The 57,671-nt window shown below is 61.0% G+C and carries 55 protein-coding genes (2 of these 55 cut by a window edge); 25 read left to right on the forward strand and 30 right to left on the reverse strand.

Features of this window, described 5'->3' with window-relative positions:
* From ACXJ16_RS17420 to ACXJ16_RS17480, 13 genes are all read right to left on the reverse strand, one after another.
* On the reverse strand, positions 1-557 hold the 5' end (the start) of the coding sequence (locus ACXJ16_RS17420) for an MFS transporter (RefSeq protein ID WP_463923291.1). It extends 649 nt beyond the left edge of the window; only the first 557 of its 1,206 coding nucleotides appear in the window; the start codon lies at positions 555-557; its stop codon lies beyond the left edge, outside the window.
* Between the two features lie 99 nt (positions 558-656).
* Positions 657-968, reverse strand: coding sequence for a hypothetical protein (locus ACXJ16_RS17425; RefSeq protein WP_463922812.1), 312 nt, complete (start codon positions 966-968; stop codon positions 657-659).
* A gap of 116 nt (positions 969-1,084) precedes the next feature.
* A complete protein-coding gene (locus tag ACXJ16_RS17430) occupies positions 1,085-3,223 on the reverse strand; it encodes a TonB-dependent receptor (RefSeq protein ID WP_463922813.1) in 2,139 nt (712 codons plus the stop codon).
* 202 nt (positions 3,224-3,425) lie between these two features.
* Positions 3,426-3,878 (reverse strand): hypothetical protein, encoded by a 453-nt coding sequence (locus ACXJ16_RS17435; protein WP_463922814.1) that lies wholly within the window; start codon positions 3,876-3,878, stop codon positions 3,426-3,428.
* Positions 3,875-4,747 carry a TonB family protein gene (locus tag ACXJ16_RS17440; RefSeq protein WP_463922815.1) on the reverse strand — a complete coding sequence of 291 codons (873 nt, stop codon included), beginning with the start codon at positions 4,745-4,747 and terminating at the stop codon, positions 3,875-3,877. Before ACXJ16_RS17440 ends, ACXJ16_RS17435 begins: the two co-directional genes overlap by 4 nt.
* On the reverse strand, positions 4,744-5,172 hold the full coding sequence (locus tag ACXJ16_RS17445; protein ID WP_463922816.1) for a YbaN family protein: 429 nt from the start codon (positions 5,170-5,172) through the stop codon (positions 4,744-4,746). The genes ACXJ16_RS17440 and ACXJ16_RS17445 overlap by 4 nt, the downstream gene beginning before the upstream one ends.
* A complete protein-coding gene (locus ACXJ16_RS17450; protein WP_463922817.1) occupies positions 5,150-5,755 on the reverse strand; it encodes a biliverdin-producing heme oxygenase in 606 nt (201 codons plus the stop codon). Before ACXJ16_RS17450 ends, ACXJ16_RS17445 begins: the two co-directional genes overlap by 23 nt.
* Before the next feature lie 217 nt (positions 5,756-5,972).
* Positions 5,973-7,478: a surface lipoprotein assembly modifier gene (locus ACXJ16_RS17455; RefSeq protein WP_463922818.1), complete on the reverse strand. Its 1,506-nt coding sequence runs from the start codon at positions 7,476-7,478 to the stop codon at positions 5,973-5,975.
* 93 nt (positions 7,479-7,571) lie between these two features.
* Complete coding sequence (locus ACXJ16_RS17460; RefSeq protein ID WP_463922819.1) at positions 7,572-8,357, reverse strand: Slam-dependent surface lipoprotein; 786 nt, start codon at positions 8,355-8,357, stop codon at positions 7,572-7,574.
* A 199-nt stretch (positions 8,358-8,556) separates the two neighbouring features.
* Complete coding sequence (locus ACXJ16_RS17465) at positions 8,557-9,339, reverse strand: Slam-dependent surface lipoprotein (protein WP_463922820.1); 783 nt, start codon at positions 9,337-9,339, stop codon at positions 8,557-8,559.
* 114 nt (positions 9,340-9,453) lie between these two features.
* Positions 9,454-12,477, reverse strand: coding sequence for a TonB-dependent receptor (locus ACXJ16_RS17470; protein ID WP_463922822.1), 3,024 nt, complete (start codon positions 12,475-12,477; stop codon positions 9,454-9,456).
* A gap of 212 nt (positions 12,478-12,689) precedes the next feature.
* The gene (locus ACXJ16_RS17475; protein ID WP_463922823.1) at positions 12,690-13,637 is read right to left on the reverse strand and encodes a FecR family protein; all 948 of its coding nucleotides are present in this window, start codon (positions 13,635-13,637) and stop codon (positions 12,690-12,692) included.
* A gap of 133 nt (positions 13,638-13,770) precedes the next feature.
* A complete protein-coding gene (locus ACXJ16_RS17480) occupies positions 13,771-14,280 on the reverse strand; it encodes a sigma-70 family RNA polymerase sigma factor (protein WP_463922824.1) in 510 nt (169 codons plus the stop codon).
* Positions 14,281-14,654: 374 nt separating this feature from the next.
* Here ACXJ16_RS17480 and ACXJ16_RS17485 point away from each other — a divergent pair, with 374 nt between their 5' ends.
* From ACXJ16_RS17485 to ACXJ16_RS17535, 11 genes are all read left to right on the forward strand, one after another.
* Complete coding sequence (locus ACXJ16_RS17485) at positions 14,655-15,857, forward strand: JmjC domain-containing protein (protein WP_463922825.1); 1,203 nt, start codon at positions 14,655-14,657, stop codon at positions 15,855-15,857.
* A 13-nt stretch (positions 15,858-15,870) separates the two neighbouring features.
* Positions 15,871-17,130: an HlyD family secretion protein gene (locus ACXJ16_RS17490; protein ID WP_463922826.1), complete on the forward strand. Its 1,260-nt coding sequence runs from the start codon at positions 15,871-15,873 to the stop codon at positions 17,128-17,130.
* On the forward strand, positions 17,127-19,337 hold the full coding sequence (locus ACXJ16_RS17495) for a peptidase domain-containing ABC transporter (protein WP_463922828.1): 2,211 nt from the start codon (positions 17,127-17,129) through the stop codon (positions 19,335-19,337). The genes ACXJ16_RS17490 and ACXJ16_RS17495 overlap by 4 nt, the downstream gene beginning before the upstream one ends.
* 44 nt (positions 19,338-19,381) lie before the next feature.
* Positions 19,382-19,864: a hypothetical protein gene (locus ACXJ16_RS17500; protein ID WP_463922829.1), complete on the forward strand. Its 483-nt coding sequence runs from the start codon at positions 19,382-19,384 to the stop codon at positions 19,862-19,864.
* A gap of 3 nt (positions 19,865-19,867) precedes the next feature.
* A complete protein-coding gene (locus ACXJ16_RS17505; RefSeq protein WP_463922830.1) occupies positions 19,868-20,143 on the forward strand; it encodes a hypothetical protein in 276 nt (91 codons plus the stop codon).
* 238 nt (positions 20,144-20,381) lie between these two features.
* Positions 20,382-21,101, forward strand: a complete 720-nt coding sequence (locus ACXJ16_RS17510; RefSeq protein WP_463922831.1) for a hypothetical protein — start codon at positions 20,382-20,384, stop codon at positions 21,099-21,101.
* Positions 21,102-21,111: 10 nt separating this feature from the next.
* Positions 21,112-21,522 (forward strand): hypothetical protein, encoded by a 411-nt coding sequence (locus tag ACXJ16_RS17515; RefSeq protein ID WP_463922832.1) that lies wholly within the window; start codon positions 21,112-21,114, stop codon positions 21,520-21,522.
* A 12-nt stretch (positions 21,523-21,534) separates the two neighbouring features.
* Entirely contained in the window at positions 21,535-23,016 is a 1,482-nt protein-coding gene (locus ACXJ16_RS17520) for a hypothetical protein (RefSeq protein ID WP_463922833.1), read from the forward strand.
* Between the two features lie 88 nt (positions 23,017-23,104).
* A complete protein-coding gene (locus ACXJ16_RS17525) occupies positions 23,105-23,497 on the forward strand; it encodes a hypothetical protein (RefSeq protein ID WP_463922834.1) in 393 nt (130 codons plus the stop codon).
* A 55-nt stretch (positions 23,498-23,552) separates the two neighbouring features.
* The gene (locus tag ACXJ16_RS17530) at positions 23,553-23,963 is read left to right on the forward strand and encodes a hypothetical protein (protein WP_463922835.1); all 411 of its coding nucleotides are present in this window, start codon (positions 23,553-23,555) and stop codon (positions 23,961-23,963) included.
* Positions 23,964-24,301: 338 nt separating this feature from the next.
* Positions 24,302-25,270 carry an aspartyl protease family protein gene (locus tag ACXJ16_RS17535; RefSeq protein WP_463922837.1) on the forward strand — a complete coding sequence of 323 codons (969 nt, stop codon included), beginning with the start codon at positions 24,302-24,304 and terminating at the stop codon, positions 25,268-25,270.
* 308 nt (positions 25,271-25,578) lie between these two features.
* Here the strand turns inward: ACXJ16_RS17535 and tnpC are convergent, their stop codons facing one another.
* The 6 genes from tnpC to ACXJ16_RS17565 all read right to left on the reverse strand — a co-directional run bounded on the left by tnpC (position 25,579) and on the right by ACXJ16_RS17565 (position 29,917).
* A complete protein-coding gene (gene tnpC / locus ACXJ16_RS17540) occupies positions 25,579-27,198 on the reverse strand; it encodes an IS66 family transposase (RefSeq protein WP_463922838.1) in 1,620 nt (539 codons plus the stop codon).
* 71 nt (positions 27,199-27,269) lie between these two features.
* Entirely contained in the window at positions 27,270-27,611 is a 342-nt protein-coding gene (gene tnpB / locus ACXJ16_RS17545; protein ID WP_463922839.1) for an IS66 family insertion sequence element accessory protein TnpB, read from the reverse strand.
* Positions 27,608-27,967, reverse strand: a complete 360-nt coding sequence (gene tnpA / locus ACXJ16_RS17550) for an IS66-like element accessory protein TnpA (RefSeq protein WP_463922840.1) — start codon at positions 27,965-27,967, stop codon at positions 27,608-27,610. The genes tnpB and tnpA overlap by 4 nt, the downstream gene beginning before the upstream one ends.
* Before the next feature lie 78 nt (positions 27,968-28,045).
* Positions 28,046-28,189 carry a hypothetical protein gene (locus ACXJ16_RS17555; RefSeq protein WP_463922841.1) on the reverse strand — a complete coding sequence of 48 codons (144 nt, stop codon included), beginning with the start codon at positions 28,187-28,189 and terminating at the stop codon, positions 28,046-28,048.
* A 360-nt stretch (positions 28,190-28,549) separates the two neighbouring features.
* Entirely contained in the window at positions 28,550-29,149 is a 600-nt protein-coding gene (locus ACXJ16_RS17560) for a hypothetical protein (protein WP_463922842.1), read from the reverse strand.
* Positions 29,150-29,170: 21 nt separating this feature from the next.
* Positions 29,171-29,917, reverse strand: coding sequence for a helix-turn-helix transcriptional regulator (locus tag ACXJ16_RS17565; protein ID WP_463922843.1), 747 nt, complete (start codon positions 29,915-29,917; stop codon positions 29,171-29,173).
* 205 nt (positions 29,918-30,122) lie between these two features.
* Here ACXJ16_RS17565 and ACXJ16_RS17570 point away from each other — a divergent pair, with 205 nt between their 5' ends.
* The 7 genes from ACXJ16_RS17570 (at position 30,123) to ACXJ16_RS17600 (ending at position 40,138) form a co-directional block, all read left to right on the forward strand.
* Positions 30,123-30,665 (forward strand): sigma factor-like helix-turn-helix DNA-binding protein, encoded by a 543-nt coding sequence (locus tag ACXJ16_RS17570; RefSeq protein WP_463922844.1) that lies wholly within the window; start codon positions 30,123-30,125, stop codon positions 30,663-30,665.
* A 475-nt stretch (positions 30,666-31,140) separates the two neighbouring features.
* On the forward strand, positions 31,141-32,079 hold the full coding sequence (locus ACXJ16_RS17575; RefSeq protein WP_463922845.1) for a DUF7146 domain-containing protein: 939 nt from the start codon (positions 31,141-31,143) through the stop codon (positions 32,077-32,079).
* Positions 32,080-32,112: 33 nt separating this feature from the next.
* Positions 32,113-34,104, forward strand: a complete 1,992-nt coding sequence (locus ACXJ16_RS17580) for a ParB/RepB/Spo0J family partition protein (RefSeq protein ID WP_463922846.1) — start codon at positions 32,113-32,115, stop codon at positions 34,102-34,104.
* Positions 34,105-34,224: 120 nt separating this feature from the next.
* Positions 34,225-34,599 (forward strand): hypothetical protein, encoded by a 375-nt coding sequence (locus ACXJ16_RS17585; RefSeq protein WP_463922847.1) that lies wholly within the window; start codon positions 34,225-34,227, stop codon positions 34,597-34,599.
* Between the two features lie 34 nt (positions 34,600-34,633).
* On the forward strand, positions 34,634-34,954 hold the full coding sequence (locus ACXJ16_RS17590) for a hypothetical protein (RefSeq protein WP_463922848.1): 321 nt from the start codon (positions 34,634-34,636) through the stop codon (positions 34,952-34,954).
* A 55-nt stretch (positions 34,955-35,009) separates the two neighbouring features.
* Complete coding sequence (locus ACXJ16_RS17595) at positions 35,010-35,420, forward strand: hypothetical protein (protein ID WP_463922849.1); 411 nt, start codon at positions 35,010-35,012, stop codon at positions 35,418-35,420.
* Positions 35,421-35,845: 425 nt separating this feature from the next.
* Positions 35,846-40,138 carry a strawberry notch-like NTP hydrolase domain-containing protein gene (locus ACXJ16_RS17600; RefSeq protein ID WP_463922850.1) on the forward strand — a complete coding sequence of 1,431 codons (4,293 nt, stop codon included), beginning with the start codon at positions 35,846-35,848 and terminating at the stop codon, positions 40,136-40,138.
* Between the two features lie 67 nt (positions 40,139-40,205).
* On the opposite strand, the gene ACXJ16_RS17605 is transcribed toward ACXJ16_RS17600, so the two are convergent.
* Complete coding sequence (locus ACXJ16_RS17605) at positions 40,206-41,168, reverse strand: Ros/MucR family transcriptional regulator (RefSeq protein ID WP_463922851.1); 963 nt, start codon at positions 41,166-41,168, stop codon at positions 40,206-40,208.
* A gap of 164 nt (positions 41,169-41,332) precedes the next feature.
* On the opposite strand from ACXJ16_RS17605, the gene ACXJ16_RS17610 reads away from it, so the two are divergent.
* The 7 genes from ACXJ16_RS17610 (at position 41,333) to ACXJ16_RS17640 (ending at position 45,994) form a co-directional block, all read left to right on the forward strand.
* A complete protein-coding gene (locus ACXJ16_RS17610) occupies positions 41,333-41,836 on the forward strand; it encodes a hypothetical protein (protein ID WP_463922852.1) in 504 nt (167 codons plus the stop codon).
* Positions 41,833-42,357, forward strand: a complete 525-nt coding sequence (locus ACXJ16_RS17615; RefSeq protein ID WP_463922853.1) for a hypothetical protein — start codon at positions 41,833-41,835, stop codon at positions 42,355-42,357. Before ACXJ16_RS17610 ends, ACXJ16_RS17615 begins: the two co-directional genes overlap by 4 nt.
* Positions 42,358-42,483: 126 nt before the next feature.
* Positions 42,484-43,188: an LPD29 domain-containing protein gene (locus tag ACXJ16_RS17620; protein WP_463922855.1), complete on the forward strand. Its 705-nt coding sequence runs from the start codon at positions 42,484-42,486 to the stop codon at positions 43,186-43,188.
* A gap of 3 nt (positions 43,189-43,191) precedes the next feature.
* On the forward strand, positions 43,192-43,467 hold the full coding sequence (locus ACXJ16_RS17625; protein WP_463922856.1) for a hypothetical protein: 276 nt from the start codon (positions 43,192-43,194) through the stop codon (positions 43,465-43,467).
* A 360-nt stretch (positions 43,468-43,827) separates the two neighbouring features.
* On the forward strand, positions 43,828-44,514 hold the full coding sequence (locus ACXJ16_RS17630; RefSeq protein WP_463922857.1) for a hypothetical protein: 687 nt from the start codon (positions 43,828-43,830) through the stop codon (positions 44,512-44,514).
* Positions 44,515-44,517: 3 nt separating this feature from the next.
* Positions 44,518-45,480: a DNA-processing protein DprA gene (locus ACXJ16_RS17635; protein WP_463922858.1), complete on the forward strand. Its 963-nt coding sequence runs from the start codon at positions 44,518-44,520 to the stop codon at positions 45,478-45,480.
* Between the two features lies 1 nt (position 45,481).
* The gene (locus ACXJ16_RS17640) at positions 45,482-45,994 is read left to right on the forward strand and encodes an HAD family hydrolase (RefSeq protein ID WP_463922859.1); all 513 of its coding nucleotides are present in this window, start codon (positions 45,482-45,484) and stop codon (positions 45,992-45,994) included.
* A gap of 70 nt (positions 45,995-46,064) precedes the next feature.
* On the opposite strand, the gene ACXJ16_RS17645 is transcribed toward ACXJ16_RS17640, so the two are convergent.
* From ACXJ16_RS17645 to ACXJ16_RS17690, 10 genes are all read right to left on the reverse strand, one after another.
* The gene (locus ACXJ16_RS17645) at positions 46,065-47,510 is read right to left on the reverse strand and encodes a PstS family phosphate ABC transporter substrate-binding protein (protein ID WP_463922860.1); all 1,446 of its coding nucleotides are present in this window, start codon (positions 47,508-47,510) and stop codon (positions 46,065-46,067) included.
* Positions 47,507-48,238 (reverse strand): hypothetical protein, encoded by a 732-nt coding sequence (locus ACXJ16_RS17650; RefSeq protein ID WP_463922862.1) that lies wholly within the window; start codon positions 48,236-48,238, stop codon positions 47,507-47,509. Before ACXJ16_RS17650 ends, ACXJ16_RS17645 begins: the two co-directional genes overlap by 4 nt.
* A gap of 2 nt (positions 48,239-48,240) precedes the next feature.
* Positions 48,241-50,379 carry a TonB-dependent siderophore receptor gene (locus ACXJ16_RS17655; protein WP_463922863.1) on the reverse strand — a complete coding sequence of 713 codons (2,139 nt, stop codon included), beginning with the start codon at positions 50,377-50,379 and terminating at the stop codon, positions 48,241-48,243.
* A gap of 356 nt (positions 50,380-50,735) precedes the next feature.
* Positions 50,736-51,041, reverse strand: coding sequence for a DUF3325 domain-containing protein (locus ACXJ16_RS17660; RefSeq protein WP_463922864.1), 306 nt, complete (start codon positions 51,039-51,041; stop codon positions 50,736-50,738).
* A 4-nt stretch (positions 51,042-51,045) separates the two neighbouring features.
* Positions 51,046-52,590: a PepSY-associated TM helix domain-containing protein gene (locus ACXJ16_RS17665; RefSeq protein WP_463922865.1), complete on the reverse strand. Its 1,545-nt coding sequence runs from the start codon at positions 52,588-52,590 to the stop codon at positions 51,046-51,048.
* Positions 52,587-52,907 (reverse strand): hypothetical protein, encoded by a 321-nt coding sequence (locus ACXJ16_RS17670; protein ID WP_463922867.1) that lies wholly within the window; start codon positions 52,905-52,907, stop codon positions 52,587-52,589. The genes ACXJ16_RS17665 and ACXJ16_RS17670 overlap by 4 nt, the downstream gene beginning before the upstream one ends.
* Positions 52,898-55,312, reverse strand: a complete 2,415-nt coding sequence (locus ACXJ16_RS17675) for a TonB-dependent receptor (protein ID WP_463922868.1) — start codon at positions 55,310-55,312, stop codon at positions 52,898-52,900. Before ACXJ16_RS17675 ends, ACXJ16_RS17670 begins: the two co-directional genes overlap by 10 nt.
* Positions 55,313-55,423: 111 nt before the next feature.
* The gene (locus ACXJ16_RS17680) at positions 55,424-56,398 is read right to left on the reverse strand and encodes a FecR family protein (RefSeq protein WP_463922869.1); all 975 of its coding nucleotides are present in this window, start codon (positions 56,396-56,398) and stop codon (positions 55,424-55,426) included.
* The gene (locus ACXJ16_RS17685; RefSeq protein WP_463922870.1) at positions 56,399-56,908 is read right to left on the reverse strand and encodes a sigma-70 family RNA polymerase sigma factor; all 510 of its coding nucleotides are present in this window, start codon (positions 56,906-56,908) and stop codon (positions 56,399-56,401) included.
* 252 nt (positions 56,909-57,160) lie between these two features.
* A protein-coding gene (locus ACXJ16_RS17690; RefSeq protein ID WP_463922871.1) for a class I SAM-dependent methyltransferase crosses the window boundary here: on the reverse strand, positions 57,161-57,671 show its 3' portion. 71 nt of this gene lie beyond the right edge of the window; only the last 511 of its 582 coding nucleotides appear in the window; its start codon lies beyond the right edge, outside the window; it ends in the stop codon at positions 57,161-57,163.

The raw sequence follows: 57,671 nt of genomic DNA on the forward strand, positions 1-57,671 counted from the left end.
GGCAGCACAGCCGTGATGTAAAGCGGCAGACTGAGGCTGATCGGACCCGCCAGCCCGGCAAAACCCGGTCCGATCACCATGCCCGCCGCACTCGACGCGCCGATCGCCGCCAGCGCCTTCCCTCGCTCGGCAGGCGAGACATGGTCGGCAATGAGCGCCGCGCTGGTGGCTGGTACCGCCGCATAGAATATCCCGGCAACACCCCGGCCGAGGATCAGCCCGGCAAAGGCGAGGCTCGGCATCATTGCGGTTCGCAGAGCGAGATCGATGAACAGGGAGAGCAGGAAATAGCTGACAGCGAATCCCGCAAGACCGAACAGGATCACTGGCCGCCGGCCCCGGCGGTCGCTTGCCGCGCCCCATATCCGGGCCATCACCATCCAGGCGACGCCCGCAATCGTCATCGCGGCACCGACCTGCCACGGCTCGAGCCCTATGATCCGGGCAATCGGCCCAGCTAGAGCCACGAAAGCCATCATCGCCATCGAGCAGACGAAGGTCTCGAACATCAGCGGCTTCAAAGAGAAGCCCTGCCCCGCTCGGAGAGGCGCGGTGATCGTGCCATCTTTCATGTGCGATCCTTCCGGACGATCACGAACGGCCACCATGGGTATTCGCGAGTTGGGCCCAATATGGCAAAGCGACCATGCATTCCATTACGTCACAGCTGTCTGCCAAGGATCAACCGAAACCAATTGGACCACTTCTTCGATCGCGAGCGAAGTGGGCGGTGACAGCGGAAATTCTCCCGCGCCCGTCAAGGCAAGCAGATCGTCTGTCCGTCTCGCGATTGTTGCGACCGAATAGACCGAAGGAAATGCGGAGACATCTTCTTGAGCAGTGGGCGGAAAGTAGCGCGCTCGAAAGCCTGGCTTGAATACGGAATCCCAGACATTGAGGGATTGCCCTCCAGTTTCCGATCTGCCGCTAAAGATCGCATAGCTCGGCAGGGCTTCGGGTCTGTCCACGAGTCCGCCATGCGCTTCAGGATGTAACGACTGTGATCTCGGACCGATGGCGCAGGTTTGACAGCAGCGGCGACATTCATTGTGGTTCCTCCTGAAGCGGCGTTTGGAAATGGCAGCTAGTCGATCGCGTATCGCAGAGTGACCATGACCGAGCGGGGTGCCCCCGGCATGTTCAGATTACCCACGGTGCCGTGGCCGGCGACGATGTAGTCGCGATCGAAAATGTTGCGCAGATTGAGCTGGGCTCTTAGCTTGCCGAGCTGCGCCCATGCCATGGCGTCAGCGGTCACATATTCGGGCAGAACGACGGTATTGGCCAGATTTGCTTGCCGGTCGCCGACATAATTGATGCCGCCGCCCATGCCGAAACGGCCGGCGAAATTCTTCATCAGCCAGAGGTTGGCGCTGTTCACCGGCGTTAGTGTGGGGCGGTGCCCCTGAATGGGCACGCCGGAATCGAGCGCCGGCGAATTGGTTATGCGGGCATCCAGATAGGCATAGCTGGCAATGGCCTGCCAACCCTTGGAAAGATCGAGCTGGGCGGAAAGCTCGACGCCGCGCGTGCGCTGCACACCTACCGGGATGACGCGGTTCAGCGTGGGATCGGTCGATTTTATGCCGGAGCGCTTGAGATTGAAGGCAGAGATGGTGGTGGAAAGCTTGCCATCGAAGAAGTCGAACTTCGCCCCGATTTCTCGGTTTATCGTCTTTTCCGGTGCGATGTCGGCGTTGCTGGCCGACAGCGCGAAGGTCTCGCCGGACGGCTGATAGGACTTGTTCCACGACACATAATAGGACTGCTCGGGCGAGGGTTGCCAAACCAGGCCGACACGGGGGCTCCAGAAAGTGTCGGTTCGTCCAAGGTCCGGCTGTCCGGCGATAAGCTGGTGAACCTCCTGCCGGAACCGGTCATAGCGCAGACCCGCGAGCAGCTTCCACTGGTCCCCCAATGCGATCATGTCCTGGGCGTAAAAGCCAAGCGTCTTGTAAACCCCGGTGCGGTAACTCGTGGGATTCCCGGCGACTTCCAGTGGCAAGACGGGGAGGGCCGGGTTGAACAGGTCGACCGTCGCGATGTTCGCCCGATCGACGCGCCGTTCGTATTTCGACTGTCGGCCCACTTCGACGCCGACGAGGAGCTTGTGATCGAGCGGCCCGCTCGAGAAGGAGCCGGACAGTTCCAATTGGTTGAACCAGCCATGCTCAGCCCGATCGGTGGCCTGGCGGTTGAGCGTTACTGTCCGTGCCGTCTCATTGACGATGTTCGGAATCGTATTCTGCCGATCCAGCGTATAATCGTAGTAGCGGAACACGTTGTGCAGTCGCAGCGCGTCGGTGAACTCATGGTCGAGTGTGCCGGTCGTGGACCACACTTCCGACTGGCTGAAATCGACATCGCGGGCGTTGGCAGCACCGTAATATCGTGATGCAGGGACGTCGACAGGCCGCCCCTGGAAGGCCGGAATGCCATTGTCGGTGACACGCCGATCGCGCAAATAGTCGGCCTGGAGCAGAATCTTCGTTTTCTCGCCGGGAGCAAAGAGGACCGAAGGGGCGATTGCCTCGCGCTTGAGGAAGCCCTGATCACGATAGCTGTCGGCCCGCTCGATCGCGCCGGTCAGGCGGACGGCGATGCCTTCGTTAGCAAAGGCGTGGCCCAGGTCGATCTCGCCGCGCTTGTCGTCCCAACTGCCATAGCTGAGTACGATTTCCCCGCCCTCGGTGCCTGGCTTTTTGCTCACGCGGTTGATGAGGCCGCCCGACGAACCGCGGCCATACAAGACTGAGGCTGGTCCCTTGAGGACCTCGATGCGCTCGATGTTGGAAAGGTCGCGAAAATAGAGGGCGTCATCGCGCACACCGTCAATGAACAGGTCCCCCTGCGCATTGTTGCCACGGATGATGAACTGGTCTCGTTGCCCGTCGCCTGTTGCGATGCCGATGCCGGCGACATTTTTCACCGCATCCTGCATCGACAGGGCGCGCTGATCGCGCATGACCTGTTCGGGAATGATATCGATGGTTTGGGGAATGTCGCGCAGCGGCGCATCGATTTTGAGCGCCGCGCTGTCGGGTGTCCGATATTCCAGGCTGCGGCCGGTGACGATGATATCGTCGCGATCCACCGCCTCGGCCCCGTCTGACCCTTCAGCAGCGTAGGCCTGCGTTCCCGAAATGCCGAAGGTTCCCGCTACTGCCAAGGCCGAGAGCGATACGCAGACGCCTGCTCGCAACGACCGGATTTCAACGTTCAAACACCTCATATTATAAACCCCGTAAATTTGCTAATGCGAGTTGATTGCAAGTACGGGCTGTTACGGCGGGTCAATAACTTAAGTCAACAACAGGGCGAAAGCATCGCCCGGCGGGCGGACGCGTGGTCGATGCCGCCGCTGTTCGAACCCGCGTCATGCTGGAGCAACATACCCGAGAAATATCCTCTCAGTGCGCTTCCGCTCAGCGGCGGCCCCACGCGAGAAGCGGGCGCGCTACATCGTTGGTCCAGACGAGTGCTGGAAGGCGGCAGCCGATCCGTACCAGTTCCCGACCACACGTTGCCAGTTCGGCGCGTAGCTCGGCCGCCGCGACGGCGTCGATCGTCAGTCCGGAAATGGGATAGTCGTCCGTCGACGTTTCGCTCTGAGCATAGGCAAGCCAGCTCAGCAAACGAAGTTCATCAGCCGAAAGCCACGCGCTGCCCGGCCGACGCATCTCGACGCCGGCGCGCGTCAAGAGCGTGCATAGGGCCGCTATGCTGATCCGACTGCATTCGTCACCGCCCGCCGCGATTATCTCCGCCGCGGCTTCGGCACGGGCGGCGTCATCGTCCAGGCAACCGCGAATGATGCGTATCACCTTCTGCTCTCGCTGCGATCGGCGGCGCAGTACGTAGGAGGAAAAGCCGGTCATCGCAGTCGGAACTCCACAGGGATGGTCAGTTCGACCACATCGGGCCTGTCGACGGGAATGGCCGGAAGGGGCTGGGCGCGCTTGAGCGTATCAAGCGCGGCCTGATCCAGATCGAAGGAGCCCGATTTCTGCACGATGGCCGAGGCGAGTACCATGCCGGCGCGGTTCATCGTGAAACGGACATAGACCGCGCCTTGCTGACGAGCTGCGCGAGCGCGTGCCGGGTAGCGGCGGAAGCGCTCGAGATGGGCCAGGATGAGACCTTCCCAATTGGGCTTGGCCTCGTTGGCGAGCCGGTTGGCCGTTGGTGCCGCCATGCTTTTGGGGGCGGTCGTCTCCGGCACCGGCGGGCCGGGATCGACAATCTCGACCGGCTTTTGCGCGTCGACCTTGACCGTTGATGTCGTGGCGAGTTGGGTGAGGGGAACGGGCTGCACTTCCCGCTTCGGCTCGGGCTGTGCTTCCTGCTTTTCGACCTGCTGCGGTCCGGGAGCGATTTGGCGCACCGGCTCCGGGGGCGCGGCAAGCGGTCCCAGCTCAACGACCGTCAACGGCTGCGAAATGGTCCGAACAAGCGGGTAGACTGCCTTCCATGTGACCAGCGCGCCGGCAACGACGAGCCCGATAATGGAAGCGGTTCCGGCGAAACCGAACAGACGGGTCCGCCAGTCCATCGGCTGATCGCAATAGCGGCTATGGCCCCGCAGCACGTCGCCGGCATATGCGCTCGGCACTGGCGAAGCGGCGGCTTCTTCCGCTCGCGTCTCGCCGTCGGGATAATAAGATCGGAGGACAACATGGCCCTCGAAAAGGCTAGTCTCATGGGACGCGGCCGTGAGCTGTGCCCCCCGATAGCTACCGGGCTTCATCGTGATGCTCCTGGTTCAGGCCGCCGAACGATCCAGATCGCGCACAGCAGGATCAATGCGGCCACGATGCCCGCCATCAGCGGGCCAGGCCTGACGTGAAGCCAGAACAGACCGTATCCCACCGCCATGCCGATGCACGCGGCGATCTTGGCATGGCGGGGCACAACGCCTTCCGCGCGCCATGCGCGCACGCCCGGGCCGAAGCGAGGATGGTTCAGCAGCCATGCTTCGAGCCTGGGGGACGAGCGGGCGAAGCACGGCAGCGCCAGCACCATGAAGGAAGTGGTCGGCAACAGCGGAACGAAGATACCGATGAAGCCGATCGCCACTAGCACGAGGCCGAGGACGAGCCAACCGGCGCGCGCCGCTCGACCGCGCCGGAGCAGATCGGCGCTTGTCACCTCAGTCGAGCCGTGCATCGACATGGGCCTGGACACGCGCGAAGGCTTCCAGCGCGCCTTCCTGGGCGCGCTTTTCCTGATCGTCGGTTAGCGCAACCGCATCGAGGGCGGCAACAAAGGCGCGCCAGTGGGGCGCGGGGCCTTCTGGCGCCGGAGCGAGATGGCGCGCACCGAGATCATCGGTGAGGCCGAGCTTCTGCGCTTCCTTGCGGAGCAGGGCCGCGCCCATGTTGGAACCTTCCGCGACATAGAGCCAGCCAACGGCGGTGCCCAGATCGAGCGGTTCGCCGGCGACGAAGGCGGGCGATGCAGCTTCCGGTGCCGCAACCCCCAGATCCTCCATGTCGGCTATGACGAGCGGCAAGCGGCAGCGCTGCGCGAGATTCGGAAAGGCGGCCTGCAGTTCCGGTTCCGCGTAGAGAGAGGCCACATCACGATGGAAGAGATACTGGATTGCTAGGAAGCGTTTGTAGCGGTCGATGCTGGCGAAGGAAGCAGCCGACATGATCGAGCGATCCACACCTTCATGGACAGTGCTGGTCAGTGACTTGAGGCGCTTCGCGCGGCTCTCTTCGCCTGCTGGGCGTTCCGAAGTGGTCACGGTCATGGATGATTTTCTCCTGTTAAAAGATGGTAGCCGGACCGAACGCAGGCCCCGATTGGTGGATGCTGCGATCGATGGTGAAGCGGAGGGGTTTTGGGGGCGACGTGAAAACGCCACCCCCGCCCCCGTCAGGCGGCATGAAGCGAATCCCACCTGACGGCCCATGCCGAGACGCAGGAGATGATCCCGGCACGAAGCGAAATCATCGTGGAGAGCACCACTAGAAGGCATAGCTCAGCCTCACGTTCGCGGTCGTTCGCGTGTAGGAATACAGCCAATCGATATTGCTTTTGATACGGCTGTGCTGGACGACGACTTCGGGAATGAGATGCGCGAAGCGCAGCGCCGGGACGCGCGCGATCGCGGTGAGGTTGTACTGATCGTCGCGCCGTTTTGCTTCGAATAGATCATTGTAGGCGCGATTGTCGCGGCGACGGTAGGAGCCGATCACGAGCAGGCTTGCACTTTTGCCGAACAGTTTGTTGACGCCGAGCCGCCCTCCCCATTGCCGGTATGCGTCAACCGTCGCAGGCGTGTCCTTGGCGGCGAAATCCGGACCCGCGAACAAGGTCCAGCTAGGCGATGGAACATAGAAAAGCGTCAGGTTGACGTCGGTTTGTGGACCGTTCTGTGTATCATAGAATTGGCGAAGGTAGCGAAAATCGCGATAGTTGACCTCAGCGCGCAACAGAAGATTGCGGCCGGCGCTGTGTGTCCATTCCGCGTTCGCGCCCCAGGCGTTGTAGAGCACCGATGAACCGAAAGTGCCAATGTCGAATGATGGAGAAAGAGCAAGGGTGTCGCGGGCCGATTGATATTGATAGCCGAGCCGCGTGATGAGCGTCGCCTGCGAATACTCGTTTTCGCTCGGATAGATATCGCCATACAGCAGTGCTCGCGCACGAATCCCATGATGTCCCGATAGCGGCACGCTGCGGGTCACAGTGCCTTCGAAGTTGATGCCGGTGGCCTTGATCGGATCGGGAACCTTGCGATCGAAAAGGCAAGTCCCATCGGCGGCCTCGATCAGGCACGTGTAGCTCTCCGATGACTGGTTGAGATTGTCGCTATAGCCCGGACCAATAGCGATACTGCCCTGCCAGGACCGCCGCTGCTTGAGGGCGGCCAGAAAAGTGTCGACGGTGCGGACCACGCCCGCCGATTTGTCGCCCTCCGCCAGGAGGAGGATGCGTACATGCTCGAAGGCTTGCCGGGCCTCTCGGTCCTTGCGGTTCTCGAACAGGACACGTGCCAGTTCGAGCTGGCCCGATATGAAATCTGGCCTCAGATCGACGAGTTCGCGAAAGCGGCGTTCCGCCATGGCCAGTTTGCCATCATGACGTGCGAGAGCGCCTTGCGCGTAAAGAACGAGCATGGGGTCACGGTCCGGATAGCGTTCATAGGCGACGAGAAACCGGCGCACGTCGCGCCATTGCTGGCGCCGTATGGACACATAGAGGGCCTGGCCCATCTCATCGACGTTATCGGCAACCGAATAGGTCTTGCTGTCGATTTCCAGCGAGGTCGGACCATCCAGCGGGTCAGCATCGTCCAGAAGATTCGATTCCGACTTCCGCTTTTGACCTTCGATCTGTTGGTCCAGGCGAAGGCGGGTATCCTGATCGCCTGTGGTCTGCGCCCTGGCGGGGGTGACGTATCCCCCGCAGGCACAGAGAAGGGTCGCGAGACCCGTGTAAAGGCTTTGTCTGAGTGGGCGGTTGCGCAATGGTTTGATCGGCTTTGTCAGGGGCGCGATTTTTTGGAAAAGTGGGGTCAGGGCCGTTTGAACCGGCCCTGACCCTGCCTTTTTCCAGCTCGTTTACTGCGCGCCGCCGAAGGCGGTATCGAGTTCACGCTGGCCCGCGAAGCTCGCGATGCCCGCCAGAGCCTGCGCCGACGAGCCGAAGAACTTGCCGTTCACGTCGCCGCCCGTCGCCAGCGTGGTGCTGGTGCTGGGATTGGACGCGACAGCGCCCGATCCCGAGAACCCGCCGCCGGAGATCGCGGCGGTGCCGATGTCGACCTTGTAGGTGGCCGACTGGATCGAGCCGGTCAGCGTGCCGGTGCTACCCGGGCCGAAGTTGGCGGTGAACGAACCGTCGAGGCGGCCATTGTTCACATAGTCACTGACGCCACGGACGGTATAGGTCGCCGTCCCGGAGGTCGGAACACTGCCTGCCGCCGTGGCGTTCGTGCCAGCGAAATAGACGGTGTGATCGCCGTCGGTCGCGACGCCGGTCTGGCTCCATTCGCCGACATAGAGATTCTGGCCATCGACCTTGAAGAAGTCGAAGCGACCATAGCGCGAATGGTCTGTGACCGTCCCCGTCGGGTTGTTGACGGTGGTCACGGTGTATGCCGCGGGCGGGAACGGTCCCTGAAGACCCTGGAAGTCGACATACTGACCTGCCGAGAGGTTCGGCACGTGGATGCCGACGCGGCCCGATACGTGCGGTCCGCCGTTCACCGTGCTCTCGCCGATGCTGACGTCGCCCAACGGGTCGTTGATCCCACTTTCGAACACGAGCTGGGCATGGGCCGTGCCCGCCATGGCGACGGAGAGCGCGATGGCACCGACAACTGCTTTGAGATGTACGAACTTCATCTTATTCACTCCTACGTTGGAGCACCTGATTTTTCAGGTGCGATCATCCAGGGTCGTCGCTGTCATCCCGATTGTGGAAGATGATGGATGCAGTGGCGGCCCTGAATCTCGGGTCATACCCTCCCCGTGAGGCTCAGGCGCATGTCCATCCCCGAGGAGGCAGCATCGAGCGCGAGGGGGCTTGATAATCCAACTCGATTTACTGCGAGCCGCCGAAGGCGGTATCGAGTTCACGCTGGCCTTCGAAACTCGCGATGCCCGCCAGAGCTTGCGCGGACGAGCCGAAGAACTTGCCGCTCACATTCCCGTCCAACGCCAGCGTGGTGCTGGTGGCCGGGTTGGAGGCGACTGCGTCCGATCCAGAAAATCCGCCAGCGGTGATCGTAGCGGTGCCGATGTCGACCTTGTAGGTAGTCGACTGGATCGAGCCCGTGAGCGTACCTGTGCTGCCCGGGCCAAAATTCGCGGTGAACGAACCGTCAAGGCGGCCATTATTTACATAATCGCTGATGCCGTAAACAGTGTACGTCGCCGACCCAGAGGTTGGGACACTGCCTGCTGCCGTGGCGTTGGTGCCAGCGAAATAGACGGTATGATCGCCGTCGGTGGCGACGCCTGTCTGACTCCATTCGCCAAAGTAGAGATACTGACCATCGACCTTTGAGAAATCGAAGCGTCCATAGCGTGAATGGTCAGTGACCGTTCCAGTCACGTTGGCAATGCTCGTAACTCGATTGACAGGCGGAGCTGCCGCCTGAAGTCCCTGGAAATCGACATACTGGCCGGCCGCCATGTTCGGAACATGGATGCCGACTCGTCCCGAGACGTGGGGCCCCCCATTGACTGTACTCTCGCCGATATCGACGGTGCCAAGCGGATCACTTGTTCCGCTACTAATTAGGAGCTGGGCATGAGCCGCGCCCGCCAATGCGGTGGGGAGCGCGATGGCACCGACAACTGCTTTGAGATGTCCAGACTTCATCTTATTCACTCCTAAGGTCGGCGCACCTGGATTTTCAGGTGCCTTCACCGGTGTTGTTGCCGTCATCCCGCCTTGCTCAAATTTTTGGATGGGCCGGCAACCCTGAATTTCGGGTCAGAACCTCCCCGTCAGGCTCAGGCGCACGGTCCGTCCCGGAGCGGGCAGCATCGAGCGCGAGAGGGGGTCCAGATAGTAGCGGTCGTTGAGGTTGGTCCCGGCCAATTCTGCCGTGAACCGCTCATTGATACGGAACCGCGCATAGGCATCGAAAGTGATGATTTCCCCCCAGGTATAGGGGATATTGAGCGCGCAGCCTGAAACGCAGGTCGTGTCAGCAGTCCACTCGGCAAGCTGCGGATTGTCATAGCCGCTGTACCAGATGAGCCGCCCGCCAACCTCAAGGCGCCGTTCTAAGAATCGGCCACCGACTGACCAGTTCACCGTATCTTCGGGTGTTGCCTGAGTCAGCAGGAAGCCCGAGACGAAGCCGTATTTCACGCATTCCGGCACGCGGTTGCCTCGGCCGAGGTCGATGGTGGCCGAGGTGGAAGCGTCACAGACCTTGTTCTTAGTCATGTGGCTGGCGCTGAGATCGGTGAAGAAGCGGCCATTGTCGAAACGCGCCTGCAGCTCCAAACCGGCGATCACCTGCTTGTCGATGTTGCTGAACATCAGGCTCGTGCTGCGTTCGATCACATTATGCGTGGTATTGTTGTACCAGGTGAGCTTGACGTCCGCGCGCTGGCCCTCGCCGCGCAGACCGAACAGGGGGCGCAAATCCTGAATGAATGCTGCTTCCCAAGACTTGATACGTTCGGGCTTGAGGTCCGTCAGCGGGTTGATCGAGGCGGAGAAGCCGATCGTGCTTTCGAACATGCTGGGGAAGCGCAGAGCTTCCGCATAGCGAACATAAGCGCGACTGCTGTCGCTGAGATACGCCGTCGCGGAAGCTGTGGGCGCCCAGCCATGGCCGGACTTGCGCTTTGCTTCCGTTACGCTGACGACGCTGTTCCGCGCGGTGGCAGCGCATCTGGTCAGATTGGTGACATTGTCGAGAGTGCCGTTTACGCAGATGTAGTCGGCGCGGGAGAATTTGCCATCGGCGTTGGGCAGCCAGTCAGGCCCAGCGTGGTTCCAAGTAAAAGTGGTTGGATTTGCCCCATACTGCGCCAACCGTTGCTGGATTATTGCCTCACTTAAAGTCGGATAAGTCTCTCTCAGCCATGCTTCGCGCGCGGCAACGCCATATTCCGAGGTCTGATAGACTGTGCTATACCGAGAGAGGACATATTGGCTGATCGATCCGCCGTTATATTCGATCAGTTTGGGCAGGAAATCGTCCTTGGCCCAATAGCCCGAATAGACGATCCCAGCGTTGAGCTTCAGAAAGCGGACGGGCTTCCATTCGCCGCTCAGATTGATGCGATATTCCTCACGGCGGCCCGCGCGCGGATACTGCCGCCAACCAGGCACCTGACTCGTCAGCGCATAATCATCATCCGAACGCAGCTTTTCGTGCTGCCAGTTACCATCGAGGAGGAAACTGAGCTTGGATGAGAGATTGAACTGGTTGCTGGCGCTGAAGCCGAAACGATCATTGCGGGCGTTGGAGATTGCCGTGTTCACGATGATTGGATCGGTCGGCGTCGCCACATTGGGGAAGCCGCCAGAACTATAAGTGTCGCTGACCGTGTTCGTCAGCCAGGCAGTCGCCTTGAAATCGATCCACCGGCTGCCGGGCTGCCACTTATACTCGGCATTATAGGCCTGAGCATCGACCTTGCTGAGCGGCCATTGGACGTTGCCGAAATAACCGCCGCCCGCCGTCATGATGCGCGAGGGCAGAATTTCGCCGAACTTGGATCGGGTATCTCGAAAGCCGAACTCGAGCGATTGGTCGTTGGCGATATGCCAGGTCGCCTTGAGCAGGATGGATTCCAGCTCACTCGATGTATTCGGAACCTCATTGCCCGGTTCGTAATTCAAGCCGAGCTGGCGGACATAGGTGTTCGAATTGAGCAGCAGGCCCTCCTGCTGATAGTAGCCTGCGCCGGTTTCACCGGAAAAATAATTGCCGCGTTCCCGAAAGGCGTAAGCGCCGAACAAATCCAGATCGCCGACACGCCCCGCGACGGCGATCCGTATGGCCCGGTCTCCAGCGGAAAAGGACTCGTTATCATCCGAATTCCGCAGGTTTACGCGCAGCGAGGCGTCGCAATAGGGGTAGGTCGGAGATGGGTAGGCGGTGTCGCACAGGAAGTTGGGGATCGTCCTGTAATCCTGCCCGGTCAGCAGTGTGGGCAGCCGCGGGTTCGTTGAATTGTTGCCCCCTTCAAGCTTCAGCTCGATGCCAAATTTCTGCTCTGGCTTGAGAATGTCGTTCGCGTCGAGCGTGTCGATGACGACTGCGCCGCCAGTCGAGCCGTTGATCCCTCGAACGGAAACCGGGCCCTTGAGCACCTGGACCCCGGAAATCAGACTGGGGTCGATGTAACTGCGGTTGCTCGCGCCATTATATCCACGCCAGACTGTCAGGGCCTGTTCCGTGCCATCAACAATGACCGGCACGCGACCTGGCCCCTGAATGCCGCGAATGCTGGGATCGATTGCGCCGCCGTTGCGAGCATCGCCGCTGAAGACATTGACCATGCCCTTGAGCACATCGGCCGTATTGGTGCCCTTGTAGCGCTCCACTTCTTCGCGGCTTGCGAACGTCGTGGACATATCGAGATCGTAGACCTCATCCTTCCGAATGGCGTCACGCTCAACGCCGGTTTCCGAAAAAGCAGCGCCGACGGGCGCGCCCTCGACACGGAGAGAACCCAGGAGGATGGTATCGGACCGACGCTGATCGACTTCAGCGACAGGGATTTTGTGCAGCGAAACGATTCTACCTTCGATGCGAGCCGCCAGACCAGTAGAGGCAAGAAGACGCTCCAGCGCTTGGCGCGGCGTCATGGTGCCTTGCACGCCTGGGGACGAAAGGCCCCGGACCTGACCGGCATCCATACTGACCTGTAAACCTGACTGCCGCCCGAAATCTGTCATCGCGTCGACAACAGGCTGTGGCGCAATGTCGAACGCGCGCGATTTCTCCGGCGCGGCCGACTGCGCTTGAGCCACGGAAGGCGCGCTCACTCCAGCGATTCCCGTTGAGGCGAGCATCACCCCCGCCCAAAGCGGGCGGCTTCCGAACTTCCTGTAGCTATTCCCCGAACTCACCTAACCCCATCCCCACGCCAAAGTTGCCTACACTGATGCGCTATTGCGAAGCAGTTGCATTACTTCAACGTTCGAGCACTGGCCCGTTCCGGAAAAAAATGAAGAGAGAGCGAAGTTTTTCGTGCTGTTTAGCCGACGGTGACGATCCGGAGCCACGGAGACACCTGTGAAATCGTCACGTCGTGTGCCCGCCCCAGTGCCTCCAGCGCCAGATCGGGATCGCGCAGATCATAGACGCCACTGACTCGGCGGTGCTTCAACCCGGGCCCTCTGGCAACGATGTGGCCCTTGTACCAAGGGCGGAGCAGATCGATGACGTCGCCGATCGGCTGATCGTTGACGATTGTCACCCCCTCACGCCACGTCGCAACCCTGTCCGGCCTGATCGTGCTGCGCGATGCAGTGCCTTCGCCCATCAATACGGACTGACCCGCAACTAACACGACGCGGCGAGGTGACGCTGCGTCGAGCGTTTCCACCGCGACACGCCCGCGCTGAACCGCGACGGCGGCGTTGCCGCCAATCTTCTCGACGGAAAAGGCCGTCCCGAGGACAATCACCTGACTATCCCCTGCCACGACGCGGAACGGCCGCGCTTCGTCATGCGCGACATCGAACCAGGCTTCGCCTTGCAGTAGATCCAGCCTTCGCCCCTTCGCGTCAGCGGTAAAGGCGATAGCCGTCGCCGGAGCGAGATGCACGATGCTACCATCCTTGAGCGCGACCACACGCAGTTCGGCGGTTCGGGTGATCTCGTCCGACCGCATCCAAAGCGATAGGTCTGGCGCAAAAAGCCATGCGAGACAGGCTGCCAGCGCCAGTGCCGCGAACGTCCTGGCGCGTCCGATCCTTGGAAGCCAAACGCGAGGCCTCGACAGCGACGGCGGCGTGCTCGTGCACGAAGGTCCGGCGGCCGTCATCAGTCCCGACACATGCGCGGTCTCCTCCCATGCGGCGAGGTGCGCGGGGCTGGTGGCGAGCCAATCTATGAATTGGACATGCAGTGTCTCATTGTCCGGCTCATCATCGAGCTGAACCAGCCAAGCGGTGGCCTGGCGACTGAGATCGCTCCGCATTGAGTCCACCTCCTTTTCCCCAGTCATCCTGTTTCCAGTATTTTCCACCTGAGCGCACGGCTCGCGTCTTTCACCGCTTTATGCATTTAACGAACGGGACTCCCTCGATTCCGGAGATTTCTCAAAGAATGGCTCAATGGTGCGGGCGCAGAGCCTTCTTGCAGAATTCGACAGCCTCGATCACCAGTTCCGAGGCAAGGCTCTTCGATATGCCAAGTTCCTGGGCGATCTCAATCAACTTCATGTCTTCGAAGCGGTGCATTTCGAATGCCCGGCGGGTCCGGACCGGTAATCGTCCCAAGGCCTTGTGTAGCATGGCGAGCTCGTCCTTCGCTTCTATGCTCGCTTGCTGGGAAGGCTGGTCGCTCGGAACAAGCTCGGTCGCAACGGATGCTTCATTTGTGAAGATTCGACTTTCGCGTCCATCCCGCCGCCGCCGGTCCAGCGCCAGGTTATGGACGATCCGGAAAAGATAGCCGCTCGGTTCTTCAAGAGTGCGCGCGCTGGCCGTGGCGCGGAAGCGCAACCAGGCATCCTGTACCACATCCTCTGCTTCCGCAGGATCGCCAATGATCCTCGTTGCGTAGCGGAGAAGGTCCGCTTGCGCCGCGAGAAATAACTGAAGGCTATCAATTTTAGACACTCAGCACGGCGCCCTTGTCTAGCGACGACATCAGCCGGCGCGCGTAGCATTTTCTTTGTTGCGAACCAATCGCAAATACCTAGAGGCCACCTCACACCCCCTCAGTGGGCGGCAATCTCGACCAGAAAGGCACACGTCACATCCTCTCGCAACGGCCGCAGGGGCGGTAAGTATGTGGGTTATTAAGGACGGTATAAACAACGAATGACAGGCTCAAGATTCCAGAACTTTTTTGGTCAGAAACGAAATTAAATGGATTTGACGCAAGTCAGAACTGATATAATATTTTTACAAAAGGGAAGCGCTTCAACTGTGTAACGACAGTTGATGTTCTCATATTAAATTATGAGAATCACAAATAAAGATATATCAACGTGCATGAAGCGCTTGGGGGTGTGATGTTCAATTTTCCGTTGAGCCGGGACAAGTTCCGCGAGAATTTATTTGAACAAAGGCCCTTGCTTGTGCGCCAGTGCTTTGACTCGACGCCCTTCAGTTGGTCGACAATCGATGCGGCGCTCGATCTTCAGGACCCTACCCGAGAGCTTTTGAAGGTGCTCCATAATGGCCGGGTCGATCCGTCCCATTATGTCGAAGAATATGTGGACATCGGCATCAGGAGGCGCCGGATCCGTAAGGAGCGGCTCTATGAGATGATGTCCAAGGGCGCGACCCTCGTGCTGAACCGGATCGAACTCGTCTCACCCATTGTCAGGGAAGTTTGCACCGAGATCGGCCGTTTTGTAGGTGCCCAGACGACCTCCAACGCTTATGCGTGCCTCGGCGGCGAGCCGGCAACAAACGTCCATTGGGATACGCATGACGTTTTCGTGATGCAGATCGGCGGGTGCAAACATTGGCGGATCTACGAGCCCACCCACCCCCTTCCCATCAGCAGCCAGATCAGCAACGAACGCAAGGACGAACTCCCTAGCGCGCCGGTAATCGACGAGATATTGCAGGCAGGCGACGCGCTATATGTGCCCCGTGGTTGGTGGCACAAGGTCGAGCCGGTGGCAGGCAGCGACACGCTCCACCTGACGGTGGCGATCCACACGCCCCTGATACTCGACTATTTTGTTTGGGCATGTGGGTCTGTTCTGCCGGGACTTCTCGAAGTCCGCCATGCGGTAATGGGCGATGCGCAAGATCCCCGCCGTGTGGCCGAAGCCGTGTCCGCGGTCAGCGAGGCGCTGTCAAATCCCGCCACCCTGCAGGCTTTCTACGCTCGCTCGCGCCAACGGGAGCGCGTGGTTTCCCCATTCAATATCGCAGATCTGCTCAAGCAGGCCGAAACACCGCTTCCCGCAGGAGCCCGGCTGACGCTGAATACGCGCCACGCCGACGGTAGCGCGGCGCAGTTCGACGTGAATGGAGCCCCGTTACGGCTCGTTGGCGACCATCACCGTGCCGTGCTCGTTCTCGCGCGCCACACCATACTCGATCTGGATGGCCTTCAGCGGGAGATGCCCGACGTTGAACCCGGGACCTTGGAAGCCGTAATCCGCGACCTCGCGAAGGCCGACATTATCCAGATCGCCGTGCCGCAGACAACCCCGATCCCCGCCTTCGCATAACGGAGTCGTTGCCATGACGGCCGCAGCTGCGAGCAATCTTTTTCGGGAGCAGGTGACCGAACGGCGGCGCCAGCGTCTCTACGGCGATGTCGTCCTGTCGGATAGCCGTATCAGTTCCCGCCTTGTTATCGGAATTGGTGCGGTCAGCCTCGCTTTGATCGTCTGGGCCACGACCGCGACTTACCCCCGGACGGAAGCGGTGCCCGGTCTGGTCATGACCTCCGAGCCCTCCGCCAAGGTTTTCGCACTCCGCACCGGCGTGACGGAGCAAGTCTTCGTGAGCGAGGGTTCGGTTGTGCGCCGTGGTCAGCCGCTCGCCTTCATCGGCGTCGATATGCGCGATGAGGACCGGCGCGGTGCCGCGAAGGAAAGTCTCACAGCGCTCACCGATCAGACGGACAGCGTGAAGGCGCAAATGCAGGCAGCGCACGACGCGCTTTCTTCCGAACGAGAGAAATTGTCCGCCTCGCTCGAGACCAACGCGGGGGAGCAGGCGACACTGCGCGAGCAGTCGGTCATTCAGGCGGCCATCATCCGATCGAAAGAAGAGGAGCTCAGGCGGATCACCCCCGTCGCCGAGAAAGGTTTTATCAGCCAGACGGACATGGATCAGCGGCGGCAATCCCTGCTGGCTGAACGGCAGCGCGCCGAACAGATCAAGCAGCAGCTCGTTCAACTCGCCACCAGGCGTAACGAGACGGCCGCGCAGTTGCGCCGGCTGCCCATGGATGAGCTGCGCCAGCGAGCGGAATTGCAAGGCGAACTCGGCTCCCTGTTCCAGCAGCGTTCGCGCGCCAGAGTTGATGTCGGTTACACGATCCTGTCGCCCGTTGACGGTCGGGTCACAGCCCTGCAGGCCTCGCCAGGGCGCAGCGTAGATCCTCAGGTGCCGCTGCTGAGCGTCCTGCCGCAACGATCGACTTTCCAGGTGCAGCTATATGCGCCATCCAAGGCAGTGGGTTTCATCCGCGTGGGACAGCAAGTGCGCATAGCCTACGATGCCTTCCCCTACAAACAGTTCGGCACGTTTGCCGGTACCATCGCCTCTATCTCGCGAACCGCCTATGCGCCCGGCGAAATTGACGTGCCCGTGAAGATTGAGGAGCCGGTGTACCTCCTCCACGTTCGCCTCGCCAATGAGACGGTCCCTGCCTTCAATAGCCCCTTGCCGCTCCAGTCCGGCATGACCTTGCAAGGAACCGTTATCCTGGAGCGGCGGTCCTTCGTGGATTGGCTGCTGCAGCCCCTAAATTCTGTGAGAAAGCGGACATGAGCGGCGGCTTTCTCTTCGGGCCGGACAAGTATGTCCGCCAAGCGGAAGGTGGCGAATGCGGCCTCGCTTGCCTGACGATGGTCGCCCGCCACTATGGCGACAAGCGGGATCTGTCTGCCTGGCGCCGCCGCTTCCCGCTATCGACCCGGGGAAGCTCGCTCAAGGATCTCATCGCCATTGCCGACCAGATGGGATTTCACAGTCGCGCGCTGAAAAGCGACATCGCTTCGCTCCAGCAACTTTCGCTGCCTGCGATCCTGCACTGGGACCTCAACCATTACGTCGTGCTCGATCAGGTGCGGCCACGGCTGCGCGGCGCGGGCTATTCGATCCTCGACCCCGCTAAGGGAATGCTGCTCCTCGACGGGGCGGCGCTCTCGGGCCACTTCACCGGCATCGTCCTGGAATTGACACCCGGCGCTGCCTTCACCCCGATGGTCAAGCGCACGCGCCTGCACCTCAGCCAGCTATGGTCGCGCATCCGGGGATTGGGGCCAGCGCTGACGCGCATACTTGCCCTGTCGATCATCATGCAGATCGTGACGCTCGTCGTACCTTTCTACACGCAGCTGGCGATCGACACCGCGCTCCCCGGCTCAGATTTCGATCTCCTTAATATCATAGCCATCGGCTTTGCGGGCATCCTCCTCCTGAACGCGGCCGCAATGTGGGTGCGAAGCCGCCTCGTCCTCAGCCTCAGCAACAGCCTGAGCATCCAGACAGCGGTGAACCTGTTCCGCCACGCCATCCACTTGCCGACCGCATGGTATGAGAAGCGGCACCTGGGTGACGTGACGTCCCGCTTCTCCTCGCTTCAGCCGATCACGGATTTGCTGACCCGAGGGCTGGTGAGCTCGATCGTCGATGGCGCTTTGGCAATGGCCACACTTTGCCTGATGATCGTCTTCTCACCGACGCTAGCGAGCCTCACCGGCGGGGTCGTGCTGATCTACGCGCTTCTGAAGCTCGCATCCTTCAAGTCTATGAAGTTCGCCAACGCCAATGTCCTGACCGCGCAGGCGCTTGAGACATCGGCGTTCATCGAGAATATTCGCGGCATTTCCGCCATCAAGATGTTCTGTCAGGAGGGCAATCGCCAGCGCCAGTGGCAAAACAGGAAGGCTGACGTCGTCAACGGCACGATCAGGTTGGGTCGCCTGACGGGAAGCTTCGATACGGCGAACAGCTTCGTCGTCGCCATAGAGAATCTGCTGTTCATCTATGTCGCGATCCGCATGGTGCTGGGCGGGTCTATCACGCTTGGCATGGTTTTCGCCTTCCAGGCCTATAAGCAGAGCTTCATAGGGGCCATGACGCGACTGATCGACCAGTTGCTGAACTACCGCCTGCTGGATCTCCATCTCGACCGCATCTCCGACATCGCGCTGGAGCAGCGTGAACCGGAGGAGGGCAGCGCACCGCTACCCCATATCGGCGTCATCGAGCTGCAAAATGTGACATTTTCCTATGGTTTTGGGCAACCTCCTGTTCTCAAGGGTGTGTCGCTCCGCATCGAGCCGGGCAGGACAACGGTGCTCGTAGGCCCATCCGGTGCCGGCAAGACAACCTTGTTCAAGATATTGTGTGGCCTCCTGCAACCGACATCGGGCAGGATGCTGATCGACGGCATTCCGATCCAGGAATTCGGTGCCCGCAATTACCGCATGCATCTCGGCGCCGTCAGTCAGGAGGACACGCTGTTCGCCGGCTCGCTGGCGGAGAACATCGCCTTCTTCGATCCGGACTATGACATGGACCGCGTCATTGATTGCTGTCGTCGTGCCGCCATCCACGACGACATCATGCGCATGTCGATGAAGTATGAGACGTCCGTGGGCGACATGGGATCGAACCTCTCGGGTGGTCAGAAGCAGCGAGTGCTGCTGGCCCGCGCCCTCTATCGCAGCCCCGGTGTGCTGATGCTTGATGAAGGCACGGCTCACCTCGACGTCACGACAGAGAGCCGGGTGGTCGAAGCGATCAAGCAGCTTGGGGGCACACGGATACTCGTAGCGCATCGTCCTGAAACGATCAGGATGGCTGACATCATCTACCAGATTATCGATGGCCAGGCGATCCGAGTGGTTCCTCAGGCAGCGGACGAGAGAAGCCCCAACGTTGCGGCTTCATCAGATCACGATGTTCATGAAGATACTGCAGTCCTCACAAGCGGCCAGCGGGAACTCATCATTCAACAGAGGAGGTAAGCATGCGGCACTTTAGCGGGGAATTTGAAGGTATGCGCCTTCTCATGGCCGACGAACTTGACCTGATCGCGGGTGGTGATGGTGAGGACACAGATGATGTCCAAGAGGATCGCCTTACCGACTGCGAAAGGAACTTTCTGACCCAGCAATTGGGGATCAAGGGGATGCCCTCAAATTTCTTGAGTCAGGTTGTTTTCAAGTCGGGACTAGATGGCAATGAAAACACCTGGACATCACTGGCTTGGAACGGATCGGACGCAGCCGCTGTAACGCAAGGTAATACTATATATGTGAGACCGGAATATTTCGAATCCTTTAGCAGCTTTCAAAACAAAGCTGCGTTCGAAGAGGTTTTCCATGCTTCGCAATTCGCGCAATATGGCGACGATTTTTATACCCTCTATGGCTTGTCGAGTATCTATGGAGCTACATTCGGCTCGGGTGCTTATGACGGAAATCAGTTCGAGATAAATGCTAAGGCTTTCGCAAATGAAATGCAGGGCCAGAAGATGTCTTGCAACAGGTGATTCATGCAAGGACTAGGTAAACGCATAAATTGGGGCGCTATTGTAGCGATCGTGACCATAATATTTGGCGGATTGATTGCATTTATCGTTTTTGTTGGCTTAGTCATGGGCGGTGGTGGCTGTGAAGGTCGTGCCGACGCGTGCAGGCCCGATTTCACTTTGATGTGGTTCGTGCTCGCCATGATCGCCGTCGCAACTCTCCTCAGTGCATATGCTCTGGCGAGGTTGGTCAATAAAGCAATCAATAAGCGGAGACGTCGGCGTGCTGCGAACGAGTGAAGGCTGCTGCCGCTGCCTTGGGGGCGAACGGGCCTTTGAATCGATGATCCGATGGCGTCGTTTGGTTCGGGACTGTCAAATGCGGTCCATGTCTTACTGGCATGATCGTGGGCGGCTTGGGCGGCAATCCCACGCCGAAACCCTCACCTCATTCGAGTAATGAGCAAATCTTCGAGTCATCTAACAGGAGGGCAAAATGCGACACTTTAGCGGTGAATTTGAAGGGGTCCGCCTTCTCATGGCGGACGAACTCGATCTAATTTCAGGCGGGGACGGTGAGGACACCGACGATGTTCAGCCCGAGCGTCCTGATCTGGTGACTGAACCCGACATCGTCGTCAATGGCAAGCGCTACAAACAAGGTGTCGAGGTTCCGTTGGACTGGATTCTGGACCTTGGCCCCCCTCCGCCGCCTGACGATTACAACCACTGGCGCGAACAGCAATGTCAGACCGATCTGCAAACCGACATGCTTGCGCGCCAGATCGAGAACCTCATCAAGGCCAAATCCGACTGGAACAGCAGGGAGTATGGTGCTGTCATTTACGAGGTGAACGGGGAAATCAAGATGGGGCCCCTCACGCGAGGGATGACCGTTGCAGAGGCGACAGCCGCTGGGCTGCCGGCACCTGAGACCCGCATCAGCTTGCCCTCAGACCTCGGGAACGGTCAGATCATCGCTGTCGTCCATAGCCATCCCGATATCGGCTACAGTAATGCGGACGATCTAGATAACAGATATCCTTCGGATTATGCCAATGGTGGCGACTACTACTTCTTCGACAAGGTCGTTGGCGCCGATCCACGATTTGCCAATGCAGCGGCGTTCTCTCAATACATATTGGGCCCTGACGGTGTCCTAAGGGAATTCAACGCATCTGAAGGCCGAGTAAATCAGAGCAACGATACAAATCAGGACAGGTCGCAACTCAAATATGACCGACCTTGTTATAGTTAGGACTGGAAGAATGCGTAGAAACGCCTTGTTTCTGCTTGGTGCCATCGTCGGCTTGGCGCCTCAGACCGGACAATCTCAAATGGCGAACAACGAAGTTGTCCTTCAGGGAGCGCTGTCCCCGTCTGAAGTGCGAGCCGATATAGAAGCTGTCTGCTTTGGCAGCAGGTTCAAAGTCGGGATTTCATATGATAGGCTGGGGAACGCCAATTTAAGCCATGTCTTAATAAACGGACAATCACATCTGGCTTCGCCGTCAGCGACAGCAGCTGCTGAGATGGTTCAGAGCCTCAATCGTCCATATATCTCGAGCCTCAAATGCCGCGACAAGGAGACGATTTCTGTTTCTGTAAGCGGGATCGGTAACAATATGACGAGCAGAAACGAACAAATTCGCTCGTTTGAGTTATCGGCTCGAAAGTAGATGAGCAAAGTGATGATGACCCTTATATGGCGATCCAAGCTGCTATGGCTTGCGCTTGGCGTGGTGATCCCATCCGTTGCCCATGCCCGCTGGCTGGAAGCCCGTTCCGACAATTTCATCGTTACCAGCGACGGCAGTGAGGCCGGCCTACGTGAATCCACGGTGCTGCTCGAGAACTACGATCGGCTTCTCCGGACGTTGACGGGGACCACAGCCCCGCCATCGCCCACGCGCCTTAAGGTCTATCTGGTCGGATCGGCCGGCAAGCTGCGCCAGGTCGTCCGCCTCCCTGAAAATGCCCTGGGTGTCTACATGACGCGGGTCGGCGGTACGGCGGCGCTGGCGGTTAGGGGCGATCGTCCCGGCCTTGGCGGTGAGGAAGTGCTGCTGCACGAATATGCCCATCATTTCATGAACCGTTATTATCCGGCCGCCTATCCGGCCTGGTATAGCGAGGGCTTCGCCGAATATGTGATGACCACCCGCTTTCTCAGCGATCGGATCGAGATCGGTCGCCCCAATCCCGGCCGCGCCGCCTATCTGCTGCGAGGCACATGGCTGCCGGTCGAGCGGATCTTCACTTCGGGCCGAGCAGGGCTATCGACCGCGCAGCTTCCGCAGTTCTACGCGGAAAGCTGGCTCATCGTGCATTACCTGTTCGCCGCACCCGAGCGGCGTGAGGCCTTGAGCCGCTATCTCGCCGATCTTCATCGGGGCATCGCCGAACCAACGGCGTTTCAGAGCGCGTTCGGTAAGGATCACGCCGCATTCGACGTGGATCTCAAGCGCTACAGGGACGGCGGCATAGGTTTTGGCGCGATGGGACGCGATGAGGGACCGCTTCCCGCAATCACGGTCCAAGCTCTGCCGGATTCCGCTGATGATCTATTGTTGCGCCAGGTTGCCCTCAATCTCGGCATTCCTGATCCTACAATAGAGGCGGAGACGGTGGCAGCGATCCGTACGGCTGCCGCTCGCTATCCCGATGAAGCCTACGCCCAGCGCATATTGGCGCGTGCGGAGATAGGCTCTGGCGATCGCGACGCCGGCGTCGCGCTCCTTGATCGGCTAATCGCCCGAGGGACACCTGACGCGGAATTGCTCTACTATCGCGGCCTTGCCAACTTCTTCACGGGCCGCCGCGACGACGCCAGGCGTGCCGAGCTTTACGCGGTGGCTCATAGCTGGTTCGCAAAGGCTGTTGCGGTTGACCCTGCATATTACACCGCCCTCTACCGGCACGCGCTCACAATGCCGAACGCTGGGTCAGCGCGATCGAAGGAGGCCGTTGGCGAACTTCAGACGGCGCACAAGCTTGCTCCGTTGGTAGGCGACATAGCGATCGATGCGGCAACCGCCTTGGCGGATTGCCATCGTTATGCGGAGGCAGCGGCTGCAATCTTGCCGATCACCGCCAATCCTCACGGCGGGAATGTCCAGCGCGCCCAGACGCTGCTGGACCGGATCCAAGCGGAAGCGGCCGTGACGCAATGAGCACTTTCGCGCCGGGCTATCAGCGTGGTCGGAGGCGCCCCGTATAGGAGAGAATGCGCAAAGGTGTATTTAACAGAGGAGAAAGACCATGAGACATTTCAGTGGAGAGTTCGAAGGCGTAAGGCTCCTTATGGAAGACGAGCTGCACGCCATATCAGGGGGTGAGGGCGAAGACACTGATGATGTGCCGCCCGCTCCTGTGGACGTAGACTATGATCCGGAAACCAAAACGGCAGATGTCAACGTCCGGCTAGACGGAAACAGTACGGCAGGCCTCACGCTTAGTAGCAATGGATTGGAAAACATCCATTTTGATTTCGACCTCGGTAACATGTCCTTTCATTCGGAGTTTGGTCTGAACTCTTTTAGCTCAAGCAATACGCTTACTCAGTCGCTTGGTAACGGCTTGAGTATGACTTATAGCTTCTACACCAGTCCCGGAAGTTCCCAAGTCAGCATCGGTCTAAGCTGGAACTTTTAAACTATTCTCCCTTAAGCCACCATTTTGTGGACCCTGATATTTTGGGAGTAGGGAAATGATCCAGCGAATGATGAAGAATATACTGTTCTGCGGGGCATTTTTTGCTTGTTCAGCACAAGGTTATGCGATGATGACTTCGGACTATGTGAAGCGATGGGAAATCGTTTTAAAGAACCCCAATCGTCTCCCGCCAGACAGTTTCTCTGAGCAGCCTGAAGTTAAAATCCTGATGGAAGAACTCTCTCAAGCTTTCAACATGTATAAAATCGAAGTCGAAAAGGCCAAATCTGATAATGCAAAGTCGGATTTGTGCTTGCCGCGAAAGGGAGGCTTGCAGATTGACGATGTAATTTCGGCGGCTAAAGCGTTGCCCATCGAGTGGCAGTCACGCGAGTTTTCCGAAAGCTTTCGTGAGATCATGCGCCTTCGCTACTCGTGTTCGCCGAACGTTGGCACAGTTCCCTAAATGTAACCGGCGAAAAGTGATATCTGGTACTTCATCGGCGCGGGTTGCCCGGGCCGATGAAGCGACATTACGGCAAGCAAGGTTCGGGAAGAGTGGTGAACCATGCTTGGTCTGCCCGCGCTAATGGCTTCCTGAGGCGTCCGCCTTGGCGATGCGCGCCAAAAGATGGAGCATCGGCGTGTAGGCTATCACCCGGCCCAGGCCTACAGAGGCCTTGGCAGCAAAGCTCTGATCGCGCTCCTAAGCCGCTATGTCGAACTATCTTTCAGCCACTATGGCCACTGCCGCGCCGAGGGATATCATCGGCAGCATAGAATTGGATCGGATTCCAGCATTGGATGTCCAATATGTATAGACCTGGCATTTATAACGTGCTTCGCAATAAATTTTTAGTTCTCATCCTATTTTCCTGCGGGCTTGTCCTGTCAGGCGGCCTATACGGCCAAGGGGTGGTCAGCGCACAGGGGCAGGCATCCAGCGAGAAATTCAGAGTGACATATGTCGGATCGAGCCAAGGGGCCGCCCCACTAATTTTTGAAAATCACCAGAACGTCGTGTTTTTCAGGGGAGAGATTAACGGAATCGAGGCGGTGATATTGCTCGACAACGCCGCCGATTTCACAACTGTCGATGATGGTTTTGCCAAGCGCGCGGGTTTCAAGGCGGACGAGGCTACCAGAAAGATAGATACCGGGACTGCGATAATAGATGCAAAGACTATAACAGATGTCAGGTTGGACGTTCCAAATCACATTGCGATATCTGGGACATTTGCATCAAGGGACTTGCAGCCCTTGGCAAGATTGATGAATCATAGAATCGATGCAATTTTGGGTGCGGATATAATAAACGCGCACGCGCTGGGAGTCATAAACACGCGGAATGAGATCTATATATTGCCCAGCGGTCGGATTACGCCTAAGGGAAAATCGGTCGTAGTCCCGTTGTCTAATGGTAGCGCGTTCTCTGCGGTGATAAATGGCGTGCCGCTGAGGCTTTATGTGGACTTTGGGTTTAATGGCTCGATAACGCTTTCGCCAGACAGTTGGAGCCGCGTCATTCCACCCGATAGGAATACTACAACCAGCCGCTTTACCGGTGGTGAAGGTATGGTTTCAGAAACTAGAAAATCAGTCGGCAATACAGTCGAAGTCGGCGGCTATGTATTGAAAAACATAGAAGTCTCCAGAACGCCCTCAAGGCCTAGAGGAGTTGATGGATTGCTTGGTGTTGAAATTCTGTCTCGTTTTGATGTCGTACTTGATGTTCCAGCGAATAGAATGGTCCTTATTCTAAAAGATAAATAGTCGCGAAGATAATATAACTTCCCCGACATCCGTGGGATACTACACCAGGATCTCTTGGCTGATTTAGCGTTGGCACGGTTGTCCACAACCAAAACGCCTTGCCATCGCGTTGTCGTCGCTCTTCGGGCACCATATGGTACACCTGTCAATTGAGCGAACGCGTGAGCGGGCCCGGATAATAGCGGTCATTGGGCTTCGTCCCGACCAGCTCGGCCGAGAAGCGATCGTTGCGCTTGAACTTGAGTAAGCATCCGGTGAGTGCCGCGGCGGGCGCGCCGCGAGCGCGGGCCGGACTTGCTAAGGCAGGGTTACGCGGCGGCCGGTAGCTGGATGCGAGTAGCCTGCCAGTTCCATGGCAGCAGCTCGGCTAAGCGCTGCTGCGGGATGTCGGCGATGCAAGTGAGGACGTCGGCAAGCCAGGCTTGCGGGTCGATGTCGTTGAGCTTGGCGGTGGTGATGAGGCTGAACATGAAGGCAGCACGCTGACCACCGCGGTCGGAACCGGCGAAGAGCCAGGCTTTGCGCCCGATGGCGATGCCGCGCATCGCGCGCTCGGCGCAATTGTTGGTCAGGCAGATCCGACCGTCGTCGAGGAAGGCAACGAACGCGGCCCAGTCCTTGAGCATGTAGTCCATGGCTTTGGCGACCGCGGACGAGCGTGATAAGCTTGAGCGCTGCTGGATCATCCACGAGCGCAGATCGTCAAGCAGAGGCCTGACGTGCTGCTCTCGGGCGACCCGCCGCTGCTCTGCGTTCTGGCCGGTGATGGTGCGCTCGAACGCGAAGACGGCATCGATGCGGCGCACAGCCTCGACAGCGAGGGGGGCAATCACCGGCGAGCCTTTGCGGCGCTTCTTGAGCTGGGTTTCGGCATCGGCCAGCTCGAAGAAGTGGCGCCGCGCATGCGCCCAGCATAAGGCGCGCTTCAACGGCTCGGGCTGGCGATCCTGCCGGAACAGTCCGTTATATCCGGCGTAGGCGTCTGCCTGGAGGATGCCGGACCAGCCCTGCAGGTGAGCGAGCGGGTGCTCGCCGCGCCGATCGCGAGAGTAGTAGTAGATTGCTGCCGGCGGTGCTCTGCCACCGAATGGCCGATCGTCGCGCACATAGGTCCACAACCGAGCCGTGTCGGTCTTGCCGCCTGCTAGCACCGGGATGGTCGTGTCGTCCCCGTGAAGCCGCTTACCCGCGAGGGTATGCGCCTCGATCAAGCGGTAGAGCGGCATCAGCGCGACGGTGCAGGCGCCGACCTGGTCGGCCAGCGTCGTCAGGCTGAGCTCGACACCCTCGCGAGCATAGCGATCCCGCTGACGGTTGAGTGGCTGGTGTGCGCCGAATTTCTCGAACAGGACCATCGCCAGGAAGCTGGGGCCGAACAGGCCACGCGGCGTCACATGGAAGGGGGCGGGCGGCTGTGTGATCCGCTCGCACTCCCGGCAGGAGAATTTCTCCCGCACAGTCTGGACGACTTTCCACTGGCGCGGGATCACCTCCAGCGTCTCGGTCACATCCTCGCCGAGCTTGGAAAGGCGATCGCTGCCGCATGCTGGGCACGAGCATGGCGCCGCGACGACGACGCGCTCGCGCGGGAGATGCTCAGGCAAGGGTTTGCGCGCTGGTCGTTTGCGCGTGAACGGAGCGACACTCGTGCCGGCAGCGGCGAGGCTCGCAAACGCCTCGTCCTCGCTGGCCGATGCCTCCAGCTCCTCGAAGCCTAGCTCCAGCTGATCAATCAGCTGGCGTGCTCGCTCGGAGCGCTGGCCATACAGGGCACGCCGCATCTTTTCATTTTGGAGCTCGAGGAGCGCATTGCGGGCCTCCAGATCAGCGTTGATCGCCTTGACCCTGGCAGCCTCTGCCTTTGCCCCGGCCAGCTCGGCCCGGAGGGCCTCCACGTCTTCTGCAGGGGATGAGCTGGCGGCTTCCATGACCACAAGGAATCATAGAAAACCGGGGATTTGAAGCGCAAATTGTGCCTGTGCGCTAACAATGTGCGCGCCTATCCGGCGCTGGTCGGACGCCAAGTGTGCTGGGGGTTACGCCAGTCGATTCCGTCGAGCAAACATGCCAGCTGAGAGCTGGTCAGCGCCACTACGCCATCCTTGGCAGAGGGCCACACGAAACGCCCACGCTCCAAGCGCTTGGCGTAGAGCGACATGCCGATCCCATCGTGCCAGATCATCTTGACCAGCGAACCGCTCCGACCGCGGAACACGAATAGATCTCCGCCATGCGGGTCGCGTCCTAGGCATTGCTGCACCAGTAGCGCCAATCCCGGCATACCCCTGCGCATGTCGGTGTGGCCCGTTGCGATCCATACTCTTGCACCCGACGGGATCACCGCAAAGCCTTGAGCACTGCGGTGACCAGCGCTGGCGCTGCTGTCGACGAGATGCGAACACAACGGCCGTCCGATAGATTGACGACGATCGCTGCCGTTTCCGACCCATCAGGCTCGGCTGCAGCAGACCCGATCACGACCTCCTCTGTCATGACCGCCGGCACGAAGCCTTGGCTTGATAGCCGGCGCGCCTCTTGCCGCCAGTGGTAGATCAAGCCGCGAGAAACATCATACCGCCGCGACACCTGCGCGACGCTCCCGCCAGGCCCAAATGCCTCTGCTAAAATCCGGAGGCGCTCATCAGCGCTCCAGCGACGACGCCTCTCCGGCCCCGCCATTATCGTCATCTGCGTCATGCGACGTCCTAAAGCACGCCCTTAAGCGCGTCCTATAGGACGTCCTCTGCAATCAGCGCCGCTCAGCCAAGGCGGCACTCACCGGAGGGATACGAACTTGACGTAGGCATCAAACGTCAGGATTTCGTCCCAGCTATAGGGTATGTTGAAGCTGAGGTTGCCGATACCTTGCGCGACATAATCGTCGAACGACGGATTGTCGTACGTGCTATACCAGATCATGCGACCGCCAATCTCGAGAAGGCGGTCGAAAACGCGAACGCCGACGAGAAGATTGACCGACGTCTCCGGGGTGGCCTGTGTCAGGAGATAGCCGGCGACAAAGCCATATTTGACGCAGTTCTGAACACGTCCGCACCAAATCTGCGCCAGCTTTTGCCGGTATCGTCCATCTGACGGCGATCATGATCGCCTGCTATCAAGGGTAACCTGGCGCCCATTCACTTTCTTGCACATGTCATTCCGGACGCCGTTGTCGTGAGGCGCCCGGTCTACCTGGGCTTTTGGAGGCGTTCGAATGCATGCGCGTCTCGGCTGATCGACAATGAAAACCGACCTCTCGCTATTCCCCAATTTCCCACGTCAGCTCGACCGGGGAAGGGCGTAACGGGCTCTGAGCGCTTCGGTCGCTCTCGTTCTTGCGATCTTTCCATGGATCAGCGCTTTCGAAACGCCAAGTCGGTGCGCGATATCGACAACCGACAAACCTTCCTTCTCATGCATCCGCAGCAGTTCGAGATTGCGTTGATTGGCACCATAGCGTTGCGCGCAAAGCCGGTTGGCCAGGACGATACCTCTTTTCAGATCCGCCTCGTCTCGGACCCTGGCTCGCATCGAATGGTCGGAATTCGGCCACCGCCAACCGAAGCGTTCCATCGCAGCGGCCAAATCATAATAACATTTGCGGCCGAAATTCGGTATCCGAAGAAGCTGGTGATACTCCAGTGCCGCAATATGACGGAGCCGCAGGTCAACTGGCGCAACAACAGTTGCTGGGTCGCGCGTAGACAGGAGATCGGGCACTACGATCAGGCAATTGTAGGTCCTCGTCGCAATGATGTCCCACACATGTAACGCTATGATAAGCGGATCGGCCGCAGGAACAACGTACGGTACCGCGTTCCGCTCGCCCGTCATATAGGAAGTAGGCATGTCAGCGCGATCGATCGGAGCCTTGGCCATGGTCGAGCCTCATCCAGGTTTTCACTTCTTGAGGATGTCGGCATAGGTGAACAGCCCATGGTAAAGAGCGAGCGCCACCATATACTTTCCCGGCGGCCTCCCAAGCGCGGCACGACCCGCCTTGAAATGATCCTGAGCGGTATGGTTCGAGATGCCCATTGCAAGGCCCGCCTGCTCATTTGTCATGCCGCGGCAGGCCAAAAGGAGGCGTTCACTCTGCCGGGCAGTCAGACTGGAAGGGCAGAAGATCAATCCGTCCCGTCGCTGCATGATCCGCCGCGCAGATTCAAATCCCCAGATCGCGCCCAAATGCGCCAAAGGCAAAGCATGCGGTCTCAGCTTCTCAAGCGAGCGCGCGGCAAAAGAACAAGTGCCGCTGAACTCTCCCGGCAAATGCACAGGGACGGTGTAACCATCGATCAGGCCAAAGCCCTGCGCGTATCGCAAGATATAGCGATGCTGCTCGCTGAGACTGATAATGCGTCCAAGGTCCGACCACAGGAAACCTTTGAACATCCGGTCGCTTGCAACGTGAACCGGATCATCACGAAAATAGCCGTTCGCTATGACAATATCTATCCAGTCGACGGGATAGTTGGTTCCTCTAAAAGCTCTGTCTGGCGGACGGATAAGGTCGACATGATGGCCCATCGCCCACCGCTCGAATCCCAGGGTCAGCGTGAACTCTTCCATAACCGCGCAGAGCACCTCCTCGCGGTCGGCCTTGTTGAACGCGTTCACAAAATGATCGAAGTCGAAATGCATCATAGCTCTCATCCTCTGCAGGAAAGGCCGCCGCATCTTTCATCAATCAAATCCAAGCGCGGCGTCCCATGACCACCAGGCTGCTCTCCTTCATGAGCGAGATGTAACACAATCGTCATGTTCCTGTAATCCTTGAAAGCCTCGCCCACGCCGCCGTGGTTGCCGATATCTGGCAATCGTTGCCCCTTGGAGGAGGGGAGGAGGAAGAATGCGGGTAAGCGGCGGTGCCTGGACAGACGCGCTGCTCACCCATGTTCATCAGGTGGAGGATTTCTCCATGCGCAATCACACGCTAGCTACGGTGCTGCGGCGCGCTATGGCGCGCTTTCGGGCGATCCTGGCTTATGTTCCGCTCAATCGGATCGAACCGCGCCACTCTCCTCGGATCGAGCCTGCAGAAATCAGGGATGCGGCCGCCGACATGGCCTACGCCGCTTCCCGTGATGAGGAAAATCATGCCGGGTCGGACGGCGATTCGCGCAAGACTCTACCTCGCGAGCATCCAAAAGATGTCAGAGATCGTGGCTCGCCGCGCCTCGGCGACCCGAAAACTTCGATTGCCGATTCTCCGCAAATTCCCGCAGCCGAACATATTCTGGACGGCCTTCCTGAGCGCACCGTCCAGATTTTCCTGCTGAGCCAGGAGGAAGGCCGAACCTATCGCGAGATTGCGGGGCTGCTCGGTGTGTCGCAACGGAAGGTCCGCCAGCATATGCGACGCGCAATAGCGTACATCGCTGCACGAAGATGAACACGATAGGCGGTCTCACACCCGTCAAAACCGATCGGGCCGCATGTCTCAGTTTACTGGCCCCTGATCGGGCCTCCCTCAACCGCATGGATGCCTTCGCACGATTGCAACACGGGATCTGATGGCTACTGCTCCCGGGCAAGGTGACGGATTGAGCACTTATTTTTCGATCGCCGCCAGGCCGGTTCATGCCGTCTCAATCGCCACAGCGCAGCCGCAATTTGGGCAATCGGCCAGCCTGAAAGGCATATGGTGCTGCAGCACGCTCTGATGACGGAGCAACTGTCTGCAATCTGGAAAAGCCCCACGATCTGCCGCGCGCATGCTGCATTCGAGAGGGGAGGGGGTCGCGAATAGAGGCCGTCCGAAGTGGAGTTCCCGTCGGATCGGTTGCTCCTGACCTCGACATGATCGTGCCGCCACGCCGTCCCTTGTGACGCCGCGCGCGCATGCAATTCACAGATTGGATATCGACATGGCACAAACCCGGTTCAACCGAAGCCCCGAACTGGAGGCCATAGGCGCTGAAATCGTCAAACGCCTCGGAGGCGTCTGGAAGCCGGGCGGCGCGATGTGCCTTTGTCCGGCCCATGCAGATCGCAGCCCCAGCCTGTCTGTTCGCGTGGGTGACCACGCACTGCTCTTCAAATGCTTCGCGGGCTGCGACTCCCGCGATGTCATCAACGAAATCCTGCGGCTCGATGAAAACGCGCTGCACCATGTGGACAAGGCCTCTCAGACCTCAGCGAGACTGCCATCGGACCTGTGGCGCCGCCAGCAGGCACTGCGGATATGGGATGAAGCCAGGCCACTGGCTGGCACGCCCGCAGAAATCTATCTGCGCCGAAGGCGAATAGCGCTGCTGCCCCGCGCCTTGCGTTTCCATCCCAGGACGCCTCTCGGCCAAGGGGGCGAGGTCGAGTTCAGGCCGGCCATGATCGCGGCTCTTCACGATGGCGGTCTTCACGATGAGGGCCGCTTCATCGCTATCCAGCGAACCTTCTTCGATCGTGACGATGCGCGGCGCGCCCGCGATCTTGCCGATCCCCGGATGACACTCGGTCGCCCCGAACGCGCCGCCGTGATGCTGGGCGCTGCGGCATCGGTTCTTGGTCTCGCCGAAGGGGTCGAGACCGCAATCTCCGCGATGATCCTGTTCGGGATTCCGGTCTGGGCCACCCTTGGCAGCGAGCGGCTGCACCAGATTGCGATCCCCGATCGCGTCAGCCGCCTGGTTCTCTTCCCCGACAATGACGTGGCCGGCGAGATCGGCGTTGCCCACGCGCTCGAAAGCTACGCGATGCCCGGTCGCGACATCGACATCGAGTTCCCGCCGACCGGCTTCAAGGACTGGAACGACGTGCTCCGGGTGGGAGGGGAGGGAGTGGGGGAGTGGTGGCGGCAAGTGGCCTGATGGTCAGGCTGTTCCCGCCAGGAGAATACGCAAATGACGCAACTTCCCATCCTCGTCGCCGCGGCGAACCTCGCCAAGTCGCTGAGCAACGTCCGAACTGTCGGTGATCCTGTCGCCGATGCCCAACTCGAGGCGAACATCGCCGTCAAGGGCGTGCGCCAGAACCTGATCGGCGTGCCGGTCTCGCGCAAGAAAGGGCACTACCGCATCATCGCGGGCGGCCGCCGTCTCGATGCGGTCCATCGCCTCATCGAGAAGGGCGTGTTCGACGCCGACTATCAAGTCGCGGTGCTGGTCCTGGGCAATGCCAAGGACGCGATCGAAACCAGCCTCGAGGAGAATTTCTTCAATCTCACGATGAACCCGGCCGATACCTGCCGGGCCTTCCAGGACATCATCGAGAGCGAGAAGAAGACCGCCGAGGACGTCGCCAAGCGTTTCGGCCTCACCGAGCGGTTCGTGCGCAGCCGGCTTCGTCTTGCCGATCTCGCCGATCCGATCTTCGAAGCGCTGCGTAACGGCGAGATCACGCTGAATGTCGCGGTCGCCTATGCAAGCAATAGCGACCATGCCAGGCAGGCCGAAGTCTTCGAACTGCTCAAGGACGGCTACTACAGGGCCAACGTCAACGAGATCAAACGTCAGCTCGTTGAGGACACCTATGTCGGCAGCGATCCCAAGGCACTGCTGGTCGGGCGCGATGCCTATATCGAAGCTGGCGGCCGGGTCGATCTCGATCTTTTCACCGACTCGACGACCGAGCGCTGGATTGACGGCGATCTCCTCAACCGTCTCGTCGCTGACAAGCTCGCGGCTGCCGCAGAAGCCCTGCGCGACCGTGAGGGGCTGGCTGAAGTCCGGATCATTCCCTCGACCCATGTCACCTACAACGACACCTGGGATCTGCGCCCGCTCAAGGGCGACACGCCTGAACTCACGGCGGAGCAGCAGGCGCGTCTCGAGGAAATCGAAGCCGAGATCGAGGCCGCGAACGAAGCCTGGGAAGAGGCTGATGAAGACGGCCAGGCCGAACAGGCCAACCGTGTCGAGATGCTCGAAGCCGAATATCGGGCGATCGAGAAGCCGACGCCGGTCTTGACCGACGAGCAGAAGGCCGGAGCTCTCGCCTATGTCGTCATCGGCCATGACGGTCAGCCGCGCCTTCACGAACAGCTCTATGTCGCTCCGGTCGACCAACCTGACGATGATGAGCACGACGATCAGGTAGACGGCGACGACGACAATGACGAAGTCGCCGCCGGTCTGGGCAAGTCCGCGTATAGCCAACGGCTCAGCCAGGAGCTGGCCGAGATGAAGAGCGAATTGCTGCGTGTCCATATCGCCAGCGATCCGCGCTTCGCGCTCGACCTCGGCACCTTCTGGATGGTCGACAAGGCGACCCGCCATTCGAGCGGTTTCGATCTTGCGACCGAGCTCAAGGCCGACAAGCCCTACTCCGGGCTCACCGGCTACCAGAGCGGGACGCTTGCCGCCGAGGAATGGGGCAAGATCGACGAGGCGCTGGATCGCAGTTGGACCGAGGCTGACGACGTCTGTCAGCGCTACGATGCCTTCTGCGCGCTTCCCGATGAGGCTCGTGCGGCCTGGCTCGCCTGGGCAATCGCCCGGACGCTCCACGCGGTCGTCGCGGGCAAGACGGGCGAGGCCATGATCGACCATCTCGGCACCAGGCTCGAGATCGATGTGGCGGCCTGGTGGCGTCCGACCGCGAACAACTATTTCGATCGCCTGAGCAGCAAGGCCGCAATCCTCACCCACCTCGAAGAGATTGGGGGCAAGGAACTGTCGAGCCGCTACGGTGCGTCGAAGAAGCATGACCTCGCGACCTCCGCCGAGAAGATCTTCGGCGGCTCCGTCCCCATCGAGGCGGAACTGCGCGAAGCGGCTCTCGCCTGGGTGCCCGACGTCATGCGTTTCGGGACGATCGCCACCGCGCCGGAACCGGTGCCTGCGAACGACGAGAGCGTCACCGACACCGGCGACGAAGTCCAGCAGGCCGCTTGATCCAACGCCCCTGGGACCGCAGCCTCGCGTTGCGGTCCCCCTTTTCTATGCACTCGCGCCTTGAGTGGCGAACCGGGTTCGAGGAACCAGACCATGCCCGACATTACCCAACTTCCCGTCATGACCGCGCGCGATGCCGAATCTATCGGTTTCGCCCGTTTCAACGATGTGCCGACCTTGCCGATCGATATTCCTGACGGGAACTTCACGATCAGCGCACGCACCAGCGATGGGCGTCGCGTCACCTTCTTCTTCGGCGAATATGAGCGCGGCGCGCCGCCGAGCTTCGTCGACATCCAGTATCACGACTCAGGCATGACGGTGCCGGCCGCAAACGGTTCGCCTATGCCGGTATTCGACATGCTCGCCATCGCGCGCGGCGGACGTCAGCCATACGATAGTCGCAAGGCCAAACTTGACGACAAGCCCGCGATCGCCGTCGTCCTGCTCGATCACCAGCAGGATAAGGAGACCGCCGACATGCTCGCCGCCTGAGCGACGTCGTTCCGCCAATCGGGAGACCCATGCCATGAGCCGCATCAAATTAACCCCGCTCGAAAGTGCCGCCCGTGAAATTCCCGGGCTCGAGGTGGCAGTCGGTTGGGACCGGCCGCTTGCGACCTATTTCGCAATAGTGAGCCGCGAGGATGAACCGGTCGACGAGGACGCCGAAAATGATGGCGATCCGGTCCTGCTCTGGCTGGGCACGACCTATGGCGAGATCCTCGACCCGGCGTCCATCATCGCCGCTGTCGCGCGCTTCGCCATCCTTCCCAATGATCTCGCCGACCGCCTGGCCGCCGACCGCGCCTCGGAAGGGGCGCGGCCGCGCGCCACCTGGATGAAATGATCGTCCGCGCGACCATCAAATCAACATTGTCGGCACCGAATCAGGAGTAAGCCGCATGACCGACACCCTCATCACTCCCGCTCTGCGTTGTCGCGTCGAATTCGCGGCATGCGAACTCGACACCCACGAATTCGACGAGGGCACCAATCACGCTACCTACAATCGTCTCCACAGCGAAGCCGTCGCCGAAAACGCCCCCTTCCGCAAGGCGCTCGCCGAAGCCATTTACCTCTATGGCAACGCCCACCTGCGCGGGTCACGCGCCTTCGACAATTGCTTCGAGATGGGTGACGGTGACGAGATCGTCACCTACCTCATCGAACGCGCTCACGCGGATCCCGAACTCCATGCTGCCGTTACCCGCGACTTCGGCGGCATCTTGCCCGACAGCTGGCTGCGCACCGCCGCCAAAGCCATCCACTGCGAACCGAGTATCCGTGCGGCCAACCTAACACGTGCTCCGTAAAATCCGTATATTCTAGGCAAGACATTCATCATGCCTATACCGTCGGCTGCGTCGAGGAGTCGAAGGCGTTCGCTTGCCGGGATCGATCCTCCCGCGCCTTAGACTTCGGAGGGCAGAGAGAGTGAAGGGTTTGAGCAGTGCTGGCCCCCTCGATCGCTTTCCACCTTCGACCTGCTCACCATCGGGCGCGGTGGCCGCAATGCTTGCGACAGCCGGCGCCATCCGTCGGATGAGAGGCCGTCGATTGCCGTGATCCTCCTCGGATCGTCATTGGCCTCCGCCAAAGTCTCCCTCTCGCCTTCTGCATCCAATCCAGGGCCTGGCCTCGCGCCGCGGCCCTTTTTTCATGCTGTCCGCAGACCCGGAGGGAAGGGGGAGGAGGAATAGTGGGCCGCGATGGTCCTGATCCAATCCGGAGTTCTGCCATGTCATTTCCCCTGCTTGCACTCGCGCATCCCGACGAGCCCGAAAATTCCAAGACGACACGCCTGTTCGGCGTCGCGACCCGGTTGGCAGACCTGCTCCGACGCGGCCAGTCTATCCGCCGCCAGGACCTCAGGCGCCTGATGGAGGAAGCTTTCTCGACCTCAGACGCGACCGGCAGCTGGTCCATGCGCGACGCCTATGACGCGCTCGAGACCGCACAGGTCGTCCTCATCAAATCGCCGAACGACTGGACCGGTGTCGATCTAGCCGGCGCTGATCCGTTCGCCTCGCTTCGCCGCTTCGAACGGGCACTGCCCACCCATAGCTATCGCAGCGAACATCAGGTGGAGATGCAGCAGTTCAGTACACCGATCGCGCTCGCCTGGCTCGCCGCGCAGGCCGTGCGTATGCGCCCGGACGATCGGGTGCTCGAACCCTCCGCCGGCACGGGCATGCTGGCCGCGCACGCCGTTCGTATGGGCGCCGCGCTGACCGTGAACGAACGCGATCCCGGTCGCGCCGCATTGCTCGGCAAACTGCTCGGCCTGCCTGTCACGACCCACGACGCCGAATTCATCAACGACCTGCTTCCCGCCGCCCAATCGCCAAGCATCATACTGATGAACCCGCCCTTCAGCCGGAGCGAGGGTAGGGGCAAGGACCGTTTCGCGGGCGCCCGTCATTTGCGTTCCGCGCTGTTGTGCCTGGCAGCGGGCGGGCGCTGCGTTGCGATCATGCCGCCGAGCTTCGCAGCGGACGGCACCGCCGCTACCGGCTATGCGATGGTCTGCGAGACCGTGAACCCGCGCGTCGAGATCACTATCCTGGGTAACCCCTACGCCAAGCATGGCACCAGCATAGCGGTCCGGCTGATCATCTTCGACAAAGGCTGGGCAGGACCGACGGAACGATTGACCGCCCAATCCATCGAGGACGCCGCGGCCCTGGTCGCTGCCGTTCCGCCGCGCCTTGTCGTTCCCGAACCCGAGCCACCCGCGCCGGCCGTCATTCCCTTGCGGCCGCGCCGTGCCATGATGCCATCGCCGTCCGCGATCTTCGGTGATATCCAGAAGCGCGCGCTGGTTGTCCCAGACCGCATTGCGGCGGATGGAAGTGTCAGGGCGGTCGACTACGCAATCCGCGCCACGCCGCTGCCAGCGGGCGATCCCGTTGGGCATTACGCGCCTTGGCGGCCCGCACGCATCGAGATCGCTGACGCCCGGCCCCATCCCGACCAGCTGGTGGAGTCGGTTGCTATGGCATCCGTGCTGCCGCCCGCACCCAGCTATCGCCCGATGTTCCAGCCGCAGGCCTTCGCCGCCCTGTCCGACGCCCAGCTCGAAACCATCATTCACGCCGGCGAGGCCTGTGAGCGTGATCTCAAGGGCACCTTCTCGTCCAACAAAGCGGGCGACCAACTGCATGAGGACCCGGAAGGCGCCGTCTATCGGACGGGCTTCTTCATCGCCGACGGCACCGGTGTCGGTAAAGGCCGTGAGGGCGCCGGCATCATCCTCGACCAATGGAACCGCGGCCGCCGCCGGGCGATCTGGATTTCGCGTAGCTCGGCCTTGATCGAGGACGCAAGGCGGGACTGGAGCGCGCTGGGCGGCGTGCCGATCGATATTCAGCCGCTCGATGCCTTCCCCCTCGGCGACCCGGTCGGCATGGCCAGCGGGATCGTGTTTCTCACCTACGCAACCCTCCGGTCGCAGCGCCATGACCGCGCAACGCGCCTGCAGCAATTGCTCGACTGGGCGGGTGCCGATTTCGACGGCGTCATTCTGCTCGACGAATCGCATGCGCTCGGCAACGCCGCCGGCACCGAAACGGAGTTTGGCGCGGCCAAGGGGTCCGAACAGGGCCTTGCCGGGGTCCGGCTTCAAATTGCGCTACCGCGTGCCCGGGTCATCTACGTCTCCGCGACCGGTGCGACCAAGCCGGAAAATCTGAGCTACACCGCACGGCTAGGCCTGTGGGGACCAGGCACAGCCTTTCGCGACCGAGACGCTTTCCTCGCCGCGATGGAGGAGGGCGGCATCGCGGCGATGGAGATCGTGGCGCGCGATACCAAGGCCATGGGGCTCTATACGGCGCGCGCGCTCAGCTTCGCTGGCGTCGAATATGACCCGCTCGAGCATAAGCTCACGCCCGCCCAGATCGAGATTTACGACGCTTATGCGGACGCCTGGGCCGTGATTCATCGCAACGTCGATGCCGCACTGAAAGCCGCCAACATCGTCGATCGCGCTTCGGGTCGGACCCTGAACGCGATGGCCAAGGGATCGGCGCTCAGCCGGTTCGAAAGCTCCAAGCAGCGCTTCTGGTCGGCATTGCTCATCTCGATGAAGATGCCGACCGTCTTCGAGGCGATCGAAACCGAAATCTCGGCCGGCAATGTCGCTGTCGTCCAACTCGTCAGCACTGCCGAGGCCATCCTCGACAGGCGGCTTGCCGAACTCTCGCCTGAAGAACGTGCCCATCTCGATCTGGAGCTCTCGCCGCGAGCGACCATGATCGACTACCTCAAAAACGCCTTCCCGACTCAGCAGATGCGTGTTTTCGCCGCCAGCGATGGTTCACTCCGGTCAGAACCGATGCGCGACGAGGCGGGCAATATGGTCGAATGCGCCGAAGCCATTGCAGCGCGCGATGCCTTGATCGAGGAACTCTGCGCCATGCCCCCGGTCCCGGCTGCCCTCGATGCACTGCTCGCGCATTTTGGTACGGGAAAAGTCGCCGAGGTGACCGGCCGATCGCGCCGCATCGTCATCGGCAGCGACGGTTCCCAGAAGCTCGAGCGGCGCGGCGCACGCGCCAATCTCTCCGAGACCCAGGCGTTCATGGATGGTCAAAAACCGATCCTGGTCTTCTCCGACGCTGGCGGCACGGGCCGTTCCTATCATGCCGATCTTGCCTGCAGGACCGCCGACAAGCGCCGCGTCCATTTCCTGCTCGAGCCGGGCTGGCGTGCGGATGTCGCGATCCAGGGCCTTGGGCGCACCCATCGCACCAATCAGAGCGTGCCTCCGGTGTTCAGGCCGGTGACGACCGACTGTAAGGGCGAGCGACGCTTCATCTCCACAATCGCGCGCCGCCTCGACAGCCTGGGCGCACTGACACGCGGTCAGCGCCAGACAGGCGGCCAGAATCTCTTCGATCCGGCCGATAATCTGGAAAGCGACTACGCCCGGGAAGCCCTCACCCAATGGTATCATCTTCTCCATGGCAACAAGCTCGCAAGCGTGACCATGGAGAGCTTCCAGGCCATGACCGGGCTCAAGCTCACGGACGAGGACGGCACGCTCCTCGAAAAGCTGCCGCCGATCCAGCGCTGGCTCAACCGGATCCTCGCGCTCAGGATCGCGACCCAGAACGCCATCTTCGATGAATACACGGGGCTGATCCAGGCGCGTATCGACGCAGCGCGCGAGGCCGGCACGCTTGACGTCGGGGTCGAGACCATCCGCGCCGAACAGATCATCACAAGGTCCGAGCAGACCTTGCGCACCGATCCGGTGACCGGCGCCGAGACCAGATTGCTGCGGCTCGAACTCCATCTGCGTCCGCGCGTCATGCACTGGAAGCGCTTGATGCAGATCTGGGACGGCACACGCGAGATCGCCTATCTTTGGAACAGCCGGTCGAAGCGCGTCGCTCTCAAGGTGCCGTCCTGGTCGATCACCGACGAGGAAGGTCGCATCGTGCCCATGTGCCAGCTTGTTCGTCCGACCGGCGGAACCCGAATGCAGGAAATAGCGATGTGGGCCAGCCTCTGGAAGGAGATCGAACGTGACGAATTTCAGCAGCTTTGGGAGGCCGAAGCAACCGAGGCGGAGGCCGAGGTTGATATCGAAACCGTGAACATCGCGACCGGGCTTCTCCTGCCGGTTTGGCACCGACTTCCACAGGATGACGTCCGCGTCTGGCGTATCGATGATGGCGAAGGAACTTCGATCCTCGGCAGGTTGATTCCACCGGCGGCCATGGCGGAACTGCAATCAGCCTTCGGTCTCGACGGCACGGTCGAACTGACAGCCGCCGAACTTGGCGCCGCGGCACAGAAGGGGACGGGCGTCGCGATCCCGGGCCTGGGCGGCGCGACATTGGCAACCGCGCTCGTCAACGGCTCGCGCCGGCTCGAAATCCGCAATTACCGGCCGGAAGACCGCGAGCGGCTGAAGGCACACGGCGTGTTCAGTGAGGTCATTCAGTACAAGACGCGGCTATTCATTCCGCTCGACCGGTCGAACGAGATCATCGAGGCAATCCTGGCTATGACGCGGATCTGATCCCTCTGAAAGTTGGATCGACCCGTGAATAACGGTCCGGACACTCTACGCGCCCGGACCACATCGATCAGCCAGTCGCAAGCGTGGTCTCCGGCGCCGGTTCAGCTGGTGGAACCGCCTCGGTGTCTGTCCTTTTCCCCCGACTGCGCTTCGGCTTCGATGCCGCATCGACGCTCGCCGCAGGAGCCTTTCCGGCAGCGTCCTTGGTGACCTTACGCTTGGGCTTTGCCGCTACGGGCTTCGGTTTGGCCTCGACAGCCTTGGGCGGGGAACCTTCCGGTGCGGTCTCTGCTGGGGGCGTTTCAGCAACGGCAAGTTCGGGCGCCTCGGCAACCGGCGGTGCAGGCACGTCCGCAGCGACAGTCGCAGGAGATGCCTTACGCTTAGGCATCTTGGCCGCAGGCTTCGATTTGGCGCTCACAGCCTTGGCACGCGGGCGACGTGCCGGTGTGGGCTTTGCCGGGGATGTGTCAGCAACAACAGGCTCGGGTGCGCCAGCAACCGGGGGTGCAGGCGCCTCCTCGGCAACAGGGGCAGGAGAGTTCTTGCGCTTGCCGCCGAGGCCCAGCTTCAGTGCGACTTCCCTTCGGGCCGCCGAATATCCTTGTGCGACCATAGGATAGTCCGCCGGAAGGCCATAGCGGCCACGATAATCCGCAGGCGTCAATCCATGCGCTGACAGATGACGCTTGAGCGCCTTGTAGGGCTTGCCATCGATCAGGCTCAGTATGTGATCGGGCGAGGCCAGACTTTCCTCAATGGCGACCTTGGGCTTATGTTCCGGCGCGACGACCAGCGTATCTGGAGCAATCTCTTGGGGCGCTGGAACGGCGATCGGCGTATCCGGGGCGACCTCTTCGGTCACTGAAGCGACAACTGGTGTCGCTGCAGACGCATCGCCCAGCAGGGCGCGCCGTGTCCCCTCCACCAGCGCCGGCAACTCGGCGCTCGGCACGGTGTTGTTCGCAAAATAAGCGCTGAGCAACGTCACGGTCAAAGACATGACGCCCGAATCTTCGGTCTCGGCCATGCAACATCCTTTTTCTGGTTGGAATTAGCGGTCTTGAACCAAGCTCACTTGCGCAAGCGTAAACGAACTCGTGCCTTCATTTGGCGGCCAAGTCAAAGGGAGGGGAGGAGGGTGGTTGTGGGTAGAGCGGCAATCGGGCTGCCCACTATCTTCATGGAGACCCCATGGCCGACCACTTCATCCAGGGTGCGTTCGCCTTCACCTGCTCGATCACCGAAGCCGCTCTGATCGAAGAGGCATGGCAACTTGCCGCCGATCTCATGGGGGATTTCGAACCCGCTCCTATCAGCGACGAGTTGCTGGCAGCCTTTCCGCCGACCATTACCGATAAGCCGTTGAGCGGATTCACCGCTATCTTTGACGATGCCAACTTTCCTGACTTTGGCGCTGACATTCGGGTTGAGAATTCGATTGAAGATCCGAAGAGTTGTACAGTTACTATCTACAGCACGATCGACTTCCAGCCCTGGCCGATTGCTGGCATGATCCAACGCTGCTGCCAATCATCACTGGCTGTCGCTCCGGTCGGGTTCGACTGGAGCTACTCCTGCACCAAACCCCGTCTGGATAGTTTCGGCGGTGGATGGTGCGCGGTTTTTTCCGACCGGATCGAAATCGAAACCACAAAGGAAGTGCTCTCAAAAGCGCTGGACGGTGGCATCCTATGACCCGCCGCAGTCATTGGGATGACAATCCCGACTATCCGGTCGACGACTGGAAAACCGAAGTCGCGAATGACGATACCCGTCTTGGCTATCTCGACTGGGTTGAAGCCCGGTCGGAGATGCTCGCCTCCGATGATAGCGCGGGCACGGCCAAAGATTCACCGCATCGTGATGCAGTTCGCATCCGTGCCACCGATCGCCTTGGCAACATCGCTTATATCCATCGTGAAGCGAACCGCCCCATACGCTGCACTCTGGCGAATGGCGTGTCTGCGGCGCTCTTCTATGCCGGCATCACAGTCGATGAGATGAACTCCCGCTTCGCGCTCGACGATTGCGAAACCGCTGACCAGGCGCTTGCTATCGTTCGGCGCTATGGCTCGCTCGACTATGGCTATTGCCACGCCGGCCCGCCGCCGGGCTGGGATAGCTCACCAGCGGCTCCACCGGCGCTTCGCCTGCTCACCGCCCTCCTTGGGGCCATCGACCGACTGGTGACCATCGTACCGGAGGTCGTGTGCTAGATCGACGAGGACGTCGTGAGGCGCGCCCGCGCCTTCATTGCGATGGAATTGCCCCCAGGATCCCGCGAGGCCTGACAACAGTCGGCCACCGCGCTGGCCGTCAAACCCTTACCACGGAGAAAGACCATGACCGACGTCTCGGCGCCGGGCGCGTCCACGCGCCTGTACAGCCAGACCCCGTTCGACGAACGGGGCAATTTCCATTATGAGGGCGATCTCTATCAAGCCGGCGACAATCTCGCGACGCTCGCCGCGCGCATCGAAGGTCACCTTAAGACCAAGTTCCCCGACACTCGTTTCGCGATCAGGACCGATAAGTTCGCGGGCGGTCAAAAGATCACCGCCGAAATCCTCGACACGCCAGCGGACCTGACCGCGCGTGACGCGCAGAACGACTTCTTTGTCGCGGTGCGCGACCAGATGGAGCGCTTCGGCTACACCCGATCCAACCTGCTGCAGGATTTCCACAACTGCTCCTACTATTGCGAGGCACGGATCGGACCGGCTTACTGGGCAGCACTCGCCGGCCGCCGGGGTCCGAAGAACCCTGTCGAAGCCAAAGTCTCGCTCGCGGCGTTCAAGAAACAGGTCAGGGCTGGCGACAGCCTGAAACTGGTCGATGCGCCAGCCGGACACCGCGCGCTCGGGACGACAAGGGCAATCACCCAGGTTCGCTCAGGGGATCTCATTCTCGAAGGCCGCTCCTATCTGAGCTTTCCGCGCGCCTCCGCCTTCGCCTGCGACGGGCGGCTCGTGCGGATTGCGAATGGCTCGGAATATGACCCGGATTCGCATCTGCTCTATGAGTGGATGCCTCAGAAGGCCGCCTGAGCCATGGCCTTCATCGTCAAGGGGCCGGCTGTCTGCAACAAGCCGGGTTGCGGTAAAAGCTGGGGTGTCGATCCGGTATTGCTCGTCCCATGCCCAGATTGTCAGGCGCCCGTCGGCGTCTGCTGCCGGCGCCCCAGCGGACATAGCGGTCCGTTCGTCGAACTCCATGCCGCGCGTGACCTGCTCGCGGACCGCGAGGGCAAATATGGCCCGTGCCCCTTAAGCATCTGCGGCGTTGCGGCCCGTGACCGCCAATCGAGCCTGCCGCTGTTCGACTGAGTGCAGGCCTTCGAAAGGTGGAGGTTTGCCTCCTCCATCATCTTGGGAGCGAAATATGCCCGACACCATCTTCTATCAATTTGCCGACAGAGACCACACAGGTCGGCCTTCTCCTGCGCTATATCGGCGCGCAAGACGATCTGGCCACCTTTGCGGACTTTCGCCGCGACACTGAGCCTGGCGGCGTGAGCGACCCGGCGGATCGCTTCATGTGGGAGGTCGCCCTAGGCTCGAAGCCATTGGCTGGAACATCACCATTGTGGATTTAAAAGCAAGTTACACTTTCGAAACGCTCTTGCCCCAAGGGGTAGCAGTCAACAGATAAAGCACCGTGTCACAACATCTGAAACTGGGGGACAGATGATCAACTACAACAGCGTTTCGGGGTGGATGGAGTTTCCTTGGCTGAGCGTGTCGAACGGCCTGACTGCAACCTACACCCTCGCCTATAAGCTGAAGGACAAGACCGGCGAGCATTGGACCTCGCGCTTCAGCCGATTCAAGAACAAGGAGAATAAAGCGGAATGGGGGGCTGCTTATGTGATGTACGATGCAGTGCCCGATCTCATGAAGCATCTTGGCCTCAACATGCAGCAAACCATGTTCTTGCCCGCCCTGTCGTCTGGTGAAAAGCAAGCCGACCCTGACAGGTCGATATGCTGGATCGCGAAGGAATGCGCCCGCGTTTGCGGCGCGAACTATAGCGACACGTCACTCACCAAGAACGTCCATCAAAAGATTCACAATATCTATGACGCTGGCGGGCGATCTGCCGAGCTGGACAAGGCAAACTATCAAGCAGTGAAAATGCAGACCAAGACCTTCGTGATCTTCGATGATATTGTGACGCGAGGCGACACACTTTCGCGCGTTGCATTGGCTATCCACGCCGCCAATCCTGGGAGCACTGTTTATGGAATTGCGCTCGCGAAATCCGAGAGCGTGCCCTATTGTCCGAACCCCGATAACGACCACGTTCCCGCCCGCTGGGACACTTTGTGGCAGCAAGGCGAGAACGAACATGCCAAAAAGTATCCGAAGGTCTGACCCATGAACGAGGAAGCAATCACTCCGTCCACCATTGGCCTCGCGGCCCTGCTGAACCTCAAGGGAATCGGGCGCCGTGCCGCTTTGCGGATAATCAGCAGTCCGCTAGAGGTCGGGAGCGCGCGCGAGCATCTCGCCGAGCTGGCCCGCGCAGCCAAGGTCTCCGATCACGAAGTCGCCGGTGCATGGAGTAAGGCGGAGGATAACCTGGATCGGTCCATCGATAGCGGCATCAAGGCGTTTTCCTTCCACGATGAAGGCTATCCAGAGCGCCTGCGCCATATGCCAGATCCTCCTGCAATCCTCTATGTGAAGGGGGACACGTCGGGCCTCCACGCGGCACATAGCATCGCCGTGATCGGCACTCGCGAACCCACGGCTTACGGCGAAAAGGTAGCAAGGCGCTCTGCCGCGACTGCCACCGAGCAAAAATTTGTCGTGGTCAGCGGCCTTGCGCATGGCTGCGATACACTCGGTCATGAGGGCTGCTTGGATCAAAACGGCGTTGGCATCGCCGTGATGGCTCATGGATTGGAGAAGGTGTACCCCGCCGCGAACCGCGGCCTTGCGAGCCGTCTGCTCGAAGCTGGCGGCTGCCTCGTGAGCGAGTATCCGCTTGGAATGACACCGATGCGTACCGCATTCGCTGAGCGTGATCGCATCCAAAGCGGCCTTTCCGATGCGGTCCTCGTTATTGAAACGGACGTGAAGGGGGGGACGATGCACACTGTCCGCTTCTCGCGTGAGCAGAAACGCGCGCTCGCCTGCATCGATCACCCAGAGTCGTGGCGTCACGAGCCGAAGACACAGGGAAACCAGAAGCTCATCGCCGATAGGTGGGCGGTGCCGATTGCGGACGGCGACGCCCTTCTTACCTTTCTAAACAGCGTGAAAGCCGTTGAGAAATCGACGCCCACGGACTCCCCCGTAAAGACGGGCAAATCGCAAATCTCGATGGATTTTTGACATGATTATCTTCGATTTTGATCAGACGCTCGTCGACACGTCCTCGGTCGAACAACTGAGGGCCGAACGGAACTGGAAGGCTGTGATGGCGAAGGCGTCTCAATTGCCCGTTTATGAAGGCATGACGGCGTTGCTTCACGAGCTACATACCGCGGGGCATACTCTCGCCATAGTCACCAAAAGCCCCGACATGGTGCCGAAGGCGTTCATAAAAGCGCATAATTGGCCCATCGATATCGTAGTGGGCTATCATCAGGTAAAAAACAAAAAGCCGGACCCGGAAGGCTTGCTTCTGGCCATGTCGAAGGCAGGCGCGACCCCTGAGAACACCTACCATGTGGGCGATCAGCCGCAGGATACGGAAGCCTCGCGTGGCGCGGGTGTCATGGCTTTGGGTTCCGCTTGGGGGTGTAGTGACACCCAGGATCTGAAATCGTCAAATCCTGACGAGATTTTCGCGACTGTCGCTGATCTCAGCGTCTTCCTCAAAAGTGGCGTAGTGCGTGTGAGTTGATCGCAGAAAGCGATAGGGTAACGTCAAACAGGTGTTGGGCGTCAGTTGAGTTCGAGGTGATTGATTGAATTTATAGACCTGCGATTTTAGCTCGTTCCGCCGCAAGGACGTGTACGTCAAGCGGCACGTAGCCATCGTCCTCTGCGGTGTGCCGCGCGATGATCGCCTGTCCTTCGTCCGAGAGCAGGAAGCGCAGCAGGCCCTTGGCCGCCGGGTCGATCTGCCTGCCCGGCGCCTTGTCGACGTAGATGTTGAGGAAGTACGATATCGGCCAGGCCCCCCGGTCCTTGCCCGCTTGAGGCAGGACATAAGGGCCGCCGTCGCGTGCGGACAGCGGCAGGACACGCACGCCTTCGGGCGCCTCGCCCGCGTCGATCCATGTCGCATAGCCGATGCCGCGAGGGTCCGCCGCGACGGCGGCGAGGATCGCCTTGCCGCTCGGCATCGCCTGGTAGCGGGCGCTGAAGGGAAGCCCGTCCAGTTTCGAGGCGCGCATGGCCGAGCCGAACCCGCCATCGTCGCGCGCGCCATAGACGTGGATCGCGCCTGCCGCGCCGCCCAGCTTCGACCAGTCGGCAATGTCGCCGCCCGGTGCGCCTGCCGCGAAGACGCGCTTCACTTGCGCCATCGACATTCCGGCAAGCGGGTTGCGCACGTTGACGTAGATCGCGGGCGGCGTCTTGCCGTTCGCGCGGGGACCGTGGCTGGCATAGGCGATGCGGATCCGCACCGGATCGTAGCCCTTTACCTGCCGGAAGCCGTCAAGATCGTTCTCCCACAGCTCGCGGCCCATCGGCGCGAAAATCGTGGTTCCGGCCGTCAGCGCAGGCATCGCGGTGGAGGAGCCGCGCAAGTCGGCGATGAAGCGCACCTTGCGCGCGTGACGCGCATAGGCGGCGAGCATGTCGGGCATGATCGTCGTCAGCGTGTCGCTGCCGATGATCGACAGGCTGCCGTCCGGGGCGACGTAGCCCGCCTCGCGCTGCGGGATCGTGATCCCGTGCGGCCTTGCGATCCGTTCCCGCGCATCACTCAGGGCGGCGGCATCGAGCGGCTTGTAGATCGACAGCGCCGCCTTCAACCGTGCCTGCCCAGCGTCCGAGAACAGCGCCTGCAGCACCGGCTTCACCCGTTCATCGACGGCGCCGTCCCTGTCGCAGCGTGCGTAAAGGTAGAGCCCCTGCATCACCGGCACCGCCAGCGGCAGGCCGCCGGAAAAGCGGCGCACGGCGGCGCGCTCGATCACGGTCATCTCGCGCGGGATCACGGCGAGCGCGATGGTGCCTTGCGTCAGCAGCGGCATCGCTCCGGCAGGGCCGACGATGCGGGGGGACAGGCCGCTGGCCGCCGCTGCGATGGCACCGGCTTCCGGTCCGCCGCCGACAGCGAGGGCGCCGTCCGCCAGCACGTAGCGCGCCAGCAGCGGCTGGGCCTCGGGGATCGGCCCGCTGTCCTGCGCCGATGCGGAGCCCGCGATCAGGGCGCATGCCAGCGCGAAGCCAAGCGCGCGCCTCACTTCTTCACCTTGCAGATTTTCGCGCCCGCGCGCGCCCATTTGATCGCGGCGTCGAACAGGGTGCGGCCGGTATCGGTCATCCGGGTAAAGCTGTTGTTCTCCATGCCGATGAACACCCGGCGGGCCGGGGCAAGGTGGTCGTGGTCCATCGTCGCGCCCGCCTCGTAGCCGAACAGGGTCGCCTTGTCCGGCTCGCCCGGCCAGGTCATGATGACGTCGGCGCCGAGGCCCGGCTTGCCCCAGCCTGCGGGCGTGCGCGCCTCGGTCCAGGTGCCCAGACCCGCTGGAATGCCCGCGGCCATCGGATGCGGCGCGCGCACCAGCCAGAAGTAGTGGCCGGTCTCCAGTTCGCCGAAGTCGGTGTCGCGGCGCAGGCCGGTCATCCACAGGTCATCGAGCAGGTCGTTCTCCCAGGTCACCAGCGGCACGCCCATGTCGCGCAAGCGCGCGATCATGGTGCGGTTGGCGGTGAACTGGTTGGAGCGCACCGTCGAGGACATGACGACAAGGTCGAACCCGCAAGGGTCCGTCGCGCCGTCCAGCCCCTCGCTGGTGCTGACGGCATAGCCCATCGTCTCCAGCCGCGCCTTGACCGCCGGGTCGGCCGAACCGCCGGGGGGATCGGCGCGCATCAGGAACAGCACCTTGCCGGCATCCGCCTCCAAGGCAGGGGCGGGAGCCGTACCGATGGCCAGCGCCAGCAGCGCGGCGGCGAATGCCTTTTTCATCGTCAGAAGCCTCCGCTCAAGCCGACGAGGAAGCTACGTCCCTCGCCCGGCGTGATCTGCGCGCGCGAGACTGTGCTGGAGATGTAGTATTCATTGGTGATGTTCTTGACGTTCACCGTCAGGCGCACCTTGTCGGCCAGCTTGTACCACAGACTGCTGTCGAACCGGGTATAGCCGCCGACCGAGAAGCTGTTCTCCAGATTGCCCATGCGGTTGCTTGCGGCAACCACGCCGCCGCCGACGCCGAAGCGGCTCAGCGGACCGTCGACCGGCTCCAGCGTCACCCACAGGCTGCCGCTCCACTTAGGTACGCCGATCAGCTTGTTGCCCTTCGCATAGTCGGTGGAGGAGCGCACGGTGGCGTCGGTATAGGCGCCGTTGGCGATGACTTTGATGCTCGGCGTGATGGCGCCGGACATGTCGAACTCCACACCCTGCGAGCGCTGCACGCCTGCATTGATGTTGTAGCCAACGTTATTGGGATCCTGCTGCGTCACGTTCTCGCGCGTCAGCTGATAGACCGACAGCGTGGAGGCAAGGCGGCCGCCGAACAGTTCGGCCTTGATGCCCGCTTCGTACTGCTTGCCCTTTTCCGGATCGATCGGCTTGCCGTCGATAGTCGGTTCGGGCTTGGACTGGAACGAGCGGGTGAAGTCGGCGAACAGTGAGACGTTCGGCACCGGCTTGAACACCACGCCCACGCGCGGCGACCATGCCTTGTCGTCAGAGGCGTACTGGGTGGTGCCGTGATCCGACTGCTGGGCGTGGTCGTAGCGCACGCCCGCAAGTAGCTTGATCTTGTCGCCGATGTCGATCTGGTCCTGCAGGTAACCGGACAGTGACTTCGACTGCACCTTGCGGTCGGCGGCGGGAACCCAGGTGCCCGGCATGGCGCCATAGACCGGATCGTCGATGTTGATCGCCGCCAGCGTGGCGCGCGCGAACGTGCGGAAGCGGTAGGATTTCACGTACTCGCCGCCGAACACCACTGTGTGCCCGATGCCGCCGGTGGAGAAACGCGCGACCATGTCGGCCTGGGCGTCGTAATTGTGGTTGTTCTCGTGCTGCTCGACGGCAGTGCGGGTGACGCTGCGCGCGCCGGTAGTAGCGTTGACCGCGACGCTGCTGCCGTAGTTGATGCCGAACAGGTCGAGCTTGCCCTCGTCGTAGTGGCCGATCTGGCGGACGGTCAGCCAGTCGGTCAGTTCATGCTCGATGCGGTAGTTGAACTCGTAACGGCTGGATTCGGTTGTCGCCCAGGCTTCCCCCAGGAACCGGTCCCGGGGCAGGTTGACGACGAGATCGCCGTCCGCATCGGTGGTGGCCACGATACCACGATCGGTCTGGTTCTTCTGATGCGCGTACGTCAGGCTGGCGATGATCCGGGTGCGGTCGCTGGGCTCCCACAGCACCGAGCCGGACAGGAACTGCCGACGGTAGGGCTGGAACACGTCGCGGAAGGTGTCGCCGGTCTGCGCAGCGGCGATGAAGCGCACCGCCAGCGTCTTGGCGGCATCGACCGGACCGGTCACATCCACCTGTCCGCGAATGAAGTCGTTGCTGCCGCCCTGCACGGAGAAGTTCATCCCCCGCTCGAAGCGCGGCTGCTTGGTCACGATGTTGATGAGACCACCCGGATCGCCGCGCCCGTAGAGCACCGAGGCCGGGCCCTTGAGCACTTCGATGCGCTCGACGTTGGCGAGGTCACGGTAGCTGTCGTTGGTTTCGATCGCCGGGCTGAGCATGATCGAATCGATCGCGTAGTACGAAGAGCGGAAGCCGCGGATGGTGAAGCTCTCCGACCGGTTACCCGCGTCGGTGCCTGCCTGGATGCCGCTGACGTTGCGCAGCGCGCTGGTGAGATCGAGGATCTGCTGATCGTCGATGACGTCGCGCGGCACGAACTGGATCGACTGCGGCACGTCCATGATGCTGGTGCCGGTACGCGTGGCGGTGGTCAGCTGATCGACCTTGTAATCCTCGCTACGCGCGCCGAGCACTGTAATTTCAGACGAACTGACGTCCTGCGGTGCAGCATCGGCCGCTGATTCGTCAGCGAACGCGGGCGCGGTAACGGCAATGGCCGCAACCAGCGCAAGCCCGCTCGTCCCGGCCCTAGGACGAGTATCAATGAAGTGCATTATGTGGTGCTCCCCGAGGGTTATCTCGATTGTGCGGTGCACATATTGCTATTGCGAACAAATTGCAAGTTTCCCGGAATGAGGTGCTCCCCAGTAATCTCTTCCATTGTCAGCTATCTCGTACAGCCTACCGCAAACCTGCCAATCTCTTCACGGCCATGGCCCGCTATTCGGTAGTTGTAAGGAAAACAAGCTTTTGGCGCCATGCCGCCCGTCATCTTATTACCAGCAAATTTGACTGCGGCTCATGGATTCATAGTGATCGGAGCAAGGCCAACCCGAAAGCAGCCGGTCCGACAATGTTCCGATGATCAACCTTCGGCCCGGCCAGGTTATTCAACAGCAGAGTATTTGAGCTAAACAACTTTACCCTGCGCTCGCGTGGGACGAGTTAGCCACGTCAATAGTAAGACGACGATCAGCGATGCAACTGTCAGCATCACCGTCCAAAGCAGGAGGCCGAAGGCCACCCCGTCCCTCATCACGGCGGGCACCGTTCCCAGAGTGAGGAAGGTCCAGCCTGTCAGTCTAAGCCCGAAGGGTGGGCTTGGTCGCTCGCTTAGCCGGAGAAGCGGCCAATTCTGTTTCTGGCTGAAAGCAAGCAACGCGAAGCCGAGACACGAAATGATACCTGTGGTGACGAGAAGAAATGCGTCTCGCATCGCTCTATGCGTCCGAATCAGAGGCGGCGCTCGGCCGCCGTGCGGCTCGACCAAGCCTGATCGCAGCCGCGGAGGCGATTGCCGCTCCCACCAGCAATGTCGTATCAACACCGGCGGTATGCCAAAGGCCGCACGACATCGCGACAGGCAAGGTATGGCCGGTGGTGATGGCGTTGAGCAGCACGGCGAGAACACCGCCGATCGCGATCAACCAGGCCTGCTCGCGCCATGCGCTCCTCCCCCGAACGAAAGCGTGGATGAGCATGCCGATCCAGACGATGTGGAATGCCCACACTTCTGTCGCGGCGCGGCCTGCGAGCCCCAGCGGCAACAAACGGTTGGCGATGAGAAAGGCCAGCGTCGCGATGAGCAGACCCGTCGTCATTCCGACCGACAGGCCTTCGGCGATACGGACACCACGCAGACCCAGCTTTTCATGGCGCTTTCTCCGTGACTGGACCCAGAACAGCAGGCCCGTGGCGATCAGCACACAGCCGGCCAGGCCCGATAGAAAGTAGAGCCAGCGCAGCGTCCAGTGATCGAACTGGATGGCATGGATGCCATAGAGGAAATCGTAAAACCGGCTGGTGCCCGTATAGGGCGTCTCTGCGAGCAGCTTGCCGCTGGCCCCATCGAACCAGAGCCTGGCGCCGCCCCGATAGGAAATTGTCCGGTCGCTCGTCGGCTTAAGCTCGACATAGGCATTGGCGTCGCCAGGATGGATGACGCGCATATATCTGGGCAGCTCGCCGCCCCAGTGCGCCGCCGCCCTGTCCCGCAACCCGTCCAGCGAGACCAGGGGCCCACCGGGCTCTCCCGCCGCCGGACGGCTGAACCAGCCGGCGCCTGCCGCGGCTCGATCGCCGGCGAAGACAATCGCCTGCGCGCTCGGAAGATAGGTGTAGGAGAAGATCGCGACGCCGGTGAACGAGATCATCAGGTGGAAGGGGAGCGCCAGCACGCCTGAGATATTGTGCAGGTCGAGCGTGGTGCGTTGCGGCTTGCGGACGATGCGCAGGGTGAAGAAGTCGGCGAAGATCTTCCTGTGAATGATAACGCCCGAGATGCACAGCGCCATCATCACCACGGCCGCAAAGGCGCACAGGAATAGGCCTATCCCGAAGGCGTGGATGTGCAGCGTGAAATGATAGGGATAGAAGAAGCGTTCACCGCCGAGTGTGCCCTGATCCGGCATTGGCTCGAGGGTAACCGGATCGATGTAGCGGCGGATCTGATCGCCCTTACGAGATGTCACCCAGGTTTCGGCAACAGGTGTGCGATCGTCGGGCAGGATGATCGTCCAGTTGCGGGCGTCCGGCGCGAGGGCGCGCACGACTTGCAGCAACTGATCCGCAGTCACCTGCGGAACCGCTGCCAACCGTGTCGCCGGCATCATCCAGCGATCTATCTCGCGATCGAACACGGCGAGCGTACCCGTCCAGAAGATGACGAACAGAAGCCCACCGACGAACAGGCCGAACCAGGTATGGAACCAGTTGAGCGCGAGGCGCAGGCCGCCGGGATCGTCAGGATGCGCAGGTGCGCTCACGGCGTTCCTCCTGTGACAGGCAAGGCAGGCTCGATCAGCATGGCGAGGCCGTGGGTGGAGGCCGCTACGAGCGCCAGCGTCAGCCACACCCGCATCAACCGGCGCTCGGCGAAGCACCAGAGCATCAGCACGGCGAACAGCGCATAGCCGATCACGGCCCCAACGATCAGTGCATCGGGCCGCGTGACGCGAGCCGCCAACACCAGCAGCACGGCAATCAGCGCCGCGCTGCCGGCGGTCACCGCATAGACGCCTAGGGTCGCCGCCAGCACCCGGCCGGCGACACGCAAAGCCGGCCGCGCAGGCATCAGAACCACGCTTGGGCCGTGACGCCGATGATCCGCGAGCGTCCCATCGTCCCGTAGAGATCCTGCGGACCCGCGCCATAGTCGATCCGGTTGCGGTAGGTGAAATACTGCTTGTTGAAGAGATTTTCGGCGAAGATCATCAGCGAGATATGATCGAGCGCATAGCCGGCGCGGACATTGACCAGCAGATAGTCTCCTGCCTTGTCGACCGGCGCGTTCTGCATGTCGCGGGCAATGAACGAGCCGGTATATTTGGCGTCAGCGCCAACGAAGAAGCCTGTTTTTGGCCGATAGTCGATGCCCGCCGCCGCAGTCCATTTTGGAGATTGCGGCAGCGAGAGGCCGGTGAAGTCGCCGAGGTCGGCCGCCACGAAGTCGGTGAAGCGGCTGTTGACGTAGCCGAGCGACGCAAAGGTCGAAAGATCGCGCGCCAATGTGTAACGACCTTCCACCTCGCCACCATAGAGCCGCGCCTTGCCGGCATTGGTGAACCGGCGGCTGATGCTGCCATCGGGATTGACGTTGTCGAACCGGACCTGCTGGTCCTTCCAGTCGGTGTAGAAGATGTTGAGCGAGACATTTCCCCGACCGCTTAGGCTGTGGCGGATCGACCCTTCATAGGTGATCGACTTTTCCGGCCCGAAATCCGAGACGATCCCCAGATTGTCGCGTTCAGCGCCGCCGGGGCGCCAGCCGGTCTGAACCACGAAGCCGAACTTCGTGTCGGGCGACAGAGCGATGTCCACGCCTGCCTTGGGCAGGAACACCGTCTCCTTGTTATCGAGCGCATAGACCGCTGTGCTGCCCGTCAGCGCCGGATTGAGGAAGGTCCGCCTGAAGTTCGATTCATAGGTCATGTGCGTGTGATCGATGCGACCGCCGACGATCAGGCTTACATTTTCGATCACGGGCACACTGATCTCGCCGAACACCGCATAGTTGCGGCGGCGGTCGACGGTGTCGGTATCGTCCGTGCGCCCGCCGCTCGAGGGCGTCGTCAGGAGGCGGTCCTGCACCGTGCGCGAGAAGTTGTAGTAGAGGCCTGCCACCGCGCGGAGACCATTGGCGCCATCATAGTTGAAACGCAGCTCCTGCGTGAAGAGGCGCTCCCTGAATGCGCCCTCGGTCGTGTAGATCTGACCTGGCGTCCCGGCATTGACAGAATCGCGGATGGTTTTGGTATTTACCAGCGAGGTGATGGACGACACGGTCATTTCCGGAGCAAGGCTGTAGGTTATGCGCGCCGCGCTCGAATGAGTCTTGGTCTCCCGGACGTCCTGATAATAGGGAAGATTGGTGTCGCCCCGTCGATCCGAGTAGCTCCAACCGAAGCCCGGTCCGCCGACATCGTCATAGGCCGGGGAATCATAGCTGTAGGCGTGGGACAGGGTCGCGGTCAGCCCGGGCAGCGGATCGAACCGCATTTTGCCGCGAAGCTGATAATATTTGTCTTCCTTCAGCGTGTCGTAACGTTCGAAGTCTTCATAGCCTGGATAGCTGGTTTCGGTGTCGCGGCGCTGATATTCGGCGGCAAAGCGGAACGCCAGAACATCCTTGACGATAGGGCCACCGAACGCGGCCGCCGCCTCGCGCGTGCCGATCTCACCGAGGCTGAGACGAGAGGCGGCGTCATACTCATATTGCGGGTCGCGGGTGTTGATGTAGATGGCGCCCGCCAGGGCGGCCCGACCGGTCAGCGTCGATTGCGGACCGCGAAAGACCTCGACCTGTTCGACATCCCAGAGTCCGCGCGCGCCGCGGCGCGCGCCATTGGTGGTCTGTTCCGCGCCGTCGATATAGGTCGTGGCAAGGGGGGCGCCCGGCGTCAGCCCTTCCGAGTTGATCCCCCGGATGACGAAACCGGAATCGAGCCAGTCGCCGCTCATGACATTGGCCATGGTGCGGAACGCTTCGCGGAACGAGGTCAGATCCTTGGTCAGGATATCCTCGCGCGTGACCACGCCGACGCTTGCCTGGGTATCGAGCAGGGTGCGCGCGATCTTCTGCCCGGAGACGACTATCGTATCGGCTTCATGCGCCTCGGGATCGTGGGATGCCGTGACTGGGACTGGCGCAGGCCGCCTGGGAGACCGGCTGGCTGCCGGGCGGCGCGGTGCAGTCGCTGTGGAGGCGGACAGGATGAACCCGCCCCGTCCATCCGCCTGAGCCGTCAATCCGCTGTTGGCCAGCAGGGCATTGAGCGCCTGCTCGGGCGTATAGGTTCCACGCAGGCCCGCCGTCCGGCGCCCGCGCACCAGCGCGGGGTCGACCGTGACCATGATGTCGGCCTGTCGGCCCAGGCGGGCGATGGCGGAACCGAGGGAGCCCGCCGGAATATCGAAGCTGCGCGCCGTCTGAGCTTGTGCATGAGCTGGCTGGGTGGCGAGGAAGCTTCCCGGGACAACCGCTGCCATTGCGACTGCTCCATGCAATATGGCTTTACGGATCTGGTGCATTGAAACCCCCTTGTGTCGTCAGTTCTCACAAGGGGGACGGGCGAGTTTCCCAAACGGCTCAAAAATAGTTCAGTCCTCGCGGGTGATGAGGATTTCGCCGTCGCCCGAGCGGCGCACTTGCAGTTCCGCCGTCCTTCCGATGCCCTCTATCGCGCGGTCTATGTCTCGCAAGGGATAGCTCCCCGTCAATTTCACCCCGCGCAGCAATGCGGCATCGAAGCGGATCGGCCTTTCGCTATAGCGGTTAAGTTCTGTCAGGACGTCGCCGACCTCCTGATCGTCGACCTCAAGCCAGCCGCTTGACCACAGGGCGGCGGTCGCAGGATCGACAGGGCTTTCCTCGATCACGCCGCCCCGCGTGACGCGCGCTCGCTCGCCCGCGGCAAGCGTGTGGCAGGCGCCATCATCCGCCGCCTTGGCCGGACATACACGGACGCGGGATTCGACGACCGTGACCAGCATGGATGTGTCCTCGCGCCGCACAACGAAACTGGTGCCCAGGGCTGTCGCGGTGCCATATGCGGTTTCCACCACGAACGGTCGGGCCTGGTCCTTCGCGACCTTGGCGAGAAGCTGGCCGCGAATGAGGCGCACCTGCCTACCATCTTCGGTCATATCGACGCCAACTGCGCTATCGGTGTCGAGAATGATCTCGCTTCCATCCTGGAGCGCGACGGTGCGGAGTTCGCCGCTCGCCGTTTGATAATCGGGAAAGCGATCACGGATGAAATTGTTCCGGATCCCGGTCCACCCGACTGTCGCCAGAAGGACCAATCCCAACGCTGTGCCGCCGAGACGCCGAAGCCGACGCCGGTCCAGCACCGAGCGAAGCGCGTCGCGCTCGAGGTCGCCGGCGCCCGTGACACGCGCGTCGAAGGCGCGCATCCGGTCGAGCGTGCGTTCATGCAGCGGATGCTCCGCGCGCCACCTGGCGTAGGCGCTGTGATCGTCCGCGCTCATGTCCCCGGAATCGAGCATGGCGGCCCAGCGCGCGGCCTGGTCGATCATGTCCGGCGTCGGACTCTGTTCAGAGAATTCGCTCACTCAGTCCGCATAGGCGATTGCGTAGCAACGCGCATAGGCGAGCGCGATATGTCGCTTTACCGTGCTCAGCGAAATGCCGAGCCGTGTAGCGATGTCCTTCTGTTCCAGCCCTTCGAGGCGGCGCAAGAGGAAAGCGCTTCGCGTTTCCTGGGGGAGCGCGTCAAGCAGGCACAGCACGGCGTTCAAAAGCTGGGTCGCCTCCGCTATCCGCTCAGGCGTTATGCCATCCGTGCCGGGTTGCACTGAAGCGCAGGCGTCAAGAACGGCTCGCTCCACGTCCCGTGTCCGGATATCGTCGATCAGAAGGCGTCGTGCGACCGTGACAAGGTAGCTTCTGGGCGTGTCCAGCACCGTGGCGTGAGGTCGTTCAAGCAGTCGGCAGAACGTATCCTGCGTGAGGTCGGCCGCGCGATGCGAACATCGCGTCTGGCGACGAAGCCAGTGATGGAGCCAGTCGGCATGAGATTCGTAAAGAGCGCCGATTTCACGTCTTGCAGCTACCGCATTCACGTCACGCCCCCGATCGCGCTACCCGCGACGGTAAATGAATCGTCGAGCCAGCCCAGTCGCCGCCCTAGGGCTTTTGCGAGTCATTTGCAACATGGCTCTGTACATCCCCATCTACATCGGTGAAAATTATCCGCTACGTAAGCAGACCCCGTACTTCGCTACAGGGTGACACCAATCGAGTGAAACGGGCCGTCACAGCGCGTTCGCCGCTTCCGCTATGAGCGCGGCTCGAAAATTGGTGCTGGAAGTCGCTCATTGGGGCTTCGCCACATCATAGTAGTTGTTGCCGCCGTTATCAGTAAGACAACGGACCAGATCAAGGCCGACCCTATTCAGGCAGGTTGCATAGGCATCGACCCCAAGCGATAGAGATGCCCGCCCGGTCAACGTGTCGTTCCATTCACAAGCCTGCTGTGGCGCGCTGAAAAGTAACCGGCCACCGGGATCGAGGGCGTCAGCTATCTTGCCAAGCACCCTCTGCTGATCGTTTGCATCGAGCAGGAAGATCAGGCCGATCGATATAGCGCCTTCGAAGGTGCGCCCGAAGAAGGAGCTATCTTGCGCTGATTCGCATGTGACAGGCACGGCAGGAAGGTTCTCACGGAAAGTTTTGACGAGCGAGCGTGACGCATCGATGCCGAATACGACAAACCCATCGTCGATGAGCGCCTTCGCGATCGGAACGCCGGAACCACATCCCACATCAACGATAGGCGAGGGTGGCACCAGACATTCCTTTGCCCATGACCGCACCAGCGCTGCC

The sequence above is a fragment of the Novosphingobium sp. TK71 genome (assembly GCF_055361505.1).

Coding starts and splice junctions, on each gene's coding strand:
- ACXJ16_RS17615 (WP_463922853.1), top strand. CDS start 41,833: ATGACCCGCCGCAGTCATTGGGATGACAATCCCGACTATCCGGTCGAC.
- tnpA (WP_463922840.1), bottom strand. CDS start 27,967: ATGACGCAGATGACGATAATGGCGGGGCCGGAGAGGCGTCGTCGCTGG.
- ACXJ16_RS17585 (WP_463922847.1), top strand. CDS start 34,225: ATGACCGCGCGCGATGCCGAATCTATCGGTTTCGCCCGTTTCAACGAT.
- ACXJ16_RS17490 (WP_463922826.1), top strand. CDS start 15,871: ATGACGGCCGCAGCTGCGAGCAATCTTTTTCGGGAGCAGGTGACCGAA.
- ACXJ16_RS17595 (WP_463922849.1), top strand. CDS start 35,010: ATGACCGACACCCTCATCACTCCCGCTCTGCGTTGTCGCGTCGAATTC.
- ACXJ16_RS17450 (WP_463922817.1), bottom strand. CDS start 5,755: ATGACCGTGACCACTTCGGAACGCCCAGCAGGCGAAGAGAGCCGCGCG.
- tnpC (WP_463922838.1), bottom strand. CDS start 27,198: ATGGAAGCCGCCAGCTCATCCCCTGCAGAAGACGTGGAGGCCCTCCGG.
- ACXJ16_RS17570 (WP_463922844.1), top strand. CDS start 30,123: ATGCGGGTAAGCGGCGGTGCCTGGACAGACGCGCTGCTCACCCATGTT.
- ACXJ16_RS17600 (WP_463922850.1), top strand. CDS start 35,846: ATGTCATTTCCCCTGCTTGCACTCGCGCATCCCGACGAGCCCGAAAAT.
- ACXJ16_RS17465 (WP_463922820.1), bottom strand. CDS start 9,339: ATGAAGTCTGGACATCTCAAAGCAGTTGTCGGTGCCATCGCGCTCCCC.
- ACXJ16_RS17525 (WP_463922834.1), top strand. CDS start 23,105: ATGAGACATTTCAGTGGAGAGTTCGAAGGCGTAAGGCTCCTTATGGAA.
- ACXJ16_RS17610 (WP_463922852.1), top strand. CDS start 41,333: ATGGCCGACCACTTCATCCAGGGTGCGTTCGCCTTCACCTGCTCGATC.
- ACXJ16_RS17515 (WP_463922832.1), top strand. CDS start 21,112: ATGCGTAGAAACGCCTTGTTTCTGCTTGGTGCCATCGTCGGCTTGGCG.
- ACXJ16_RS17555 (WP_463922841.1), bottom strand. CDS start 28,189: ATGATCTGGTATAGCACGTACGACAATCCGTCGTTCGACGATTATGTC.
- ACXJ16_RS17510 (WP_463922831.1), top strand. CDS start 20,382: ATGGCGGACGAACTCGATCTAATTTCAGGCGGGGACGGTGAGGACACC.
- ACXJ16_RS17640 (WP_463922859.1), top strand. CDS start 45,482: ATGATTATCTTCGATTTTGATCAGACGCTCGTCGACACGTCCTCGGTC.
- ACXJ16_RS17520 (WP_463922833.1), top strand. CDS start 21,535: ATGATGACCCTTATATGGCGATCCAAGCTGCTATGGCTTGCGCTTGGC.
- ACXJ16_RS17650 (WP_463922862.1), bottom strand. CDS start 48,238: ATGAAAAAGGCATTCGCCGCCGCGCTGCTGGCGCTGGCCATCGGTACG.
- ACXJ16_RS17505 (WP_463922830.1), top strand. CDS start 19,868: ATGCAAGGACTAGGTAAACGCATAAATTGGGGCGCTATTGTAGCGATC.
- ACXJ16_RS17460 (WP_463922819.1), bottom strand. CDS start 8,357: ATGAAGTTCGTACATCTCAAAGCAGTTGTCGGTGCCATCGCGCTCTCC.
- ACXJ16_RS17495 (WP_463922828.1), top strand. CDS start 17,127: ATGAGCGGCGGCTTTCTCTTCGGGCCGGACAAGTATGTCCGCCAAGCG.
- ACXJ16_RS17590 (WP_463922848.1), top strand. CDS start 34,634: ATGAGCCGCATCAAATTAACCCCGCTCGAAAGTGCCGCCCGTGAAATT.
- ACXJ16_RS17625 (WP_463922856.1), top strand. CDS start 43,192: ATGGCCTTCATCGTCAAGGGGCCGGCTGTCTGCAACAAGCCGGGTTGC.
- ACXJ16_RS17580 (WP_463922846.1), top strand. CDS start 32,113: ATGACGCAACTTCCCATCCTCGTCGCCGCGGCGAACCTCGCCAAGTCG.
- ACXJ16_RS17620 (WP_463922855.1), top strand. CDS start 42,484: ATGACCGACGTCTCGGCGCCGGGCGCGTCCACGCGCCTGTACAGCCAG.
- ACXJ16_RS17475 (WP_463922823.1), bottom strand. CDS start 13,637: ATGCGGAGCGATCTCAGTCGCCAGGCCACCGCTTGGCTGGTTCAGCTC.
- ACXJ16_RS17660 (WP_463922864.1), bottom strand. CDS start 51,041: ATGCGAGACGCATTTCTTCTCGTCACCACAGGTATCATTTCGTGTCTC.
- ACXJ16_RS17445 (WP_463922816.1), bottom strand. CDS start 5,172: ATGTCGATGCACGGCTCGACTGAGGTGACAAGCGCCGATCTGCTCCGG.
- ACXJ16_RS17530 (WP_463922835.1), top strand. CDS start 23,553: ATGATCCAGCGAATGATGAAGAATATACTGTTCTGCGGGGCATTTTTT.
- ACXJ16_RS17560 (WP_463922842.1), bottom strand. CDS start 29,149: ATGGCCAAGGCTCCGATCGATCGCGCTGACATGCCTACTTCCTATATG.
- ACXJ16_RS17565 (WP_463922843.1), bottom strand. CDS start 29,917: ATGATGCATTTCGACTTCGATCATTTTGTGAACGCGTTCAACAAGGCC.
- ACXJ16_RS17635 (WP_463922858.1), top strand. CDS start 44,518: ATGAACGAGGAAGCAATCACTCCGTCCACCATTGGCCTCGCGGCCCTG.
- ACXJ16_RS17655 (WP_463922863.1), bottom strand. CDS start 50,379: ATGCACTTCATTGATACTCGTCCTAGGGCCGGGACGAGCGGGCTTGCG.
- ACXJ16_RS17535 (WP_463922837.1), top strand. CDS start 24,302: ATGTCCAATATGTATAGACCTGGCATTTATAACGTGCTTCGCAATAAA.
- ACXJ16_RS17675 (WP_463922868.1), bottom strand. CDS start 55,312: ATGGCAGCGGTTGTCCCGGGAAGCTTCCTCGCCACCCAGCCAGCTCAT.
- ACXJ16_RS17435 (WP_463922814.1), bottom strand. CDS start 3,878: ATGACCGGCTTTTCCTCCTACGTACTGCGCCGCCGATCGCAGCGAGAG.
- ACXJ16_RS17440 (WP_463922815.1), bottom strand. CDS start 4,747: ATGAAGCCCGGTAGCTATCGGGGGGCACAGCTCACGGCCGCGTCCCAT.
- ACXJ16_RS17575 (WP_463922845.1), top strand. CDS start 31,141: ATGGCACAAACCCGGTTCAACCGAAGCCCCGAACTGGAGGCCATAGGC.
- ACXJ16_RS17630 (WP_463922857.1), top strand. CDS start 43,828: ATGATCAACTACAACAGCGTTTCGGGGTGGATGGAGTTTCCTTGGCTG.
- ACXJ16_RS17605 (WP_463922851.1), bottom strand. CDS start 41,168: ATGGCCGAGACCGAAGATTCGGGCGTCATGTCTTTGACCGTGACGTTG.
- ACXJ16_RS17500 (WP_463922829.1), top strand. CDS start 19,382: ATGGCCGACGAACTTGACCTGATCGCGGGTGGTGATGGTGAGGACACA.